At 64.8% G+C, this 54,189-nt stretch carries 66 protein-coding genes and 2 tRNA genes (2 of these 68 only partly in view); 45 read left to right on the top strand and 23 right to left on the bottom strand.

What is annotated here, in order from left to right; genetic code table 11:
* From KIT25_05965 to KIT25_05955, 3 genes are all read left to right on the top strand, one after another.
* Positions 1 to 153, top strand: the final stretch of a protein-coding gene (locus KIT25_05965; protein ID UYN96477.1) for a hypothetical protein. It extends 234 nt beyond the left edge of the window; the window shows 153 of its 387 coding nt (coding positions 235-387); its start codon lies off the left edge, out of view; the stop codon is at positions 151 to 153.
* 71 nt (positions 154 to 224) lie between these two features.
* Positions 225 to 1,004 carry a crotonase/enoyl-CoA hydratase family protein gene (locus tag KIT25_05960; GenBank protein ID UYN96476.1) on the top strand — a complete coding sequence of 260 codons (780 nt, stop codon included), beginning with the start codon at positions 225 to 227 and terminating at the stop codon, positions 1,002 to 1,004.
* Positions 1,005 to 1,006: 2 nt separating this feature from the next.
* Positions 1,007 to 2,026 (top strand): NADPH:quinone oxidoreductase family protein, encoded by a 1,020-nt coding sequence (locus KIT25_05955; protein UYN96475.1) that lies wholly within the window; start codon positions 1,007 to 1,009, stop codon positions 2,024 to 2,026.
* 348 nt (positions 2,027 to 2,374) lie between these two features.
* Here KIT25_05955 and KIT25_05950 read toward each other — a convergent pair whose 3' ends face one another.
* Together KIT25_05950 and KIT25_05945 are read right to left on the bottom strand one after the other, a co-directional pair.
* A complete protein-coding gene (locus tag KIT25_05950; protein ID UYN96474.1) occupies positions 2,375 to 2,737 on the bottom strand; it encodes a hypothetical protein in 363 nt (120 codons plus the stop codon).
* Between the two features lie 375 nt (positions 2,738 to 3,112).
* Positions 3,113 to 3,310: a hypothetical protein gene (locus tag KIT25_05945; protein UYN96473.1), complete on the bottom strand. Its 198-nt coding sequence runs from the start codon at positions 3,308 to 3,310 to the stop codon at positions 3,113 to 3,115.
* 317 nt (positions 3,311 to 3,627) lie between these two features.
* On the opposite strand from KIT25_05945, the gene dhaK reads away from it, so the two are divergent.
* Entirely contained in the window at positions 3,628 to 5,343 is a 1,716-nt protein-coding gene (dhaK, locus tag KIT25_05940) for a dihydroxyacetone kinase subunit DhaK (GenBank protein ID UYN96472.1), read from the top strand.
* Complete coding sequence (locus tag KIT25_05935; GenBank protein UYN96471.1) at positions 5,334 to 5,723, top strand: hypothetical protein; 390 nt, start codon at positions 5,334 to 5,336, stop codon at positions 5,721 to 5,723. Before dhaK ends, KIT25_05935 begins: the two co-directional genes overlap by 10 nt.
* Positions 5,724 to 5,925: 202 nt before the next feature.
* Here the strand turns inward: KIT25_05935 and KIT25_05930 are convergent, their stop codons facing one another.
* From KIT25_05930 to KIT25_05915, 4 genes are read right to left on the bottom strand one after another with little or no spacing between them, the layout of a single operon-like run.
* On the bottom strand, positions 5,926 to 6,753 hold the full coding sequence (locus KIT25_05930; GenBank protein ID UYN96470.1) for a phytanoyl-CoA dioxygenase family protein: 828 nt from the start codon (positions 6,751 to 6,753) through the stop codon (positions 5,926 to 5,928).
* A complete protein-coding gene (locus KIT25_05925) occupies positions 6,750 to 7,526 on the bottom strand; it encodes a crotonase/enoyl-CoA hydratase family protein (GenBank protein ID UYN96469.1) in 777 nt (258 codons plus the stop codon). Before KIT25_05925 ends, KIT25_05930 begins: the two co-directional genes overlap by 4 nt.
* Position 7,527: 1 nt before the next feature.
* Positions 7,528 to 7,998, bottom strand: a complete 471-nt coding sequence (locus KIT25_05920) for an acyl dehydratase (protein UYN96468.1) — start codon at positions 7,996 to 7,998, stop codon at positions 7,528 to 7,530.
* Positions 7,999 to 8,010: 12 nt separating this feature from the next.
* Entirely contained in the window at positions 8,011 to 8,226 is a 216-nt protein-coding gene (locus KIT25_05915) for a zinc-finger domain-containing protein (GenBank protein UYN96467.1), read from the bottom strand.
* Positions 8,227 to 8,248: 22 nt separating this feature from the next.
* Here KIT25_05915 and KIT25_05910 point away from each other — a divergent pair, with 22 nt between their 5' ends.
* Together KIT25_05910 and KIT25_05905 are read left to right on the top strand one after the other, a co-directional pair.
* The gene (locus KIT25_05910) at positions 8,249 to 9,217 is read left to right on the top strand and encodes a lysophospholipase (protein ID UYN96466.1); all 969 of its coding nucleotides are present in this window, start codon (positions 8,249 to 8,251) and stop codon (positions 9,215 to 9,217) included.
* 12 nt (positions 9,218 to 9,229) lie between these two features.
* Positions 9,230 to 9,499: a hypothetical protein gene (locus KIT25_05905; protein UYN96465.1), complete on the top strand. Its 270-nt coding sequence runs from the start codon at positions 9,230 to 9,232 to the stop codon at positions 9,497 to 9,499.
* 1 nt (position 9,500) lies between these two features.
* On the opposite strand, the gene KIT25_05900 is transcribed toward KIT25_05905, so the two are convergent.
* Genes KIT25_05900 through KIT25_05890 form a run of 3 tightly spaced genes read right to left on the bottom strand, consistent with a single transcriptional unit; the run spans position 9,501 to position 10,899 of the window.
* Positions 9,501 to 10,046, bottom strand: a complete 546-nt coding sequence (locus KIT25_05900; protein ID UYN96464.1) for a hypothetical protein — start codon at positions 10,044 to 10,046, stop codon at positions 9,501 to 9,503.
* A gap of 8 nt (positions 10,047 to 10,054) precedes the next feature.
* Positions 10,055 to 10,501 (bottom strand): hypothetical protein, encoded by a 447-nt coding sequence (locus KIT25_05895; protein UYN96463.1) that lies wholly within the window; start codon positions 10,499 to 10,501, stop codon positions 10,055 to 10,057.
* Complete coding sequence (locus KIT25_05890) at positions 10,498 to 10,899, bottom strand: hypothetical protein (GenBank protein ID UYN96462.1); 402 nt, start codon at positions 10,897 to 10,899, stop codon at positions 10,498 to 10,500. The genes KIT25_05895 and KIT25_05890 overlap by 4 nt, the downstream gene beginning before the upstream one ends.
* Before the next feature lie 115 nt (positions 10,900 to 11,014).
* Here KIT25_05890 and KIT25_05885 point away from each other — a divergent pair, with 115 nt between their 5' ends.
* The 4 genes from KIT25_05885 (at position 11,015) to KIT25_05870 (ending at position 12,548) form a co-directional block, all read left to right on the top strand.
* Positions 11,015 to 11,533, top strand: a complete 519-nt coding sequence (locus KIT25_05885; protein UYN96461.1) for an MgtC/SapB family protein — start codon at positions 11,015 to 11,017, stop codon at positions 11,531 to 11,533.
* A gap of 47 nt (positions 11,534 to 11,580) precedes the next feature.
* Positions 11,581 to 11,657: transfer RNA gene (locus KIT25_05880), tRNA-Arg, on the top strand.
* Positions 11,658 to 12,011: 354 nt separating this feature from the next.
* Positions 12,012 to 12,088 (top strand) — tRNA-Arg (locus tag KIT25_05875).
* A 277-nt stretch (positions 12,089 to 12,365) separates the two neighbouring features.
* Positions 12,366 to 12,548, top strand: a complete 183-nt coding sequence (locus KIT25_05870; GenBank protein ID UYN96460.1) for a hypothetical protein — start codon at positions 12,366 to 12,368, stop codon at positions 12,546 to 12,548.
* Positions 12,549 to 12,892: 344 nt separating this feature from the next.
* On the opposite strand, the gene KIT25_05865 is transcribed toward KIT25_05870, so the two are convergent.
* Complete coding sequence (locus tag KIT25_05865) at positions 12,893 to 13,756, bottom strand: LysR family transcriptional regulator (protein UYN97842.1); 864 nt, start codon at positions 13,754 to 13,756, stop codon at positions 12,893 to 12,895.
* 122 nt (positions 13,757 to 13,878) lie between these two features.
* On the opposite strand from KIT25_05865, the gene KIT25_05860 reads away from it, so the two are divergent.
* Together KIT25_05860 and KIT25_05855 are read left to right on the top strand one after the other, a co-directional pair.
* On the top strand, positions 13,879 to 15,363 hold the full coding sequence (locus KIT25_05860; GenBank protein ID UYN97841.1) for an NADP-dependent isocitrate dehydrogenase: 1,485 nt from the start codon (positions 13,879 to 13,881) through the stop codon (positions 15,361 to 15,363).
* A 136-nt stretch (positions 15,364 to 15,499) separates the two neighbouring features.
* Positions 15,500 to 16,741, top strand: coding sequence for a bifunctional folylpolyglutamate synthase/dihydrofolate synthase (locus KIT25_05855; GenBank protein ID UYN97840.1), 1,242 nt, complete (start codon positions 15,500 to 15,502; stop codon positions 16,739 to 16,741).
* A gap of 47 nt (positions 16,742 to 16,788) precedes the next feature.
* On the opposite strand, the gene KIT25_05850 is transcribed toward KIT25_05855, so the two are convergent.
* The 3 genes from KIT25_05850 to KIT25_05840 are packed head-to-tail and all read right to left on the bottom strand — an operon-like array spanning position 16,789 to position 18,546.
* Positions 16,789 to 17,100, bottom strand: a complete 312-nt coding sequence (locus KIT25_05850; protein UYN96459.1) for a hypothetical protein — start codon at positions 17,098 to 17,100, stop codon at positions 16,789 to 16,791.
* An 18-nt stretch (positions 17,101 to 17,118) separates the two neighbouring features.
* The gene (locus tag KIT25_05845) at positions 17,119 to 18,114 is read right to left on the bottom strand and encodes a sodium-dependent bicarbonate transport family permease (GenBank protein ID UYN96458.1); all 996 of its coding nucleotides are present in this window, start codon (positions 18,112 to 18,114) and stop codon (positions 17,119 to 17,121) included.
* Between the two features lie 45 nt (positions 18,115 to 18,159).
* A complete protein-coding gene (locus KIT25_05840; GenBank protein ID UYN96457.1) occupies positions 18,160 to 18,546 on the bottom strand; it encodes a hypothetical protein in 387 nt (128 codons plus the stop codon).
* Between the two features lie 376 nt (positions 18,547 to 18,922).
* Here KIT25_05840 and KIT25_05835 point away from each other — a divergent pair, with 376 nt between their 5' ends.
* Positions 18,923 to 19,267, top strand: a complete 345-nt coding sequence (locus tag KIT25_05835; protein UYN96456.1) for a winged helix-turn-helix domain-containing protein — start codon at positions 18,923 to 18,925, stop codon at positions 19,265 to 19,267.
* A 66-nt stretch (positions 19,268 to 19,333) separates the two neighbouring features.
* On the opposite strand, the gene nhaR is transcribed toward KIT25_05835, so the two are convergent.
* Positions 19,334 to 20,239, bottom strand: a complete 906-nt coding sequence (nhaR, locus tag KIT25_05830) for a transcriptional activator NhaR (GenBank protein ID UYN96455.1) — start codon at positions 20,237 to 20,239, stop codon at positions 19,334 to 19,336.
* A 113-nt stretch (positions 20,240 to 20,352) separates the two neighbouring features.
* Here nhaR and KIT25_05825 point away from each other — a divergent pair, with 113 nt between their 5' ends.
* From KIT25_05825 to KIT25_05715, 23 genes are all read left to right on the top strand, one after another.
* Complete coding sequence (locus tag KIT25_05825) at positions 20,353 to 20,682, top strand: HPF/RaiA family ribosome-associated protein (GenBank protein UYN96454.1); 330 nt, start codon at positions 20,353 to 20,355, stop codon at positions 20,680 to 20,682.
* Between the two features lie 7 nt (positions 20,683 to 20,689).
* Positions 20,690 to 21,280, top strand: coding sequence for a hypothetical protein (locus KIT25_05820; protein UYN96453.1), 591 nt, complete (start codon positions 20,690 to 20,692; stop codon positions 21,278 to 21,280).
* A gap of 64 nt (positions 21,281 to 21,344) precedes the next feature.
* Complete coding sequence (locus KIT25_05815) at positions 21,345 to 21,524, top strand: DUF465 domain-containing protein (protein ID UYN96452.1); 180 nt, start codon at positions 21,345 to 21,347, stop codon at positions 21,522 to 21,524.
* 30 nt (positions 21,525 to 21,554) lie between these two features.
* The gene (locus KIT25_05810; GenBank protein UYN97839.1) at positions 21,555 to 21,824 is read left to right on the top strand and encodes a zf-TFIIB domain-containing protein; all 270 of its coding nucleotides are present in this window, start codon (positions 21,555 to 21,557) and stop codon (positions 21,822 to 21,824) included.
* A gap of 166 nt (positions 21,825 to 21,990) precedes the next feature.
* Positions 21,991 to 22,881: a protease HtpX gene (gene htpX, locus KIT25_05805; GenBank protein ID UYN96451.1), complete on the top strand. Its 891-nt coding sequence runs from the start codon at positions 21,991 to 21,993 to the stop codon at positions 22,879 to 22,881.
* 76 nt (positions 22,882 to 22,957) lie between these two features.
* Positions 22,958 to 23,806 (top strand): universal stress protein, encoded by an 849-nt coding sequence (locus KIT25_05800; GenBank protein UYN96450.1) that lies wholly within the window; start codon positions 22,958 to 22,960, stop codon positions 23,804 to 23,806.
* A 775-nt stretch (positions 23,807 to 24,581) separates the two neighbouring features.
* Positions 24,582 to 24,797 carry a hypothetical protein gene (locus KIT25_05795; protein ID UYN96449.1) on the top strand — a complete coding sequence of 72 codons (216 nt, stop codon included), beginning with the start codon at positions 24,582 to 24,584 and terminating at the stop codon, positions 24,795 to 24,797.
* 69 nt (positions 24,798 to 24,866) lie between these two features.
* Positions 24,867 to 25,775, top strand: a complete 909-nt coding sequence (locus tag KIT25_05790) for a hypothetical protein (protein ID UYN96448.1) — start codon at positions 24,867 to 24,869, stop codon at positions 25,773 to 25,775.
* A gap of 123 nt (positions 25,776 to 25,898) precedes the next feature.
* Positions 25,899 to 26,183, top strand: coding sequence for a hypothetical protein (locus KIT25_05785; GenBank protein ID UYN96447.1), 285 nt, complete (start codon positions 25,899 to 25,901; stop codon positions 26,181 to 26,183).
* A 204-nt stretch (positions 26,184 to 26,387) separates the two neighbouring features.
* The gene (locus tag KIT25_05780) at positions 26,388 to 27,398 is read left to right on the top strand and encodes a GHKL domain-containing protein (GenBank protein ID UYN96446.1); all 1,011 of its coding nucleotides are present in this window, start codon (positions 26,388 to 26,390) and stop codon (positions 27,396 to 27,398) included.
* 8 nt (positions 27,399 to 27,406) lie between these two features.
* The gene (locus KIT25_05775) at positions 27,407 to 28,060 is read left to right on the top strand and encodes a response regulator transcription factor (protein UYN97838.1); all 654 of its coding nucleotides are present in this window, start codon (positions 27,407 to 27,409) and stop codon (positions 28,058 to 28,060) included.
* Positions 28,061 to 28,175: 115 nt separating this feature from the next.
* Positions 28,176 to 28,463 (top strand): PilZ domain-containing protein, encoded by a 288-nt coding sequence (locus KIT25_05770; GenBank protein UYN96445.1) that lies wholly within the window; start codon positions 28,176 to 28,178, stop codon positions 28,461 to 28,463.
* A 930-nt stretch (positions 28,464 to 29,393) separates the two neighbouring features.
* Entirely contained in the window at positions 29,394 to 30,242 is an 849-nt protein-coding gene (locus KIT25_05765) for a universal stress protein (GenBank protein UYN96444.1), read from the top strand.
* 198 nt (positions 30,243 to 30,440) lie between these two features.
* A complete protein-coding gene (locus KIT25_05760; protein UYN96443.1) occupies positions 30,441 to 31,463 on the top strand; it encodes a TerC family protein in 1,023 nt (340 codons plus the stop codon).
* Positions 31,463 to 31,807: a DUF1476 domain-containing protein gene (locus KIT25_05755; protein UYN96442.1), complete on the top strand. Its 345-nt coding sequence runs from the start codon at positions 31,463 to 31,465 to the stop codon at positions 31,805 to 31,807. Before KIT25_05760 ends, KIT25_05755 begins: the two co-directional genes overlap by 1 nt.
* Positions 31,808 to 31,992: 185 nt before the next feature.
* A complete protein-coding gene (locus tag KIT25_05750) occupies positions 31,993 to 32,751 on the top strand; it encodes a tellurite resistance TerB family protein (protein ID UYN96441.1) in 759 nt (252 codons plus the stop codon).
* A gap of 28 nt (positions 32,752 to 32,779) precedes the next feature.
* Entirely contained in the window at positions 32,780 to 34,354 is a 1,575-nt protein-coding gene (locus KIT25_05745; GenBank protein UYN96440.1) for a hypothetical protein, read from the top strand.
* 15 nt (positions 34,355 to 34,369) lie between these two features.
* Positions 34,370 to 35,401 (top strand): dihydroorotase, encoded by a 1,032-nt coding sequence (gene pyrC / locus KIT25_05740; GenBank protein ID UYN97837.1) that lies wholly within the window; start codon positions 34,370 to 34,372, stop codon positions 35,399 to 35,401.
* A gap of 37 nt (positions 35,402 to 35,438) precedes the next feature.
* Positions 35,439 to 37,160, top strand: coding sequence for a dihydroxy-acid dehydratase (ilvD, locus tag KIT25_05735; GenBank protein ID UYN96439.1), 1,722 nt, complete (start codon positions 35,439 to 35,441; stop codon positions 37,158 to 37,160).
* 153 nt (positions 37,161 to 37,313) lie between these two features.
* Positions 37,314 to 38,246 (top strand): sulfate adenylyltransferase subunit CysD, encoded by a 933-nt coding sequence (gene cysD, locus KIT25_05730; GenBank protein ID UYN96438.1) that lies wholly within the window; start codon positions 37,314 to 37,316, stop codon positions 38,244 to 38,246.
* A gap of 20 nt (positions 38,247 to 38,266) precedes the next feature.
* Positions 38,267 to 40,171: an adenylyl-sulfate kinase gene (gene cysC, locus KIT25_05725; protein ID UYN97836.1), complete on the top strand. Its 1,905-nt coding sequence runs from the start codon at positions 38,267 to 38,269 to the stop codon at positions 40,169 to 40,171.
* 67 nt (positions 40,172 to 40,238) lie between these two features.
* Positions 40,239 to 41,153: a hypothetical protein gene (locus KIT25_05720; GenBank protein UYN96437.1), complete on the top strand. Its 915-nt coding sequence runs from the start codon at positions 40,239 to 40,241 to the stop codon at positions 41,151 to 41,153.
* A gap of 396 nt (positions 41,154 to 41,549) precedes the next feature.
* Positions 41,550 to 42,503, top strand: coding sequence for a LysR family transcriptional regulator (locus KIT25_05715; protein ID UYN96436.1), 954 nt, complete (start codon positions 41,550 to 41,552; stop codon positions 42,501 to 42,503).
* On the opposite strand, the gene KIT25_05710 is transcribed toward KIT25_05715, so the two are convergent.
* A complete protein-coding gene (locus KIT25_05710) occupies positions 42,412 to 42,633 on the bottom strand; it encodes a DUF2274 domain-containing protein (protein ID UYN97835.1) in 222 nt (73 codons plus the stop codon). The genes KIT25_05715 and KIT25_05710 overlap by 92 nt on opposite strands.
* Positions 42,634 to 42,950: 317 nt before the next feature.
* Here KIT25_05710 and KIT25_05705 point away from each other — a divergent pair, with 317 nt between their 5' ends.
* The 8 genes from KIT25_05705 (at position 42,951) to KIT25_05670 (ending at position 49,010) form a co-directional block, all read left to right on the top strand.
* Positions 42,951 to 43,928: a chromate resistance protein gene (locus tag KIT25_05705; protein UYN96435.1), complete on the top strand. Its 978-nt coding sequence runs from the start codon at positions 42,951 to 42,953 to the stop codon at positions 43,926 to 43,928.
* Between the two features lie 17 nt (positions 43,929 to 43,945).
* Entirely contained in the window at positions 43,946 to 45,349 is a 1,404-nt protein-coding gene (chrA, locus tag KIT25_05700; GenBank protein ID UYN96434.1) for a chromate efflux transporter, read from the top strand.
* Positions 45,336 to 46,565 carry an MFS transporter gene (locus KIT25_05695; protein UYN96433.1) on the top strand — a complete coding sequence of 410 codons (1,230 nt, stop codon included), beginning with the start codon at positions 45,336 to 45,338 and terminating at the stop codon, positions 46,563 to 46,565. The genes chrA and KIT25_05695 overlap by 14 nt, the downstream gene beginning before the upstream one ends.
* Before the next feature lie 99 nt (positions 46,566 to 46,664).
* Positions 46,665 to 46,934, top strand: coding sequence for a metal-sensing transcriptional repressor (locus KIT25_05690; protein ID UYN96432.1), 270 nt, complete (start codon positions 46,665 to 46,667; stop codon positions 46,932 to 46,934).
* Between the two features lie 8 nt (positions 46,935 to 46,942).
* Positions 46,943 to 48,262, top strand: coding sequence for an MFS transporter (locus KIT25_05685; GenBank protein UYN96431.1), 1,320 nt, complete (start codon positions 46,943 to 46,945; stop codon positions 48,260 to 48,262).
* Positions 48,263 to 48,289: 27 nt separating this feature from the next.
* The gene (locus KIT25_05680; protein ID UYN96430.1) at positions 48,290 to 48,556 is read left to right on the top strand and encodes a hypothetical protein; all 267 of its coding nucleotides are present in this window, start codon (positions 48,290 to 48,292) and stop codon (positions 48,554 to 48,556) included.
* A gap of 59 nt (positions 48,557 to 48,615) precedes the next feature.
* The gene (locus tag KIT25_05675) at positions 48,616 to 48,831 is read left to right on the top strand and encodes a sulfite exporter TauE/SafE family protein (protein ID UYN96429.1); all 216 of its coding nucleotides are present in this window, start codon (positions 48,616 to 48,618) and stop codon (positions 48,829 to 48,831) included.
* Complete coding sequence (locus tag KIT25_05670; GenBank protein UYN96428.1) at positions 48,828 to 49,010, top strand: hypothetical protein; 183 nt, start codon at positions 48,828 to 48,830, stop codon at positions 49,008 to 49,010. The genes KIT25_05675 and KIT25_05670 overlap by 4 nt, the downstream gene beginning before the upstream one ends.
* A gap of 139 nt (positions 49,011 to 49,149) precedes the next feature.
* On the opposite strand, the gene KIT25_05665 is transcribed toward KIT25_05670, so the two are convergent.
* The 8 genes from KIT25_05665 to trbJ all read right to left on the bottom strand — a co-directional run.
* The gene (locus KIT25_05665) at positions 49,150 to 49,437 is read right to left on the bottom strand and encodes a DUF2274 domain-containing protein (GenBank protein ID UYN96427.1); all 288 of its coding nucleotides are present in this window, start codon (positions 49,435 to 49,437) and stop codon (positions 49,150 to 49,152) included.
* Complete coding sequence (locus KIT25_05660) at positions 49,425 to 49,580, bottom strand: DUF2274 domain-containing protein (protein UYN96426.1); 156 nt, start codon at positions 49,578 to 49,580, stop codon at positions 49,425 to 49,427. Before KIT25_05660 ends, KIT25_05665 begins: the two co-directional genes overlap by 13 nt.
* A 3-nt stretch (positions 49,581 to 49,583) precedes the next feature.
* Positions 49,584 to 50,708, bottom strand: coding sequence for a TrbI/VirB10 family protein (locus KIT25_05655; GenBank protein ID UYN97834.1), 1,125 nt, complete (start codon positions 50,706 to 50,708; stop codon positions 49,584 to 49,586).
* Positions 50,709 to 50,779: 71 nt separating this feature from the next.
* Positions 50,780 to 51,805, bottom strand: a complete 1,026-nt coding sequence (trbG, locus tag KIT25_05650; protein ID UYN96425.1) for a P-type conjugative transfer protein TrbG — start codon at positions 51,803 to 51,805, stop codon at positions 50,780 to 50,782.
* Complete coding sequence (locus tag KIT25_05645; GenBank protein ID UYN96424.1) at positions 51,802 to 52,485, bottom strand: conjugal transfer protein TrbF; 684 nt, start codon at positions 52,483 to 52,485, stop codon at positions 51,802 to 51,804. Before KIT25_05645 ends, trbG begins: the two co-directional genes overlap by 4 nt.
* Entirely contained in the window at positions 52,485 to 53,837 is a 1,353-nt protein-coding gene (gene trbL, locus KIT25_05640; protein UYN96423.1) for a P-type conjugative transfer protein TrbL, read from the bottom strand. The genes KIT25_05645 and trbL overlap by 1 nt, the downstream gene beginning before the upstream one ends.
* A 3-nt stretch (positions 53,838 to 53,840) precedes the next feature.
* Positions 53,841 to 54,137, bottom strand: a complete 297-nt coding sequence (trbK-alt, locus tag KIT25_05635; protein UYN96422.1) for a putative entry exclusion protein TrbK-alt — start codon at positions 54,135 to 54,137, stop codon at positions 53,841 to 53,843.
* Between the two features lie 22 nt (positions 54,138 to 54,159).
* On the bottom strand, positions 54,160 to 54,189 hold the final stretch of the coding sequence (gene trbJ / locus KIT25_05630) for a P-type conjugative transfer protein TrbJ (GenBank protein UYN96421.1). 732 nt of this gene lie beyond the right edge of the window; 30 of the gene's 762 nt are visible here — the last part of the coding sequence; its start codon lies beyond the right edge, outside the window — the gene reads right to left on this strand; it ends in the stop codon at positions 54,160 to 54,162.

The following is a 54,189-nucleotide window of genomic DNA, read 5'->3' as shown; positions in this document are numbered from 1 at the left end:
TTCCGGGCCGCGACCCGGCCCTTCAAGCGCTGCGTCTGGGGCGGCGGCACGGCGAAGAAGGAGAGATGGACGGCCGAGAAGAACTGGTGGTACTTCCGCACCCCGCTCCGCTCCAACGCGCAATTGGAGGATGAGCTTGCGACCGTGCGCTGAAAGGCCCCTCGCTTCGGGGTGACAGAGACGACTCTTGTCATCCCGAACGCAGCGAGGGACTTTGGCGTGACATGAGCACATCGAAGATCCTGGTCGAAAAGAACGAGCCGGTGACGACCATCGTCATCAATCGTCCCGAGGTGAAGAACGCCCTCGACAACGAGGCGGCGCGCGCGCTGGCCGATGCGCTGCGGGCGTTCGAGGCCGACGACGAGGCGCGGGTCGCGGTGCTGACCGGCCAGAAAACGGACAAGGGCGGCGCGTTCTGCGCCGGCGCCGATCTCAAGGAACTGGGCGGCGGCACCGACTATTTTCCGTGGGCCGGCAGCGACGACGGGCCGCTGCACAGCACCCTCGCCAAGCCGGTGATCGCCGCCATCGAGGGCCATGCCTGCGCCGGCGGGCTGGGCGTGGCGCTGTTCTGCGACATCCGCATCGTCGACGAGACCGCGACCTTCGGCGTGTTCTCGCGGCGCTGGGGCGTGCCGATGAGCGACGGAACGACGGTGCGGCTGCCGCGCATCGTCGGCCAGGGCCGCGCCCTGGACATGCTGCTGACCGGCCGCGCGGTCGGCGCCGACGAGGCGATCGCCATTGGCCTCGCCACGCGCAAGGTGGCGCGCGGCACGACGCGCGCCGAGGCCGAGGCGCTGGCGCGCCGCATCGCCGGCTTCCCGCCGATCGCCATGATGTCGGACCGCCGATCGGCCTACGAGAGCTTCGACCGCGACCAGGAAGCGGCGATCCGGCGCGAGCTGGAATTGTCGCTGGCGGCGCGCCGCCGGGAGTCGCAGAAAGGGGCGGCCCGTTTCGCCCAAGGCGCGGGACGCCACGGCAAATTCGAGGAGTGACGATGCGCGCGCTGGTCTGCCACGCCTACGGCCCGATCGAGGATCTGCGGATCGAGGACATCCCCGAGCCGACGCCGAAGGAGGGCGAGATCCTGCTGCGCGTCGGCGCGGCGGGCGTGAGTTTCGCCGCCCTGCTGGGCGTGCAGGGCAAGCACCAGAACAAGCCCAGCCTGCCCTACGTGCCGGGCAACGAGATCGCCGGCCACATCGTGGCACTCGGGCCGGGCGTCACCGAGCACAAGGTCGGCGAGCGCGTCGCCACCGCCGTGCCCCAGGGCGGCTTCGCCGAATATGCCGTGGCGAGCGCCGCCAACGCCGTGACCATGCCCGAGGTCATGCCCTACGCGCAGGGCACCAACTTCCCGACGCTCTATCCCACGGCCTACGGCGCGCTGAAGTGGAAGGCCAACCTGCAGCCGGGCGAGGTGCTGCTGGTGCATGGCGCGGGCGGCGGCTCGGGCCTCACCGCGGTCGAGGTCGGCAAGGCGATGGGCGCGACGGTGATCGCCGCGGCCGGCGGCGCGGACAAGCTCGCGGCGGCGCTCGAGGCGGGCGCCGACCATCCGATCGACAGTCGCCGCGAGGATCTGCGCGCCAGGGTGCTGGAGTTGACCGACGGGCGCGGCGCCGACGTGGTCTACGATCCGGTGGGCGGCGCGGCCTTCGACGCCTCGCTGCGCTGCATCGCGCCGGAGGGCCGCCTCATCCCGATGGGCTTCGCTTCCGGCACCGTCCCGCAGATTCCGGCCAACATCCTTCTGGTGAAGAACGTTACCGTGATCGGCTTCTACTACGGCTACTACAACGGCTGGAGCAACAAGGCGCCGACGCCGCGGGAGGCGGCCGGCATCGCGCGCCGCCGCGCCCTGGTGGCCGACGCGCAGAAGGAACTGATGCGCTGGTTCGTCGAGGGCAAGCTCAACGCCACGATCGGCGGCACCTTCGACCTCGCCGACTGGGTCGAGGCCTTCAAGCTGATCCAGGACCGCACCATCGTCGGCAAGGCCGTGCTGGTGCCTTGACCCCCTTCCGGCGCTTCGCGCCACCTTCCTCCGTCTGCAGGGGAAGTGTGGCGGTGATCCACGGTCCGCTTGCAGTAGTCCACGTGCCACGAGCACTCCTGCTTGCAGGTATTGCTCATGGGATTGTTCTTGTCGCACCAGTCCGTGCAGCTCTAGATCCCGCGCCTTCGCGCTGAGGCAGCGACCGGCATCACCGCCGCAGGCACGCGGGCCATGAGGGCCCGGTCGTGTGTGGTCATCGCCCGAGCTCATACAACCACGGCCCCGGTCACCGCCCAACAGAATGGGGAGGCCGCGCGAACGGCCTCCCCACCCTTCGGTCGACGCCGCGTGCGGCGGGACGTCCTTCTATCTCGTGGTGAGCTTCATCAGCTCGTCGGCGCACGCGTTGGCGACTTCGTTCCGTGCCTCGTCGCTGCCGGGCATGGTGGCCCAACCCTGCCTCTCGACGAAGCCGCCCCGTTGCCAGGAATTCTCCCGCTCCAGCGCCGCGAGCTGCGTCGATCGCTCGTCCATCGCCTGGCCCTTGAACTGGGCGACGCAGATCGGGGTGAGAGCGGCGATGACGGCCTTCTCGCCCTTCACCTCGGCCATGGTGCGAGCGGATCCGCTGGTGACCACCCACCCCGCGCTGAAGCTGAAGATCGCGATGGCGGCGGCGCCGACGAGGGCACCCGACACACCGGGCTTCAGCCATTCGGGAACGTTCATGATCGCCTCCTGCTGTTTTCAGTGTTTGCACGACCGCGGTTCTTCGCCGACCGCTCGACCAAAAGGACCGGCTTGCCTTCCGGCAAAGCCGAGCCTGACGCGGTGACGCTACCGTCGACAGATGGCGCCATCGCTCCATTTCGGACGTAAGTTCACACGCACTGCAATACAAGACCGCGAGCGGTCGATACCGGAGCGACAGGAATTCGCGCGCGTCGTGATTCTTTGGATGAATCAGAAGGGTCGGATTCGGCCGACAGCGCCGGAATCGGGGGATCGAACGGCCCTCCGATGCAGGCGCCATCGGCATCGGACGGAATCCATCGACCCGATTAGGGGCTCGCCGGCGAGTCGACGTAGAATGCGAGCATGGCGTCATGTCCGGTCGCGGTCGAAAAGGCGGCCGGGGAGGTTCTGCAATTCCTGCATTTCCCGAATCGGGGTTTCCGTTTCGCGACCCCCTGCCCGGCCGTCTTCCAACGGGCTGCCGCGACTTCCCGGCATTTCCGGCATTTCCGGCACGGAAAGACGTTCGCGTACGTTCAATCTCGTCCCGTCGGCCAGCCACGACATCCGGGCCGGGGTCGCGCTGTCCGGGACGTGCCCCGGAAGGCGTCCACGTCGGTGTCCCACGACGTGTCTCACCTCGTGTCCCACGAAGTGTCCAGGGGACGGGGGTGGCGCACCGTGGGACATTCGGGCCTCGAAGCCTTGCGCCATCGGCATCGGAGGTGTCCCACCATGTTGGAACGATGGGACACTTCGGGACATGCGGAGGACACCCGGGCGCAGGCCGGACCGCCCCCACATCTGGTTGAGGGATGAATTGATCGCCGTTTTTTAATTCTCGCGGCTCAATGTCTGGACGCGAGACCGGGAGGACGTCAGGCGTGAAGAAACTGATCAACGAGCCGCGCGCCGTGGTGCGCGAGATGCTCGAGGGATTGTGCGATCTCCATCCGGGCCTGGCCTTGCTCGAAGCGGAGAATGTCGTGCTGCGCGCCGACCTGCCGGCGCCGGCCAACCGCCGGGTCGCGATCCTGTCGGGCGGCGGCTCGGGCCACGAGCCGGCCCATGGCGGCTATGTCGGCCGCGGCATGCTGGGTGCGGCGATCGCGGGCGAGGTCTTCACCTCGCCGGGCGTCGATGCCGTGCTGGCCGCGATCCGCGCCGCGGCGGGGCCGGCGGGCGCGCTGCTGATCGTCAAGAACTACACCGGCGACCGATTGAATTTCGGCCTCGCCGCCGAGCTGGCGCGCGGCGCGGGCATTGCCGTCGAGGAGGCGATCGTGGCCGACGACGTCGCCCTCGCCGGCATCGTGCCCAGGTCGCGCCGGCGCGGCATCGCCGGCACCGTGCTGGTGCACAAGATCGCCGGCGCGGCGGCGGAGAGCGGCCGACCGCTCGCCGAGGTCGCCGCGCTCGCGCGCGCCGCGGCCGCCGACCTCGGCAGCATGGGCGTGGCGCTCGGCCCCTGCACCGTGCCGGCCGCCGGCCAGCCGGGCTTCGCGCTCGCCGCCGACGAGATCGAGCTCGGGCTCGGCATCCACGGCGAAGCCGGCGTCGAGCGCACGACGATGCGGTCGGTCGATGCGCTGGTCGCGCGCCTGCTCGACTCCATCATCGCCGATCTGAAGCTGTCGGCCGGCGAGCGCGTCGCCCTGCTGGTCAACGGGCTGGGCGGCACGCCGCCGATCGAGCTCGCCATCGTCGCGCGCGCGGCGCTGGCGCGGGCGCGCGGCGCGGGTCTCATCGTCGAGCGCGCCTGGTCGGGCACCCTGCTCTCGGCGCTCGAGATGCCGGGCGTGTCGCTGTCGCTGATGAGACTCGACGACGAGCGGCTCGCCCTGCTCGATGCGCCGACCGCGGCGCCGGCCTGGCCGGGGGGCGGCCGCATCGAGGCCGGGCGACGGATCGTGGCGGCGCCGGCGCCCTCGCCGGCCGGCGCCTCCGTCGCGCGCGGCGACAATCCGGCCTTCACCGCGCCGCTGCTGGCGATCGCGCAGGCGCTCGAGGATGCGGAGGCCGAGCTCACCCGCCTCGACAACGCCGTCGGCGACGGCGATCTCGGCATCAGCATGCGCCGCGCCGCCGCGGCGATGCGCGACATCGCGCGGTCTCCCGGCAACGACGCGGCCGCGCTGCTGTCTCTCCTCGCCGGCGAGCTGCGGCGCGCCGTCGGCGGCAGCTCCGGACCGTTCTACGCCACCGCCCTGCTGCGCGCCGCGCGCGAGCTTCCCGCGTCGCCCGCGCCGGCCGACTGGGCGCGCGCCTTCCGCGGCGCCGTCGCGGCGGTGCGCGATCTCGGCGGCGCGGCGCCGGGCGACTGCACCATGGTCGATGCGCTGGTGCCGGCGTCGGAGGCGCTCGACCGGCTCGGCGCGCGCGATGCGGTCACGGCCGAAATCGTGCACGCCGCCGCCGCGGCCGCGCAAACCGGCGCCGATGCGACGGCCGACCTGCTGCCGAAGCTCGGCCGCGCCAGCTACATGGGCGCCCGCGCGCGCGGCGTGCCCGATCCGGGCGCGGTCGCGGTCGCGGTCTGGCTGCGCGGCCTGGCGGGCCACCTCAACGGTCTCGGAACCGGGCACACCCCATGCCCATAGAACTTTCGATCTCGCACGCCGACCGAATGGTCGTCGCCGTCGTCAAGGACCGTCTGACCTTCGAGGACGCCGTGCGCTACCATGAGGAGTTGCTCGCCGACGGCGCGCTCGGCTACCGCAAGATCTTCGACCTCGGCGAGGGCCGGATCGATCTCGACAACGACGACCTGATGATGCTCGGGGCGCGCTTCAAGGCCTACGCCGAAACTGTCGCGCTGGGGGCGATCGCGCTGGTCGCACCGGATGCCTCTTCCTACGAACGGGCCCGCCTCTACAAGGTGCTGGCGTCCGGGACCCGGCCGCTCGAGATCCACCGCAGTCACGACGCCGCGCGACGGTGGCTCGACTCCCTGGCGGTCGGGGGGGAAGGCGCGACGTGATGATCAGACAATTGGTCCGGGAAGGAATCCGGCTGTCCTACGACGAGGCCGGAATCGGTCCGCCCATCCTCCTGCTTCACGGCGGAGCAGTTTGCCAAAGTCGCCGTGCCGACGCTCGTCCTCGACGTGCAGGTGATTCCGGGGGCCGATCACAACATGATCGCCGCCCATGCCGAAGACGTGGCGCAATGCATCCTGAAGTTCACCGGGCGGATCTGAGCCCGAGCACCTTGGGGAACATCGCGCAGTCGAGCCGGTCGCCGGGCTTCAGGCCGTGACCCTCGAGCGGCGGCGAGATCTGGCCGACCCGCGCGGCGTAGCGCGCGTCGTCGCCGCACCAGCGCGTCGCCCAGGCGCGACGGCGACGGCTCGTCGAGCGGTTGCCCGGGGCGCCGTGCAGGGTCAGCGCGTGGAAGGCGACGACGTCGCCCGGCTCCATGTCCCAGGCGAGGAACTCGTGCCGGTCGCGCTCGGCGTCGAGGTCGGGCAGCGGCTCGAAGCGCGGGTCGCTGACCTGCAGGTCGACGCCGCCCTGGCGGAAGAACTTGGGCTGGAACCAGCGGCCCCAGCGATGCGAGCCCCGGACGTACTCGACGCAGGTCGCGCGATCGACCGGATCGAGCGGCAGCCACAGCGAGACGATCTGCTCGCCATCGATCGGATAGTAGGGCTGGTCGTGGTGCCACGGCGTGCGCTCCTCGGTGCCCGGCTCCTTCACCAGCAGATGGTCGTGGTAGTAGACGACCTCGCGGCTGCCCATCAGGCGCTGCGCGATGTGCTTGGCGGGCGAGTCGTGCACGAAGGCGCGCGCCGCGTCGTGGCGCTGCCAGAGCTGGAAGTCGACGAAGAACAGTCCGGGCGCGCCCTTGGGCGTGTTGATGCGGACCATCGGCCCGGGCGCGGCCATGTCGGCGTCGACCGCCGCGCGCAGCCGCTCGATCCAGTCCATCGGAAAGGCGCCGCGCAGGCAGATCGCGCCGTCGGCGCGATAGCGCGCCACTTCCTGGTCGCTCGGCAGCCGCATCGTCATAGGTCGCCGAAATCGCCGCCGCGGCCCTTGCCGGAGGCGAAGCGCGCGGCGCCCGCCTGCGCCTCTTCCTGCAGCGCCGGCAGGCCGCGGCTCGCCTCGTTGGCCAGCGCCTCGCCGAGCGGCATCGACCATTGCTCGTACGACGAGCGGCGGTCGGAGCGCAGGCAGGCCTGCGGGAACTTCGCGAGCTGTTCGGCCAGGGCCTTCGCCTCGGCGAGCGCCCGGCCGGCCGGCACGACCCGGTTGGCGAGGCCCCAGTCCCATGCCTCGCGCGCGCCAACCTCGCGGCCGGTCAGGATCATGTCGAGCGCGCGGCTGTGGCCGATCAGGCGCGGCAGGCGCACCGTGCCGCCGTCGATCAGCGGCACGCCCCAGCGCCGGCAGAACACGCCGAACTTCGCCGTCTCCGACGCCACCCGCAGGTCGCACCACAGCGCCAGCTCGAGTCCGCCCGCGACGGCATATCCCTCGATCGCGGCGATCACCGGCTTGGAGAGCAGGTGGCGGGTCGGCCCCATCGGCCCCGGCGAGTCGGGCGTGCGGATCGGCGCCGTCGTGCGGATCGCCACCGACTTGAGATCGTATCCGGCGCAGAACGTGCCGCCGCGCCCGGTCAGGATGGCGACCGACTGGTTCGCGTCGCGGTCGAAGGCGAGGAAGGCGTCGCGCAGCAGCTCGGCCGTCTCGGGATCGACGGCATTGCGCGCCTCGGCGAAGCGGTCGATCGAGACGATGGTGGTGGCGCCTTCCGTCTCGACCGCGACCTTCGGCATGTCAGCGGCCCTGCATCATGCGCAGCGGCGTGTAGACGATCGCCGTCTCGCCCTTCTGGTTCTTCACCAGGTTGGTGGTGCGGACGAGCGCGCGCGCGGGATCCTTCGAGGTCGGCCTGATCTCGGTCACCTCGATCTCGACATGGATGGTGTCGCCGACATAGGTCGGGCCCTTGATGTCGAAGCCCATCGACAGGAAGGCGAGCCCGCTGCCCTGCAGCGTGGTCGGGATCACCAGCCCCTCGGCCATCGAATAGACCAGCGCGCCCGGCACCGGATGGCCGCCGCGCATCGGCGCGTGACTCTTTATGTATTCCGTGTTGGTGAACAGTTCCTCGGAGAAGCCGCACAGCGTCACGAAGGCGAGCAGGTCGGCCTCGAACAGGGTGCGGCCGAACGTCCTGAAGCGGTCGCCGACCTTCAGATCGCGCCAGTTCCAGCCCTCGCCCAGCTGCTTCATGGTCTGTGTCATCGCCCGAACGCCTCAGTGGGCGTGGGCGTGACGAGCCGCGCCCTCGCGCAGCACGTAGAGCCGGCTGCAATAGGGACACTCGATCCGCCCTTCCCTGCCCAGACTGAGGTAGACTTTGGGGTGTCCCAGGGGGCCGCCGCCGCCGTCGCAGGCGACCCGGTCCGTGTCGACGGTGATGGTCTCGAAAGGCTCGGTCACGATCTCGCTCCTCGTTCGCCGTTCGATCATAGCGGCGGTCTTCCTCCCGGTCATGCTCGCAGCCTGCGCGCCGACGGTCGTTCCGGCGGGCGAGACCGTGCGCCGGCCGGCGCTGGAGGGCGACCGCTACATCGCGGCTGACGGCACCGCGCTGCCGCTCGCCGTCTGGCCGGCCGCCGGCGGCGCGCCGAAGGCGATCGTCCTCGGCCTGCACGGCTTCGGCGACTATCGCGAGGCGTGGGCCGAGCCCGGCCCGATCTGGGCCGAAGACGGCATCACGACCTATGCCTTCGACATGCGCGGCTTCGGCGCCAGCCCCTCGCGCGGCCGCTGGCCCGGCACCGACACCTTGGTCGAGGACGCGCGCACCGTCGCCACCTTGATCCGCGCCCGCCATCCCGGCGTGCCCATCTACCTCGCCGGCGAAAGCATGGGCGCGGCGCTGGCGCTGGTCGCCGCCGACCGCGGGCTCGCGTGCGACGGGCTGATCCTGCTGGCGCCGGCGCTGCGTTCGCGCGACACGTTCGGGCCGCTGTTCAGCACCGGGCTGTGGTTCTTCGCCCACACCATGCCCTGGCTGCCGTCGGGGCCGACCTCGATCGACTACCGGCCGACCGACAATCCCGAGCAGCTCGAGAAGCTGCGCAGGGATCCCCTGATCCTGCGCCAGCCGCGCCTCGACATGGGCTACGGGCTGGTCGACCTGATGGACGCGGCGCGCCGGTCGGCGGAGCGCATCGCGCGGCCCTACCTGCTGCTGCACGGCTTCGGCGACCGCATCGTGCCCCGGGGCGCCGTGCGCGCCGCCATCGCGGTGATGCCGCGGCGCGACGATTCGCGGCTCGCCTTCTACCGCAACGGCTATCATCTGCTGCTGCGCGACAAGGAGGGGCCGGTCGTGGCGCGCGACATCGTCGCCTGGATCGGGGATCATGACGCCGCGCTGCCGTCGGGCGCCGACGCCGAGCTCTCGCAGCCGGAGCTGCTGGCCGAGTGGGGCTCGCGCCGGGCCCAGCCTTGAGGGAGGCAGATCGTGAAACGACTGGGTTGCGTGATGTTGTTGGCGTTGCTGGGCGGCGAGGCCGCGGCCCAGGTCGACGAAGCCAGGAAGGCGCGCTGCTACCAGCTCGCCGAACACGCGGAGTACTACCTCACCCGCTTCAAGGAGGGATCGGGCGGGCCGAACATGACCGTGCTGGGCGCGCGCATCGATTGCGACAAGGGACGCTACGACCAGGGCATCCGGGCCCTCGAGAAGGAGTTGCGCGACCAGCGCATCTCCATCCCGCCGCCGCCCGGCTGAGCTACTTCTTCCTCGACACCTCGAAGTCGCGCCACAGCAGCAGGCCGGCGGCGCCGTCGATGGTCGAGTCCTCCATCCGTGCCCTCATCTCCTGCGCGTTCGGCCGCCACACGAAGGTGCTCTGGCCGACCGCGCCGTCGAAGCGGCCGGTGCCGCCGGCCAGCCGGAAGACGCCGCGGCATCCCACCAACTGGTAGCCCTCGCATCGCCAGTCGCCGAAGGCGGTGGCGCCGTCGTGGGCGGTGAAGGTGCAGGCGCCCTGCCCGTCGGTGCGCGCCGTCGCCATGTCGAGCCGCGCCGACGCCGCGCAGGTCACGAACCCGCCGTCGACGGGGCCCTCGGCGGTCTCGACGTAGAAGCGGCCGGTCAGCGTGCCGGTGACGAAGTACTGCTTGTCGGCGGCACGCACGATCGTGCCCTCGGCCTCGACGGTGGCGAAGGCGTTGAAGACCTGCGGTTCGTCCTGCGCGATCGACGATGCGACCGTCGACAGGAACAGGGGCGCCGCCAGGGCCGAGGCCCGCAGCGCGCGTCTGGAAGGATGCATCGCCCGCCTCACCTGAAATCGATGACGACGCCGTCGCCGCCCAGCGACAGGGCGAGCCCGACCCGCCTGGTGCGCAAGGTCATCTGCACGCCGTTGGCGTTCTCCAGCCACATCTCGCCGCTTCCCTTGTCGCCCAGCGCCATGCCCTTGCGCGCCTGGACGTAGACGCCGGGGAACTGGCGCAGCTCCTTGAGATCGTAGATCTCGCCCGTCGCCTCCATCCGGGAGATGCCGAAGCCGCCGACGCCCAGGCCGCCCACGGTGAAGCGATGGGTCTTGCCCTGGAAATGCAGCGTGCCGCTGCCGACATTGCCGCTGCCGATGAAGGCGACCTGGACCTGCTCGATGTGGACGGTGCCCGACTTCTCGCGCGCTTCGGCCGGAAGCGGCGGCACGGCCATCGCGATTCCCGCGACCCCACCCGCCACGACGGCGCGGCGGCCGAGCGCACTCATCGTCCGCGCCCCTTGCCCGATTCGGGCAGGAAGGCCGTCGATTCGATCTCGACCAGCAGGCCGGGCACGGCGAGCGCGCTCACCGCCACCAGGGTCGAGCTCGCCACCGCGCCCTTGAGGGCGCGCGCCAGCGCCTTGGAGACGGCGCCCATGTCGCGGATGTCGGTGACGAAGATGGTGAGCCGCGTCAGGTCCCTGAGCCGCGCGCCGGCCGACTTCAGGCCGCCTTCGATCTTGCGCATGGTGATCAGCGTCTGCTCGAAGGCATCCTTGCCCTGCACGCGTCCCTTGGCATCGAGCGACGTCGTTCCCGACACGAAGACCAGGGGCCCCGTCCTGATGGTGCGGGCATAGAAGCCCGCGACCTCCGTGCCGTCGCGAAACACCTGCTTGGCCATGAAATCTCCCTCTCGACCGAACCGCCGCGATCCTAGCGGAGGCGGACGCGCCTGTCGTGTTGGCCCTGGAGCGGCGGCCGGAACGCAGGGCCCTGCCCCGCGTTCTCAGGGCCGCATGACGGATGTCCTCGACGAGATCGGCCGGCCGACCTGGCTGCCCTTTTCCGTGATCGCGGCGCGCCTGCTGCTGGCGGCGCTGCTCGGCGCGGTCATCGGCTTCGAACGCGAATGGCGCCACCGCCCCGCGGGACTGCGCACCCATATCCTGGTCTGCCTCGCCGCCGCGACCTTCGCCGTGCTGACGGTCGAGATCGTGCATGCGCCGGTCTTCGCCGGCGAGGCGCTGCGCGTCGATCCGATCCGCGTCGTCGAGGCGGTGACGGCGGGCGTCGCCTTCCTGGCGGCCGGCACGATCATCCTGGCGCGCGGCGAGGTGCAGGGCCTGACGACCGGCGCCGGCATGTGGCTCGCCGGCGCGATCGGACTGGCCGCCGGGCTCGGCCTCTGGCAGATCGCCGTCCTCGGCACCGCGCTCGTCGTGATCGTCGCCGGCCTGATCTATTCGGTTGAGGCCAAACTCAAGCCGCCCGCCTCCGGCGCCGAGCCGGGCTCCCGGCCGCCGACCGAGGATTGAGCGCGTTTGCGACGAAACGGCGCCTCCGCTATGGTCCGCCCCGTCGCGGACCCGTAGCTCAGCTGGATAGAGCGCTGCCCTCCGAAGGCAGAGGTCGTGAGTTCGAATCTCGCCGGGTGCGCCATTTTCTCTCATATTTCCGGGCACTTAGCAAGATCGTTTTTTGTTCTCGCCGCGCCCGAATCCGTCGCGGAAGCACCACGGAAGCAGCGTGAGACGTAGTCTGGCGTGCTGCGGCGTAGCGCGCGTGAGACGTGCGAGCGAAACGCGCAAGCTCAGACATTCGCTTCTGTGCGATGCTTGTCTGCTGCCGGCATTCCTTCGCGCGATGGCATACCGTTCGAGCAAGAGTTACGCGCGTGATGGTTTTTGCGGTGAGAATGGGGATCTCGGTTGCGCGTGATCGATCGAACTGGGATAATGTCTGGTCTACGTCGATTGACCGACGCGAGGTCGCCGCGTTAGTAGCGCACTTGATGCACCCGTAGCTCAGCTGGATAGAGCGCCACCCTCCGAAGGTGGAGGCCGCACGTTCGAATCGTGCCGGGTGCGCCACCTACGCTAGGCTGCGACCGCTAACCCTACGATGCGATGCCATACGCATGTGCATCCGATCGTCCTCCCACGAGGTGCCGCCCCAGCGTTGATGAAATTGATAACTACATTTCCGCTGGGGCGCTATGATATTCGAGCCGCGCACTCGCGGCAGCGTCCGCCGGCATCCGAAACTCCGCAAAGCCACTACGACCGATCGCAGATGGTGGGCTGAGAACGACGAAACCGAGATCTACAAGCGCGAGGAGGACGGTGTCGTCCTCATAGACCAGCATAAGTGCCGCGGCTGACGCATGTGCGTGTCCGCCTGCCCCTACAAGAGGATCTACTTCAACTGGTCTTCCGGAAAATACGAGAGGTGCACGCGCTGCATCCGCACGTTGAGGCGGGTATCGGTCGCGACGAACTACTGGACGCTCAGGCCGCACTTAATGGCAAAGAGAAACTTCTCGATCAATGACGACGGCCGTTGCCAAACGGCATCTGCCAAGGTTCGAAGCGGGTTCTTATTGCGGCGGCGCGGGTTGCGGTGAGCCACCGAAGCCGAACCAGCCAGTGGCATAGCCGATCACGATCAACACCACGGCTAAGGCGATCAAACCTAACCAGAGGTTCCTGCCCGAGAAATTCATCGTTGGCTCCTCCCCCGCCTGTCGCGAGATTAGGGGTAGGTACTGATCTACGCTTCAGCGCAGTGCACCACCCCAAATGTACAGTAGCCCAAGTGCGGACTCTTGAGAAGACGATCAACGAATCCATGACATCGCGTTACGGGTGCGACTGGCCATCAAAGTGAAGCACGCCTCAATGTTCAAGCTCTCGAACGATCGTGTCTCGCAGCCGGGCAGCAGCGGGGTTCAGGTCAGGTGCCTCGATCAGCGCCATCTCCGTGTCCTTCAGGTCGGGAAGTCCAAGAGCTTCATCGTTGAGAATGGCGAGATCCGTTGGCACCATCTCCTTTGGCAACACGGTGATGCCGAGGCCCGCACGAACGGCTGCGTGCGTGCCGGCCAAGGAGCCGCACGTATAGGCGACACGCCAAAGGCGCCCCATCGTGTCGAGCGTATCGGTTGCCCGCTTGCGGTAGACGCACGGCCGCGGCGAGACGATGAGCGGAAGCGGGCCCTCTGTCTCTGCGATCTGCCGGTCGGCGGCGACCCAGACCAGCGGTTCCCGCCACACGCGGATGCCGCCCATCGCGCCTGAGGGCTCCCGTTTGACCAGCGCGATCTCGAGACCGCCAGCCCGGAAGCGCTCGAATACCTCGAGCGTCAACTCGCAGGTCACTTCCAGGGCAACCCGGGGATGGGCGCGCGCGAACTTGGCCAGCACGCTCGGCAGGTGGCTGGTCGCGAAGTCCTCTGGCGCTCCGAGGCGAACGACGCCGGAAAGTTCGCGCTCGGTAAAGCGCCCGACCAACTCGTCGTTGAGGCGCAACAGGCGCCGGGCGTGGTCCAGCAGCAACTCTCCCTCGCTTGTCAGCGACAGGTGTCGGGGAGTCCGTTCGAGCAGCTTCGCCCCGAGGCTGTCCTCCAAACGCTTCATTTGCAGCGAGATGGCCGACTGGCCGCGCCGCAGCCGCTCGGCGGCCCGCGAGAACCCTCCGCATTCCACAACGGTCACGAAAGCGCGCAAGAGGTCGGGATGGATATTCATGCACGCATCCATGATGTCATTGACGATCGCAATCTTAGCGTCGAGAACAATCAATTTCAACAATTCATCCTTGGTCTCTATCCTGCCTTCGTTCAGAGACGCACTAGGAGGGATCGATGATGAGCACTCGGCTCATGTTGGAAGGCCTTACCGACTTGGAGAACCCGTCCGGGAGGCATGGCGCCGTTCCGGTCACAGTCGCCTTCGGTGACGGCATCGGGCCGGAGATCATGAAAGCCAGCCTCAAGGTCCTGATTCGGGCCGGCGCGAACATCGCCATCGAACCGATCGATATCGGAGAGCGCCTCTATCTTTCAGGCAACACCTCCGGGATCGGACCGGAAGCCTGGGATAGCCTGCGGCGCACCAGGGTCTTCTACAAGGCGCCGATCACGACGCCGCAGGGCGGCGGCTACAAGAGCCTCAACGTGACGGTGCGCAAGACCCTCGGCCTGTTCGCCAACGTCCGGCCCTGCGTCGCCTATCAACCCTTTATCGCGACGAAGCATCCCGGCATGGATGTGGTCATCATTCGCGAGAATGAGGAGGATCTATATGCGGGCATCGAGCATCGGCAGACCGACGAGGTCTACCAGTGCCTGAAGCTGATCTCGCGGCCGGGTTGCGAGAAGATCGTCCGGTACGCTTTCGAGTACGCGCGCGCGCACGGCCGCCGGAAGGTCACCTGCTTCACGAAAGACAACATCATGAAGATGACCGACGGCCTGTTCCACACGGTCTTCGACGAAATCGCCGCTGACTATCCCGGTATCGAGAACGAGCACTGGATCGTCGACATCGGCGCAGCGAAACTGGCGGATACGCCGCAGGCCTTCGACGTGATCGTTATGCCCAATCTCTATGGCGATGTTCTGAGCGATGTAGCCGCCCAGATCGCAGGCTCCGTCGGCCTCGCGCCGTCGGCCAACATCGGCGAGCAATGCGCCATGTTTGAAGCGATCCACGGCAGCGCACCGCGGCGAGCCGGCCAGGATGTGGCCAACCCCTCCGGCCTTCTCTTAGCCGGTGTCATGATGCTGGCGCATATCGGCCAAACCGAGGTGGCCAGACGCGTGCACAATGCCTGGCTCAAGACGATCGAAGACGGCATTCATACCTATGATGTTTTCAAGGAAGGCGTATCCAAGCAGAAGGTCGGCACAGCAGCCTTTGCCGAGGCCGTGATCGAGCGGCTTGACCATACGCCGAAGACGTTGCGCAGTGTCGCGCCTGGCGCTGCGTCAAAGCCTTTCGCCGTGCCGCAGGCCCGGCCAAAGAAGCCGGCTAAGAAGGAATTGGTCGGGATAGACGTCTTCGTCCATGCAACCAAGCCCGTGGACGAACTCGCCCGCGATATGCAGGCGGCGACCAACGAATTGTTCGCGCTCACCATGATTACCAATCGGGGCGTCAAGGTCTGGCCGGATGGTCTGCCCGAGACCTTCTGCACCGACCACTGGCGCTGTCGCTATCTCGCGCGGCCGAGCAAGCAATTCAACAAAGCGATGATCGTGGAACTGCTCAAGAATCTCACCTATACGGGTGTCGACTTCATCAAGACTGAGCATCTTTACAATTTTGATGGGGAGCCAGGTTTCTCACTTGGTCAAGGTCAATGAAGAATTCGCGCTAGGCTCAGGACCTGTTAATTCGTTAATTGGCGGGCGAGTGTGATTCAGAGTGGTTGCAGTTGATGTCGTCCTTGCGCGCTTGCTCGCGCTCCATCCCAAGCGGATCGATCTCTCGCTCGACCGCATGTGGTGCCTTCTTGGCCGGCTTGGCCATCCTGAGCGCCGCCTGCCGCCGGTGATTCATGTTGCCGGCACCAACGGCAAGGGTTCGACCGTTGCATTTCTGCGTGCGATCTTGGAAGCGGCTGGGTTCGGCGTACATGTTTACACCTCGCCGCATCTGGTTCGCTTCAACGAGCGCGTCCGTCTTGCACGGCTGGGTGGCAGCGTGCTGGTTGAGGATGACGAACTGGCGGATGCCCTTGCGACCTGCGAACGCTTGAATGCCGGCGATCCGATCACCTTCTTTGAGATCACCACGGCGGCGGCTTTTCTGCTCTTTGCACGCAATCCCGCCGATGTGCTTCTGCTTGAAGTAGGCCTGGGTGGACGGCTCGACGCGACGAACGTGGTCGACTGCGCGCTCGCGACCGTAATCACTTCTGTCTCGCATGACCATCACGAATTTCTGGGCGATACGATCGAGCTGATCGCGGCGGAGAAATCGGGCATTCTCAAACGCGGTGTGCCGGCGATAATCGCACCGCAGTCGCAGCAGGCGCTCACGGTGATCGAACGACACGCCGAGCGTCTCCGCACGCCGCTGCGGATTGGTGGCAAGCACTGGAGAGCGACGCCTGATCGCGACCGCATGGTCTTTCGGGACGGCAACGGAATCATGGAGCTGCCTGCGCCGCGTCTGGTTGGCCGTCATCAGCTCGATAACGCAGGCACGGCGATAGCAACGCTACGCTGCATTCATGCGCTCAGGATTCCGGACACAGCCATTGAGCAGGGGCTCACCAGCGTCGAATGGCCAGCTCGCATGCAGCGCCTCGCCCGTGGCCGGCTCGTAGAACTCGCGCCGGAAGGCGCTGAACTATGGCTGGATGGCGGCCACAACCCTGACGGCGGCCTTGCGGTGGCGAACGCTCTGGCCGATCTTGATAGGCGCGTCTCGCGGCCGCTCATACTCGTCGTCGGCATGCTCGCGAACAAGGACTGCCAAGGCTTTCTCATGAACTTCGCCGGCCTTACCCGTACCGTCATCGCAGTGACAGTCCGGCAGGACACGGCTTTGCCAAGCGAGGAGATCGCGCATATAGCTCGCGGCATCGGCATTTCGGCGGAGACCCGCGACAGCATCGCGGAAGCGATTGCCGCCATCACCGCGCTTGGCCTCGATCCGGCACCGCGAATCCTCATCACCGGTTCGCTCTATCTTGCCGGAGAGGTGCTTGCCGCGAACGGCCTACCATCCACTTGAGTGGTCAGACGTGGCGCATTTGGAAGGGATGCCCTGCCACTGCTTGCTTAGAAATGCTCGTCGCGAATAACCTCGACGTCGGAAACCACCACGATCCCGGCGTAGTTTTCGAGGAGCGGCTGCGATTGTTCGACGATCAGGTTCGCGATCTCTTCGGCAACGATGACGATGATGAGCATGTTGCGGAACACGTCCGAGAGATGTCCTTCATCTCGGACGCCGCGGTTGCCGCGGCCGGAGACGTCGGGCACGATGGTGTAGCCCTTGGCGCCGACCGCCTCGATCATCTCGATGATCGCGCGGGCGCGCGCGGCCTCCACGACAATATCGATCCTCTTCTTCCGGTAGAGCTGCACCATAGGGATGTTCCTCTTGCTTCACATGCCTGCAATCCATTGTGCGGCCGCGTGGTAGAGTGGGATTCCGACGATCAGGTTGAACGGGAACGTTACGGCCAAGGACAGGGGGACATAGATCGCCGGATTGGCCTGCGGCAATGAGAGGCGCATCGCCGCGGGAACCACGATATAGGAAGCGCTGGCCGCGAGCACGGCGACAAGCGTCATGCCGCCGAGAGAGAGGCCGATGGCATGGGATGCGAACAGCCCGATTAAGGCTCCGATGAGAGGCATATAAAGGCCGAACGCCACCACCGGCCAGCCCACCGCTCTGAAGTCGTGCAGTCGGCGTCCGACAAGCAAGCCCATGTCGAGAAGGAAGACGGCAAGCACGGCCTTGAACGGATCGACGATGGCCGGCGCCATAACGGTCATGCCATTGTCACCAGTGATCCAGCCGATCGCCAGACTGCCGCCGAGCAACACGACGCCGCCGCTCAGGAACACCTCGCGGGCGACTTCTCTCGAAAAGAAAGGCGCGCTCGACGTGGTCGGCGCGGCGGCGCTAGAGCGACGAGCAAGTAGAAGGCCGGTCACGATGGCCGGCGTCTCCATGAGGGCGAGCATTGCCACCACGTAGCCCTCGTAAGGTATGGCACGGTATCCCAGAAAGCCGGTCGCCGCGACGAAGGTCACAATGCTGACGGAACCGTAGTGCGCCGCGACGGCGGCCGCGTTCGGAATATCGAGCCGTGTAGCGGTGCGGAGCAAGGCATAAGCAAGAACAGGCAGGCTGAAACTGAGCACGAGCGCCAGGGCCATCGCGACCGCGACTGTGCCGGCCACGCCGTTGGTAGCGAGCTCAACGCCGCCCTTGAAGCCGATCGCCAGCATCAGGTAGAGCGACAGGCCCTTGCTGATTGGCTCGGGGATGGCGAGATCGGATTTGAGCCAGCCGGCGGCGACACCTAAGGCGAAGAACAGCACCATCGGTGACAGGAGGTTGCCGATGGCAAGCTGGAGCAACGTATCCACAAGGACGCTTCCTATTGTATGCTGGTCAAGATGTGAGAAAGGAATTCAAAGTGCTCGGTCGCGTTCGGCAGGTCCAGTGAGCGCCTCCCACGCTCCAGTCGCTGTGTTCCACGTCAAGGGTTGACCGATCAGGCCCGGGAACAACTCTCGCAGCCGCTCGGTATGAAGCAAAGCAGAACGGCAGTTGTCGTCCGCATCGAAGACAGGAATAAACTGCAGAGTCCTGGGCTGTTGGTGTGGCGCCTGCTCCTCGATCAGGGCTGACACCAGTGTTTTGCGTGTCGTAACGAGGTCGGATGATTTCCTTGCATGATCAGCATCAACCCAGCACAGGCACCATATTCCACTCACGCCGACGCTTTCGCGAATCTGGAATTGGCACGCGCGAGAAGCCAAGCCCACGCCGCATATTTCAGGCAGCGCGTCCACCATCACGGGGTCTATCCATACTCCGACCAACCGCCGGTCCTGTTGCGCATGCACTGTCGGGAGCCGCGCGCGCTGAAATGCCAGAAACTCTCCCGCCTCCCGGCAAGCGCGGGGAACGTCATCACTGGACCGGACCAGGAGCAAGAAGCAGTTGGCGAAGTCTGACACCGGCAGCACTCCTTGATTGCCCCTCTGGCGTCGGGCGGTTCGTATGCGTCTGGCGGTATGACCCGGTCAGGTCGCGCCATCGCCTTCCGGACACGGGTGACCAGGACATGATTAACCGTTATTGCCCCTACATACGAACTTCATAACACGATATAAAAGACACGAAATCAGTTTCGCACTTTCCTTATAGGGGCTCTCGCGGATGCAGGCAATGGCAAACTCCAAATCTGATACCTCCTCTGCCAGCTGGACCTTTCTGACCAACCACGCCCATGTGCTGCTCTGCCTGGTCGAGAAGCCGGCAGCGAGAATGCGCGAGGTTGCAGTCCGGGTCGGCATCACGGAGCGCGCCGTGCAGCGCATCGTCGCCGAATTGGAGGAGGCAGGGTATCTCAGCCGCATGCGTGAAGGTCGCGCCAATCGCTACCTCGTCCATGACAACTTGTTCCTCCGGCATCCGGTCGAAAGCCATTGCACCATCGCCGGACTGATCGGGATGGTGACCGGAAGACGAGCGCACGCCCAACCCTCTCGCAAAGGCGCTCGCCGGGCTTGACCGCATCTATCTTTGTCTTCGTCGTGGGCGATTGCGGCGAGCGATCCGCTTGAGACGAGACAGGGGCTAGCGCTTGTCGTCGACGAACAGTTCCGTCTTCGCTGCTTCGCTGATCGCCACGACGGCCGGATGGGTCAGTTTGCGTTCGATGGAGATGGCGTAATATTTTGCTGCGACGCTGTCGGCGCGGCCGATGATTTCAGCTTCATATTGGCTGCGAATCTCGTCGGCCAGTACTGTCGGTGCAGGGAAAATACCAGCACCCGCCTTGCCGAAGGCCTTCATCAGCGCGGTGTCGTCGAACTCGCCGACAATGCGCGGTTCGATCTGATGTTCACTGAACCACCGCGTAAGCGCCCCCCGCATGGTTGCGCCATCGCTCGGGATGAGCATGGGGGCGCCGTGGAGGGATCGTGGAAAATCCTTCCGATAGCGTGCGACTAGTGGGCGCACGGCATAGAAGGCGATCGGTGTGCGCCCGAGAGCGTGGCTGTAGCCTTTCACCCCCAGTTCGGAGGGCAGCGGCCGGTCGGCGATCACGAGATCCATCTTGTGGATGGCGAGTTCCGCGAACAGCCGATCCAGCTTGTCTTCCCGGCAGATCAACCGCACACGCCCGGCACTAGTCAGTGCCGGAGCGAGCAGGTGATAGGCCATCGACTTCGGCACGACGTCCGCCACCCCTACCCGTAAGAGCATGTCGCTGCGGCCGGGGCGGTTGCGCACCGTCTCCTCCAGCTCTCTTCCGATCTGGAAGATCTCGTCGGCGTAGGAAAGGGTCAACTGCCCCGCCGCAGTCAATTCCAACCGCCGCCCGGCGCGGCGGAACAGCTCGGTTCCGAGCGCTTCCTCCAGCGTGCCGATCTGGGCGCTGATGGTCTGCGGCGCCAGACGCAGCTGCTCGGCGGCGCGCGCAATGCTGCCGGCCTTCGCGACCTTCCAGAAATAGTGCAGCTGCTTGTAATTCAACACGGCCGGCCAATCCAATCAGCAGTTTTTTTCGACTGAAACACACCGGATTATCTGCTTTTTTTGATGATCGATCAAGCCTAGATACTGCGCGAACTCGGCTGGTGGATGGAGGAATGATGAGAATCGCGATTCAAGTGCGTAACGCGGACCTCACAGAGGAGCTGCGTGAGCATGTGGAATATCGGCTGGCATTCGCACTGTCGCAATTTCCAGAGCACATTCGCGGCGTTGCCGTAGTCTTGTCCGATATCAACGGACCGAAGGGCGGCATAGACAAGCGCTGCAGTCTGCGCGTTCGGCTGAACGGGCGGTCAGATATCGTCATCGAGGAGACAGAGGCGGACTTTCATGTCGCGGTGAATCGCGCCGCGGATCGGGCCAAGCGGACTCTGGGGCGCCGCCTGCGGCGCGTGCGCGACACCTTCAGTGAACGGGCTTCGTGAGGCGGTGATGCGCAGCCCCCTCCATAAGCATCGGTTTTCGGCGCTGGCCGTCTCGGCTTTGAGCAAGGTGCGGGCGCGCACCTGGCTGATCCTGGTTGCCGCCGTTGTCGGGATCCTCGGTCTGGTGACCTGGGCCGGGATCGCGTTGCTGTCCTGGTTGTGGGGGCAGTTTCCGACGGCAACCGAGGCAGGCAGGCGCCTTGCCAACGATGCGGCGACGCAGATCGAACAGGTGGTGCCAGGCCTGAAAGAACAGATCGGACAGTGGGTGCCGGATCTCGCGGAAAACCCGCCGGCGAGCGACGTCAGCGGCACCGATGCGGGGCCCGTGCCGCGCTTTCCCGGCCTGGTGCGCAGCTATTTCGCGCGCGGGGAGAAGACGGTCGAGGTCCGCTATGCCGGGCGCGCCGCTTTTGAGGCCGTGCGAGCGCACTACGTTCAAGGCTTCGCGGCCGCAGGATACGCCCATGAGGTGGTGAATGGATCGCCCGAGGCCGAACATCACCGCTTCAAGCGCGACCAAGAGTCAATCGATCTCTTGCTGTTCCGCCAGGTGGAGGAGCGTGTGGAGATTCGTTTGACGGTTCCGGCTCAGTAGGAATTTGGCGAGGAGTACCGCGAGGACCACATCTCAAACAACCAACCGGAGAAAGGCTATGAGTATGAGTGCTTTGATATACAAGCTGACGGTCGTCCACGGCCAGCTCGACGATGCGATTCGACACGAGCACAAGCGGCGTTTTCCCGACGGCATCAGACTGCTGCGGCTGAAAAAGCTCAGGCTCGCGGTGAAGGATCGCCTGCAGTTGCTCGTCCGCTTCGGTCGGCAGGAGAGGGTTTGAACCATGCGAACCGAGGAAACTGTGGCGGCGATGCCCTGTCCGACCTGCAAGACCGGGTTGGTGCTGTCCGACCGACAAGGCGTCGAGATCGACTATTGCCCGACCTGCCGCGGAGTGTGGCTTGACCGGGGCGAGCTCGACAAGATCATCGCTCGCAGCACCGAAGATGCGTCGCCTGCAGCCCGCACGACCGGGTCGCGCGAAATCCGTGAGCAACGCCACTACGACGATGACGATGATCATCGCAGCTACGGCCACAAGAAGCGCAAGAGATCCTTCTTGTCAGACTTTTTCGACTGAGGGGAAGCGCCGTGCGCGCCACGCGGATGGCCGGACGACGACGGCAGACGTGGAGCATCAGCGCTTCAGGCGCAGCGGCAAGAGGTCAATCGCTTCGCCGCTACGCCGAGTTGGGCGCGTGGGACTATGAAGATTCTGGTCGCAGACATTTCGTGAGGAGCGCCGGGTGAAACGCATTGCGCTTTTTCTGGCAACCAATTTGGCCGTGGTGCTGGTGCTGTCGATCACCCTGCGCTTGCTGGGGGTCGAACCCTACCTCAACGAACAGGGCCTCAATCTCAACGCTTTGCTCATCTTCGCGGCCGTCTTCGGCTTCGGCGGCGCCTTCATTTCCCTTGCCCTCTCGAAATGGACGGCCAAGCGTGCGGTCGGCGCCCAGGTCATCTCCCAACCGAAGACGCCGATGGAACAGTGGCTGGTGCAAACCGTCGCCCGCCAGGCCCAGGTCGCCGGCATCAAGATGCCCGAGGTTGCGGTCTACGACTCGCCGGAGGTGAACGCCTTTGCCACCGGCATGAGCAAGAATGCCTCCCTCATCGCCGTGTCGACTGGCCTCTTGCAGCAGATGAGCCGGGAAGAGGCCGAGGCGGTGCTCGGGCACGAGGTGTCGCACGCCGCCAATGGCGACATGGTGACGATGGCGCTCATCCAGGGCGTGGTCAACACCTTCGTCATGTTCCTGTCGCGGGTGATCGGCCATGTGGTTGACCGGGTGGTGTTCAGGACCGAGAGCGGTCACGGTCCTGCTTTCTTCGTCACGATGATTGTCGCCGAATTACTGCTTGGCGTCCTCGCATCGATCATCGTCTTGTGGTTCTCCCGCCAGCGGGAATTCCGCGCCGACCGGGGTGGCGCCGAGCTCGCCGGCCGGCGGCACATGATCGCCGCCCTGCGCCGTTTGGCGGCGCTGCAGCCGGCGTCTCTGCCGGACAAGATGGCCGCATTCGGCATTTCGGGGACGGCACGGGGCGGACTGATGCGCCTGTTCAGAACGCATCCGGCTTTGGAAGAGCGGATCGCAGCGTTGGAAAACGCGGATAAGGAATTTGCAAGGTGAAGATGAAAGCGGACGCAAGGTGAGCCGTGTGATGCGGTCAATGTGAAGCAGCAGATCAATTGAGGAGATAAAAAGAATGGCTTTCAAGGACGCCTTGCTCCAGTTGAGCAGCTATCCGGAGCCGACGTCGGCCGCGGCAATCGAGCAAGCTGTCGTCTTCGCCGGGGCGCTGGACGCGCGCATCTCAGCGCTCACTTTCAAAATAGAGATTCCGACCGCCGGTAACGTGCTTGCGAATACGCTGCTCGACATCCCGGGAATGGTTGCGGCCGAGCGGCAGAAAAGCGCGGCCAATGCCCAGAGTCTGATCAGCACGTTCAAAAGCATGGCGACGAAGCGCGGCGTTCCACACGAGCAGATCGTCGAGTCGTGCACGACCTCGCAGCTGGCGGCCATCGTGACCGAACATGCCAGGATGCACGATATCACGATGATCCCGATCGGCGAGCAGGCGACGCTTCAGCAATATGTCGCCGAGAGCGTGATATTCGGCTCTGGACGCCCCACGATTATCCTCCCCGAAGTACCAGAACGCAGTGGTTCCTTGTCTTTCGACGTCGTCGGAGTGGCTTGGGATTTCAGCCGGGCGGCGGCACGGGCGGTGGCCGATGCCCTCCCGATCCTGGAGCGCGCCAAGACGGTGCGGGTGGTGACGATCACACAGGAAAAGACGATTGATACGAACCACTCAAGTGCGGACCTGGCGAAGCATCTCGCCTTTCATGGCATCGAGGTTGTCCTAGAGGAGGAAGAGGCCGCCGGGCGGACGATCGGGCAAGCTCTCAAAGAGTATACGACCGCGCATGCAATCGACCTGCTCGTGATGGGGGCCTACGGGCACTCCCGCCTGCGCCAATTCATCCTGGGCGGCGCGACGAAGACCATCATCGCCTACCCATCGTTGCCGGTGCTCCTGTCGCATTGAGGTGCCGCGTCGACTGCTGCGCGACGGCGGAGAGCCAGGACGACAACGCCAATGATCATCAACGGCTATAGGAAGTACTGGATCGGCAGCTTGCGCCCCGGCCGCATTCACACTGGCACGTCAATCCTGCTACGGGTCGCATTGAATGTCGCTGGTGCGTCGAGGACGACTTGCCGCGCGACACGGGTTGGCAGCAACTCGGCCTGATACACGCAGTTTACCAGATGAACCGCGCGGGAATTCTGAGAGCAACGGCCGAAACAACTCCTATGATATACGAAAGTATATCGACGCGATACCTTCGGCTGGCGTGGCTTTCCTCACGCGCCCTGGCATTGCCGACGTTGGCAGTTTACACAGCCGCCACACCGTCCAGCGCGCTGAGGCGCGCTTGGGCAAGTCTGGGACCAAACTGATGCCTAGCGACAGTAGTCGACAGCACACGCCGCTGAGGCCGTCCGGCCGAGCCTAGACGCATGGCTCGCTCGTGACAGCCAAGGCGGCTGACACGAGGTGAGTCATGAGCACTTATTGCGCGCGCTACCCCAACATATGCCGCGTCAGCGATGAAGCATCAGGCGTCGCCCTGACGCTCCGGGGGTTTCAATCGTCATCGAGGCCGCCCGTTGCACATGTTTTTCCGGGGAGCTTCAGACGCAACGCTCCCGGATCGTCGGGCGCCCTCTCCCGAATATTGATCGCCAACTGAGCCGACACGACGGAGGGCGCACGGCCCTGCGGAGTTTGCTCACGCCAAAACATATAGAGGATTGTCATGCTGATTACGAAGATGGATCGTATCACTAAGAATGGTGGAAATAACAGGATTGCTCCGACGCTGGAGCGTGAGGTTATTATTTCGACCGTCGCGCTTTATCTGCTGATTTGTGGGGCGCTGCTCGCTGTCCATCATTTTCAGCCGGCGGGCCAGGAAACGACAACATCGTCGTCGTCACCGTCGCATCAGCATTTCTCGACAACCGGAAAATAGTTGAAGGAGCGCGAACAGAGCACCGCAAGATAATGAGAGAAGGTCTAAGTTATGGTCACGATGGAACAAGTGGAAACCACCGTCGCGGAAAAGGTTTGGGTTCGCCTGTCGGCTGACGACAAAGATGCGGTCGCTGCCGCGCGTCGACATTGGAAGGCCAATTTCCCTGCTGCGACGGAAGAGCTGTCCGAAGACGATCTGTACTACTACCTGCCCGTCACTCTGACCCTGCGGCTTGGCGACGAGTTCCACGCTGAGACGGTGATCTTCGCGCTTGGCGACGGTCCCCTCATTACGCTTGAACCGGCCCGAAAACTTGCGCCGCTGGATCGCTTTGCGCAGCGGCTTGCGAGCAGTCCTGACATCGCCAAGAGCGGAAAGGACGCGATGCGCGCGATCCTCCGCGCCATGAATCTGGCATCGGATCAGGTCGTCGAGGCGGTCAGTATTTCATTGGAGTCGATGAATGACGACATCCTGCGCCTGACCGGCGGACGGGATGAAAAGGGACGCGAGATCGGCGTCAGCGATGTCTACGAGACGATGCAGCGGCTGAATGAGGTCGAGGAATTGATCGCGCGTGTTCAGGAGTCCCAACTGGACTTGGCCCGGTGCGCTCGCTACCTCAAAACCGAGGTTGGCACTCGGGACACCGAGTCACGCGCCGAGATCGAAAATCTGCAGGCCGACATCCAGGGCGTGAAGGAACACGCGACGTTTGAACACGAGAAGGCGCGTTATCTCCAACAGTCGGTCATGACATCGCTGGGTGTCAAGCAAAACCAGATCGTCAAGGTGTTCACGATCATCACTGCCGTATTCCTACCGCCAACTCTCGTTGCGACCTTCTACGGCATGAATTTCGCGGTCATGCCGGAACTCTCGTGGCGGTGGGGCTTCACCGTGACCATTGCCATGACGCTGGCGGCCGCGCTTCTGCCGCTCATCTACATCCGACGGAAGGGCTGGCTGAGATGACGGTGACGTCATAAGCGCAGCAGCGCGACCTTTCCGACGGGGCCGACGCTTCTTTCGGCGCAGAGCGGCAGAAGCTCGGCCGCCGTCGGCGTCCTGCGCGGCGCAGGCTTCTATCCCCAGGCAATGATCGCGACCGTTTTCGTTATCGGCGTGAATCTCGTCTTGCGTCCGCTGGTCACTATGATCGGGCGGCGTCCCATTTCCATGAGTGATGCGGATGCAGCCTATGAAATCTCGATCATCTGTCACGGTGAAGCCGAGGCCCACGTCCGCGCTCTTCTCCTGCGAGACCTCGGCTCGACGCTCTATATTCGCGACCTCGAAAGCAGCAACATCGAGGACAGTAGTCGCGTCGAGGTGACGGCCTCGGTGCGAGCGGACAGCCGCCAGGATCGCATGCTCGAGTAGATCGTCGGCCGCCTCAGCCTTGAACCGTTGGTCACGGCGGCCCGCTGGCGTCTCTCCGCCGTCGAGTGATCGGGAGAAAGCATGTATAAAGCCGAAGCTCAGAAGTAGTTTCGGCGGGGGCCTTACGCATATGGAAGGAACGAGCCCTTGATGGGAAGACACCAGCGCCTGGCGGGGACAGGCACCGCTCTGCGGTGGGTGCTGATGCTCGGCCTGATGGTGGTCGTCTTCATCGCGGACACGATCACCGATCTGGAGATCGCCGTCGCGGTGTTCTATGTCGCGGTCGTTCTCATTGCGGCCGGTTTCCTGCGAGCGCGCAGCGTCCTTGTCGTTGCTGCGAGTTGCGTTGTCCTGACGCTGGCGAGCTTCATGTTCACCCGATCCGGGGCCTATGAAGCGGGCGTGATAAACTGCGCGCTGAGCATCGGCGCCATCGTCGGCACCACATATCTAGCTTTGACGAAATCGTCGGCGATCCTTGCCGAGCATGAAGCTCGTGCGCAACTCGTTCGGCTTGCTCGCGTCAACTCTCTTGGTGAGCTGACCGCGTCCATCGCGCACGAGATCAATCAACCCCTGACAGGCGTCATAAATAGCGGGAACGCAGGCTTGCGTTGGCTGGCGGCGGAGCCGCCCAATCTCAGCAAGGCGCGGCAGGCGCTTGAACGGATAATTGGCGATGCGAATCGTGCTAGCAGCGTAGTCGAACGTGTACGCAGCCTCGCGAAGCGCGTCGAACCGAAGGCCGAGTGGCTAAACGCCGCTGCGATCGTTAACGAGACCATCGCGCTCAGCCGAGGCGAGTTGGACCAGAATCACATCGTCATCCGCACCCATGTTGCGAAGGATTTGCCCCTGGTCTTTGCGGACGGCATTCAAATTCAGCAGGTGTTGCTCAACATCATCCTGAACGCGATGGAGGCTATGGCGAAGACGCCGCCAGAGCGGCGCGAAATTACAATAGAGCTGTCTTCCAATGATGGCCGGTTCGTCGAGTTCTCGATCGCGGACAACGGTTGCGGCATAGCGCTCGACGAGGCCGAGGGGGTATTTGACGCATTCCACAGCACGAAATCGGATGGGATGGGAATCGGACTTGCGGTCAGCCGTTCGATCGTCGAAGCGCATGGTGGACGGATTTGGGCCGGCCCAAGGTCGGGCGGTGGGGCAGAATTTCATTTCACCCTGCGGGGACATAAGCTTGGTGTATGACACTGTCGATGACAACAGATAGCGAGAAAGACCGGCCGATTGTCTACGTCATCGACGATGACAAATCCGTCCGTGACTCCCTTGAAGACCTGCTGGCTTCGGTCGGTTTGCGCTCAATGCTGTTCGCATCGACTCAGGATTTCGTGCGCAGCGAGCGACCTGATGCCCCTGCCTGCATCGTGCTTGACGTGCGCATGCCGGGACTGAGTGGGCTGGATTTCCAGGAAGAGATGGGGTCGCTTTGCATTCATATCCCTGTCGTTTTCATTACAGCGCACGGCGACATCCCGATGTCCGTGAGGGCCATGAAGGCAGGGGCGGTCGAGTTCTTGACCAAACCCTTTCGGGAGCAAGACCTGCTCGATGCAATCCAGCAGAGTATTACTCGCGATCGGGCCCGACGGCAGGAGAGTGGCGTCAAGGAGGAACTGCGCCGGCGCTATGCCAGCCTCTCGGATGGCGAGCGCGAAGTCATGGACCTCGTCGTTAAAGGTCTATTGAACAAGCAAATCGCTGGAAAGCTTGAGGTCAGCGAGATCACGGTCAAGGTGCGGCGGGGTCAGGTGATGCGGAAAATGGGCGCGGATTCGCTTGCCGACCTCGTGCGTTTCGCCGAGCGCATCCACGGAACTGAGAGTGAGGCGTTGGACCTCAAACTCTAGAGTATACTTTGGTATATTCCTGCGATGCGAATGCACACGGCATGCGGGCGTGGTTCTTAAGAAGCGATAGGTCGCAGCAACTGTAAGATTCTCCCAGCGTTGTTTGAGGCTGGCGATGAATCGGTCGAACGAAAATTTAGATGCAGCCGCCACTCCTGCCGAGGAGCGTCGAGATGCGCCCCGCCGCCGAACGCTGTTCTCCGGCAAGATCATCTTCAATCAGCAATCTTCGGTCTTTAACTGCATTGTTCGGAACATCTCCGACGCTGGCGCATGCCTCGAAATCGACTCGCCTGTTGGGATTCCTGACCAGTTCGAGTTGCTGGTCGAAGATGCCGGCATAAAGGCCGACTATCGAGTTATTTGGCGCCGCGGGAAGCGAATTGGTGTCACTCGGGTGTAAGCCGGGACGCTTGGAAAGGATGTTGATCGGTGAAGGGCGATCTCACGATCGGAAAATCGCGGCCTGATAAGGTCAATATGGCATCACCCTTTTCCGGTGAAGCCACTAGCTCAGTTCCTTTTCCCGGCGTTGGATTCGTGCCACTGCACGATGAACCGATGAACCGATGAACCGAAACCAGTTCCGTTCAGCGCGGTATGGTCGCCGCATAACACCAGCCAGCCGCTCCGCGGTCTGCTTGAGATTGCGCAGCTAGCGTAAGGCTTTTCGGCCCTTGAGCGTTCAGAAGGATGCCGTGAGAGCACTTGCGTCGGACACAGTCAATTGTCCCGCCGCGGGACAGCTCCAGTCGGCACGCGCCCCGCGCGGCGGAATGGCGCTGTTCCGAAGGCTTCCTTGAGTGTTCCGTTCTGATGGTCTGCGGGCGAGACGCAGCTGCTCGGCAGCGCGCTCGATGCTGGTTCGTGACCGTCCAGCGTAGTGTGGCTGCTTGTACTCCGATCCGCAGTTTTTCTCGATCAAAGCACTATTATTAATCTGCTTTTTTTGACGATCAATCAAGCCCACATTCCGCACATGCTCAAGAATCTGGGTGGATGGAGGATTGATGATCGTTGTTCAGACGCCTGACAGGGGCCGACCGATGGTGCTTGCACGCCGACTGGATCACGGCGATCGGCAATACGATCGTCGTGAAACCGGCGGATCGGCTTCCCGACCGCGGCATCGTTGGCCAGACCGCGTCGGAGCCTTCAGCCATTGAAATCGAGCAGCGGCTTCGTTCCCCGACGTCACCAAGCAGCTCTGCGCTCGGCAAAGGTACAGGCAAACGGACGGGGAGGAACAGGCGCCGTGCGGACTGACGAACAACGACGGCACAAGAGGGCGATGCCGTCCCGAACCATCCGGACCAAGCTGGGATTGGAGAGAATGGCTTTCAACGACGCCCTGCTTCACGTGAGCAGCTATCCCGATCCGACCCCGGTTGCGGCCGTCGAGCAAGCGGTCGACTTCTCCGCGGCGTTAGGCGCGCGCATCTCGGCGCTGACTTTCAAGGTCGAGATCCCGCTAGCCAGCAACATAGTTGCGGACATGTTGCTCGACATCTCGGGCATGATTGCGGCGGCGCGGCGGAGGAGCGTGGCGCATGCCCAGAATCTGATCGGTGCGTTCGAAAGCATGGCGACGAAGCGTGGCCTCACACACCAGCAGATCATCGTGTCATGCACCACGGTGCAGCTCCCGGACATCGTGACTGCACGCGCCAGGATGCACGATGTCACGATGGTCCCGATCGGCAAGCACGCGGACCTACAGCAGCAAGTCGCCAAGTGCGTGATACTCGGCTCTGGGCGACCGACGATTGTCTTCCCGGAAACGCCCAAAAAGCAGCAGTTCTTTTCCCTCGATGTCGTTGGAGTGGCTTGGGACTTCAGCCGGCCCGCGGCACGAGCCGTGGCGGATGCCCTCCCGCTCCTTCAGCGCGCCAAGACCGTGCGGGTGGTGACGATCACACAGAAGAAGGTGCCCGATACGACAAGCTCGGGAGGGGAACTCGCGGAGCATCTCGCCTGTCATGGGATCGAGGCTGTCTTGGAGGAGGAAGACGCCGCCGGCCGGACAATCGGCCAGGCTCTCGAAGAGTATGCAACCGCGCACGACCTCGACCTGCTCGTAATGGGTGCCTACGGGCACTCCCGCCTGCGCGACTTCATCCTGGGTGGCGCGACGAAGACCATCGTCGCGAACCCACCGCTGCCAGTGTTCCTCTCACATTGAGATGGAGCACATACGGCAGTGCATCGGCGAGCGACAACCCGAACAAGAGCCATCGGCGCTATCGCAATTGGCCCGCTCGCTAACGTCTAAAACGCTCCCGAAGGCCCCGGGTCCCGCTGGCGTTCGAGCATGGCGCAATAGGGAGCCCGTAACGCATTCAACGGGTGCTCTCAAACACCCGAATAGTAAGGATTACGCATGGAACTGCTCGCCGATTTCCTGACCAGCGATTTCCTCGGCAAGTCTGTCTGGCTATGGCTCGCCTTCCTCTTCGTGGTCGGCGCGCTGCTCGCCTTCGACCTCGGCATTCTTCACAAGAAGGATAAAGAGCTCGGTGTCGCGGAAAGCCTGAAGCTATCGGTGTTCTACATCGCTGTCGCGCTCGTGTTCGGTGCTTGGCTGTGGTGGTCCATGGGCCCGACCTCGGGCATGGAGTACTTCACGGGCTACGCTCTGGAGAAGGCGCTTTCGATCGACAACGTCTTCGTCATCTCGCTGATTTTCAGTTATTTCGCCATTCCCGCCAAGTATCAGTACCGGGCTCTGCTGTGGGGGATCATCGCGGTGCTGGTCTTGCGCGGCATCATGATCGGGCTCGGTGCAGCCCTCGTGCAGCAGTACGAGTGGGTGCTCTATATCTTCGCTGTCTTTCTGATCGCCACGGGGATCAAGATCCTCGTCGTCGGCGAGGGCGAAAAAGACGTGTCGAAGAACCCGATCGTGCGCTTTCTGTCCAAGCGTATGCGGGTGTCGGCAGAGTTGCACGGTTCGCATTTCTTCGTCCGCAAACCAGACCCGAAGACAGGCAAGCTCGCGCGCTTTGCGACGCCCCTGTTTCTGGCGCTGGTCATGATCAACATCGCCGATCTGGTATTCGCGGTCGACTCGGTGCCGGCGATCTTCGCCATTACGACGGACACCTACATCGTGTACACGGCCAATATCATGGCGATCCTCGGGCTGCGCGCCCTCTATTTCGCCCTGGCCGCCATGGTGCACCGCTTCGAGTATCTGAAATACGCGCTCGCCATCGTGCTCGTCTTCATCGGCGTCAAGATTTTCTGGAACCAGATCGTCGGTAAGCTCGACCCCGCGATCTCGCTTGGCGTGACCCTGTCCCTTATCGCGGGCGGCGTCTTGTTCTCGCTCTGGAAGACCCGCGCGGCCGACACTGACGAAACCGGAAGGCATTCCCACGCTCGCCCTGCCGGAGATGATTGATGAACTTCGATGCCCCTATTGCTGCCATGACACACGGCACCGCATCCTCCACCGGGACCGACTCGTGCATAGACACCGACACACGTGACAACGTCCTTGCCCGCCGCAACGTGCTCGCGGGTTTGTGGGCCGGTCGACTGATGCAGCTCCGGGACGATGGAGTTCAAGGCTACGCGGCAGCGGTTCACCACGCCGACTTTTGCGAGCCTGGGGACGAAGATGTCGTCGACAAGCTCTTTGGCGACCTTACCCGTTGCGGAGTTGCCATCACGCGCGAGGAAGTACGCCGCAAGCTCTGTGAGTTCCATCGTCAGGCGATCGTGCAAACCCGCGAGACCGACTGAATGACCCGGAAGAGACGACTGGCGAAGGCAAATCGCTCGGCACGTATAGATGACGCGCCATCGCGTGCGAACTGCACGTGCCGTAGCACTGAATCGCCGCTGCGCTGCTGCCGCGGCGCAGCGCAGCGCTGTGAATGCATGTCTGCAAAAGGCACGAGCCGACCGGTCCATCACAGGAGAACAGAATGATCGACGTGAACAAGCTGCTGAACACCGTGCTGGCGGGCGACACGGCATCACGGCAAAGTGGCACAGAAGTCGGACACCCGGTCGACCGCAGTAGACGCGCGGGCCTCGGCGATTACCTCTCCAGCAATGTGGGCGCACTCGGAACCGGCGCGCTCGCGGGTGGTTTGGCGGGCACGCTCCTGACCTCCAAGCACGCGCGGAAGCTCGGCGGCAGCGTTTTGCAGATCGGGGCTGTCGCCCTGCTCGGAGGGCTCGCCTATAAGGCCTACAGCAACTATCGCGACGGCAAGCCGCTCGTTCCGCAAACCATCCGCGATGCGCTTGGCGGCCTCTCGCCGCAGCAGGCCGGTGCGGCACAACCGGCTTCGGGCGGTCTGTTGTCGCCACCAAGTGCTCTGCCGGCAGACAGCAGCGCCACCCTCCTGTTGCGTGCGATGATCGCGTCGGCCATGGCCGATGGTCGCCTTGACGAGACCGAGCGTTCCCGTTTGATCGAGCGCGTCGAAGCGAGCGCTCTCCCGGGCGAGGAGCGGCATTTTCTCGAGTCTCTGATCGCCCATCCGGATACGCCGGAGCAACTCGCCGCCGCTGCGAATTCTCCTGAGGAGGCCGCGCAGGTGTACCTGGCAGCCTTCATCGCAATTGATGCCGATACTCCCGCCGAAGCGGCTTGGCTCGACGATTTGGCCAACAAGCTCGGCCTCGATCCGCTTTTGCGCAGGAACATCGAGGCCGCCGGCCGCGGTACCGCGTGATCTTGTAGGACGCGCGATCGGAGAGCCAATGACGCTGAATGCGATCCAACGTTCGAGCTTGAAACGTCCTGCTGCGGGCCGCACCCGCGAGGCAGACCGAAAGGTGTCTGCGAAGCGCCTCCTGTCCAGGATCGTTCGCATCCGAGCTGCCGTCATTCGGGAGAGCCAAGCCATTGTGGAGGACTGGACCCCCAACGTGGCTCGGCCGAGTTTTCTGCCTGGAGCCATCAATCTCGCGCAGTATCTAGCGTTTCGTCGCCATGATTTAAGCGGTCTACAACATCAGCTCTCGGCGCTTGGACTGACCTCGCTCGGGCGGAGTGAGGGCCGCGTTATGGCGACCCTTGACGCCGTCTGCGCGAGGCTGACCGAAATCGCCGGCGAGCCCGCCGTGTCCCATCCCGTCCCCTTAGCCTTCCGGAACGGAAAGCGGATTTTGAGGCGAGAGCAGGCCAGGATTTTCGGGAGCGATCCGCACGGGCCCGGCACGCGGATCATGGTCACGTTGCCGACCAGAGCCAGTGAAGATCGCGCCCTGGTGGCTGACATCATTCGGGCCGGCGCCGATTGCCTGCGCATCAACTGCGCGCATGGGGGACCGGAGACCTGGGCGACCATGATCGGGAACAGCCGCGCCGCGGCGGCTGAGCAAGGCAGGACCTGTCCAATCCTCATGGATATCGCCGGCCCGAAATGCCGGATCGCCGAAGTCTGCGCGCCGAAGAAGACGCGGCTCCACCGCGGCGACCTTCTCATGTTGGCTGGTCGAATGCCCGCTCAGCTAAAGGCTGGCGATATCGTCATCCGTGTGACGTTCCCTGCCGTACTTGATCAGCTTGAAGTCGGAGCACGGGTCTTCATCGACGATGGCCGCATTGGAGCGCGCGTCGAAAGGATTGAGCCTGACGGCGCGATGCTTCGCGTGGAGCAGGCGCGCAGCAAAGGGGAGAAGCTCAGACGCAAAAAGGGACTGAACTTCCCGGATACGGCGCTCGATCTTCCGCCTCTGACCGAGAAGGATATCCACGATCTCGATTTCGTTGCGGAGAATGCCGACCTCGTCGGGTTCTCGTTCGTTCAGCGTCCGTCGGACATCACGCTTATTCAGAGGGAATTGGCAGCACGACGCGGTGGACGTCCCGTGCAGCCTCTCGTGATCAAGATCGAAACCGCGCTCGCCGTCAGGAACCTTCCCGAGCTGATCGTGCATGGCGCCGGGCAACAGCCACTGGCGGTCATGATCGCGCGAGGCGATCTCGCGGTCGAAAGTGGCTTCGAGAACATCGGCGAAGTCCAAGAGCATATTCTCTGGCTTTGCGAGGCGGCCCATGTGCCGGTCATCTGGGCGACCCAGGTGTTGGCCGGGATGGTCGAACAAGGAGCGCCCAGCCGAGCGGAGATAACCGACGCGGCCATGGGGCAGCGTGCCGAATGCGTGATGCTCAACAAAGGACCATTCATTGTCGAGGCAGTGCGGCTCCTCGACGACGTGCTCCGCCGCATGGATCGCCACCAGCTGAAGAAATCGGCCCGCCTCATGCCGCTGGAGCTCTGGATAGAACCGCAAGATGCGCGCCAGGCGCGCGAAGCGGAGCGAAGGTGACCCCCGGTGAACGAGATGACCCTCCTTCGGCCTGACGACTGGCACGTGCACCTTCGGGATGGGGCCATGCTGCAGATGGCGCTGCCATGGACGGCGAGCACCTTCGGCCGCGCCATTATCATGCCCAATCTCGATCCGCCGATCACGACGGCTGCCCAAGCGGCAGCGTATCGCGATCGGATCCGGGGCGCGATCCCTCGCGGCTGGATCTTCGAGCCGCTGATGACCTGCTTCCTCACCGATGAGACCGATCCAGTGGAGGTAGCTCGAGGCTTCGCCGAGGGAGTTATCACCGCGGTCAAGATGTATCCGGCGCGCAGCACGACCAATTCCGACGCCGGTGTCACGAATGTCCGCCGGGTCTATCCGGTGTTGGAGCGGATGCAGGCCATCGGCATGCCGCTTCTGGTCCATGGCGAGGTGGCCGACGGCGAGGTCGACGTCTTCGACAGGGAGAAGGCGTTCATAGACCAGGTGCTTGTCCGGCTGCGAGCCGATTTCCCGGCGCTGCGGATCGTCCTGGAGCACATCACGACCGCCGAAGCCGTGGACTATGTGCAGGACGCCGAGGGGCCCATCGGAGCCACCATTACTGTTCATCATTTGATGATCAATCGCAACGCGATGTTCGCGGGCGGTATCCGGCCGCATATGTACTGTTTGCCCGTGGCCAAGCGGGAGGGCCATCGCCTCGCATTAAGGAACGCCGCGACCTCCGGCAACCCCCGCTTCTTCCTCGGCACGGATTCGGCGCCGCACCTGGTCCGGGACAAGGAATCGGCCTGCGGCTGCGCCGGCATCTTTACGGCGCCGGTTGCGCTCGAATTGTACGCCCAGGTCTTTGAGGAGGAAGGGGCGCTCGATCGGCTCGAAGCCTTCGCGTCCCTCAACGGCGCACGTTTTTACGGCCTGCCGCCCAATACCGAGACCGTCACGCTCGTGCAGTCACCTTGGAAGCCACCCGAAACCCAGCCGGTTGGAAGGGAGCAGGTGCGGGTGTTCTGCCCGGAAGGCGTGGTCCGTTGGCGCATTGCGCCGACGGATTGAAAGCAACGGATCCCTATTCACAAACCGAGGCCGACCCATGACACATCGCTTCGACAAATCCAGGCTGCCGAGCCGCCACACGACCGTTGGTCCCGAGCGCGCGCCGCATCGTTCGTTCCTCTACGCCATGGGGCTGACCGAAAAGGAGATTGCCCAGCCCTTTGTCGGCGTCGCCACCTGCTGGAACGAGGCGGCGCCGTGCAACATCGCGCTCAGCCGCCAGGCGCAGGCGGCCAAGCTGGGCGTCAAGGCGGCCGGCGGCACGCCGCGCGAGTTCACCACCATCACCGTGACCGACGGCATCGCCATGGGTCACCAGGGCATGAAGTCATCGCTGGCGAGTCGCGAGGTGATCGCCGACTCGGTCGAGCTCACCATGCGCGGCCATTGTTACGATGCCCTGGTCGGTCTAGCCGGATGCGACAAGTCGCTGCCCGGCATGATGATGGCGATGGTCCGCCTCAATGTGCCGAGCGTGTTCCTGTACGGCGGAACGATCCTGCCGGGACGCTTCCGCGGCAAGGACGTCACCGTGCAGGACGTCTACGAGGCGGTGGGCGGCTATCAGGCTGGCCAAATCTCCGCCGACGAGCTGCACGCGCTCGAATGTGTCGCTTGCCCTTCCGCAGGCTCCTGCGGCGGCCAGTTCACCGCCAATACCATGGCCTGCGTCTCCGAGGCGCTTGGGCTCGCACTGCCCGGTTCGGCCGGGGCGCCCGCGCCCTACGAGATCCGCGACGCCTTCGCGGAAGCATCCGGCAAGGCCGTGATGAACCTGCTGGCGCGCGATCTCAGGCCGCGCGACATCGTCACCCGCAAGGCACTGGAGAACGCCGCTACCGTGGTGGCGGCTTCTGGCGGCTCGACCAACGCGGCGCTGCACTTGCCGGCGATCGCGCACGAGGCGGGCATCGACTTCGACCTGCATGCCGTCGCCGAGATCTTCAAGCGCACGCCCTACATCGCCGATCTCAAACCCGGTGGGCGCTACCTTGCCAAGGATCTGTTCGAGATCGGCGGTGTGTCGGTGCTGCTGAAGGCGCTGCTCGACGGCGGCTATCTGCACGGCGACTGCATCACGGTGACAGGCAAGATGATCGCCGAAAACCTGGCCGATGTAGTCTTCCCGACCGACCAGGACATCGTTCGCCCGATCTCCGATCCGATCACCACCACCGGCGGCGTGGCCGGTCTGCGCGGCACGCTCGCCCCCGAGGGCGCGATCGTCAAGGTGGCTGGTATGACGAACCTCCAATTCCGCGGGCCGGCCCGGTGCTTCGACTCCGAGGAAGCGGCCTTCGACGCCGTCCAGAAGCGTAAATACCAGTCAGGGGAGGTCATCGTCATTCGCTATGAAGGGCCAAAAGGCGGGCCCGGCATGCGCGAGATGCTGGCGACCACGGCAGCCGTTTACGGCCAGGGCATGGGCGACAAGGTGGCGCTTGTCACCGACGGGCGCTTCTCCGGCGCCACGCGCGGCTTCTGCATTGGGCATGTCGATCCGGAAGCGGCCGTTGGCGGCCCGATCGCATTGCTGAAGGACGGTGACATCATCGCCATCGATGCCGAGGCGGGTACGCTTGACGTGGAGCTCTCGGCCGAAGAGCTGGAGGTTCGGCGCAAGGCGTGGCGACCGCATCGTCACGACTTCCAGTCAGGCGCGCTTTGGAAATTTGCGCAGACCGTGGGGCCCGCCTCGAAAGGCGCGGTCACCCACCCTGGGTCCGCCGCGGAGACGCACTGCTATGCCGACATTTGAAAGCCGGGCGAAGCTGAATGCCCCACGGCCATTCGCGGCTGCACGCACCGTGTCGTGGCGACCTGGCCGCGCGCCGCCTCTGCAAGTGACACTTGGAAGCTCAAGAAGCCGCCATCTTCTCGGCGGCCGCACAAGTCGAGAGACCATGCTGATATGACAGTCATCGAAGCTCCCAGCCGAGTTGATGAACGATTCTCGCACATACGCCGGCTCGAGGCCGAGTCGATCGCCATTATCCGAGAGGTTGCCGCCTGTTTTCAGCGGCCCGTGCTGCTCTACTCGATCGGCAAGGACAGCTCGGTCCTGCTGCATCTGGCGCAAAAGGCATTCGCACCGGCGCCGCTGCCGTTCCCGGTGCTGCATGTCGATACCGGATGGAAGTTCCGGGAAATGATCGCCCACCGCGACAGCATCGCCGCGCGCCTTGGGTTCGAACTCCTCGTTCACACGAACGAGGAAGCCGCGCGCGCTGGCATCACGCCGTTCACCGCATCTTCGGCGGTCTACAACCATGCGATGAAGACCGAGGGACTGAAGCAAGCAATGGCGCGCTGGGGTTTCGATGCTGCGATCGGCGGCGCACGCCGCGACGAGGAGAAGTCGCGCGCCAAGGAGCGCATCTTCTCACACCGCAACCCAGCGCAGCGCTGGGAGCCAAAGACGCAGCGGCCGGAGTTCTGGCATGCTTGGAACACGCGCCTCGCCCCCGGCGAGTCGATGCGTGTATTTCCGCTGTCAAATTGGACCGAGCGCGACGTCTGGGACTACATCTGGATCGAAGGCATCTCCCTCGTTCCTCTTTACTTCGCGAAACCTCGGCCCGTCGTCCGGCGCCAAGACACCTGGATCATGGTGGACGACGACCGCATGCCGCTCGAGGCGGGAGAGTCCCCCGAAAAGAGGTCGGTCCGGTTCCGCTCCATCGGCTGCTATCCCTATACCGGGGCGATCGATAGCACCGCCGCCACGCTTGCCGACATCCTGCTCGAGATGCGGTCGACGCGCATGAGCGAGCGCCAGGGACGCTTGATCGACCACGATCAGCCCGGATCGATGGAGCGCAAGAAACAGGAAGGATATTTCTGATGCGCGACACGCCCCATCAGATGCCGGAAGAGGAAAGCCCGGACGCCATAATCGCCCGCGTCATCGCCGCCGAGCAAGCCAAGTCGCAGCTTCGCCTGTTGACGTGCGGCAGCGTCGATGACGGCAAATCCACGCTGCTCGGGCGAATCCTCTACGACGCCGACTGCGTCTACGAGGATCAGCTTGCGCGCCTGTTCAATGACAGCAAAGGCCGTGTGCCGGAGGGCGATCTCGACTTCGCGCTGCTGCTCGACGGGCTCATGTCCGAGCGCGAGCAGGGCATCACGATCGACGTCGCCTGGCGTTTCTTTGAGACCGACAAGCGCAAGTTTGTCGTCGCCGACTGTCCGGGCCACGAGCAATACACGCGCAACATGGCCACCGGCGCATCGCAGGCGGATGCCGCCCTGCTGCTGGTGGACGCGCGCAAGGGCGTCCTCACCCAGACGCGACGTCATGCTCATATCCTCGCCTTGATGGGCATCCGCCACGTCGCCGTGGCGGTGAACAAGATGGACCTGGTTGGCTTCGACCGCACTGCGTTCGAGCGTCATGCGGCCGAGATTGCCGACCTTGCCGAAGCGCTCGGCTTCACCGACGCGGTTGCCGTCCCGGTCTCGGCGCTCAAGGGCGACAATGTGTTGGGCCGCTCGGCCGCGATGCCCTGGTTCGAGGGCCCTACGATCATCGGATGGCTCGAGTCGGTCGACGTCGACGATGCGCTGGAGATCGGACCATTTCGCATGCCGGTGCAGTGGGTCAGTCGCGCCGGCCAGGATTTTCGCGGCTACTGCGGACGGATCGTGGGCGGCCGGGTGCGACCGGGAGACGAGTTGACGGTGGCACGCTCCGGCGCGCCTACCGTGGTCACGCGCATCATCCCGGAATGTGATCTCGGTCAGGCCGTCGCGGGGCAGTCGGTCACGCTGGTGCTCGACCGCAACGTGGACGTAAGCCGCGGCGACGTGCTGGCCGCCGCCGATAGCCCGCCCGCTATCGCGGATCAGTTTCAGGCGCATCTGCTGTGGTTGGGCGAGGCGCCCATGATCCCCGGCCGCCAATACCTGATGCGGCTCGGCACCGACGAAGTGCCGGTGAGCATCACAGCACTGAAGCATCGGATCGACATCGACACGCGTGCGCATCTGGCTGCCCGTCAGCTCGCAATGAACGAACTCGCGGTCGTGAACCTCGCTGCCGATCGCCCAGTGGCCTTCGACCCTTATGCCGAGAACCGCGACATGGGCGGCTTCGTGCTGGTCGATCGCATCACCCATGCCACGGTGGGCGCCGGGATGATCGACTTCGCGCTGCGGCGCGCCGGCAATATCCCCTGGCAAGCCTTCGATACCGCTCCCGATGCGCGCGCCGCGGCGCAGGGGCAGCGCCCGGCGATCCTGTGGTTCACCGGACTGTCGGGGGCTGGCAAGTCGACGATTGCGAACATCGTCGACCGCAAGCTGATGGCCGCCGGCTTCCATCCATTTGTGCTGGACGGCGACAATGTCCGCCACGGGCTCAATCGCGATCTCGGCTTCACCGAGGCGGATCGGGTCGAGAACATCCGCCGCATGGCCGAGGTCGCAAAACTGATGGCCGATGCCGGGCTTGTCGTGCTGGTCTGCGTGATTTCACCCTATGCGCGCGACCGGGCGCTCGCGCGTGAGATCGCCGGCAGTCATCCATTCTATGAGATCTTTGTCGATGCGCCGCTGACGGTGGCGGAAGCGCGCGATCCCAAGGGGCTTTATGCGAAGGCCCGGGCTGGAAGAATCACGCATGTCCCCGGCATCGACGCGCCTTACGAGACGCCTGAGGCGCCGGAACTGCGCCTCGCTTCTCACGACGGGCCGGCCGAGGCGCTGGCGGATCGGGTTCTCCATCTTCTCAAGCTCGACCGTACTCTCAAGGTGACCGATGACTAGGGAGCTTTCGCCAAAATGTACAGCACAGCGGATAGCCATTTCCGAATCGACGCGGGGTCGCGCCTCCATGCCGATCTCTGATTCCCGCGACACCCCCGCCCACGCGCTTCCCGATCAGGTCGGCGGCGACCAATTCCATCTGGCCGGCGCACGGACGGTGATCGCCACGATGCACGGCAAGGAACGCGTGATCGCCCCTTTGCTTGCGGAGGCGCTCGGCCTCGATTGCGTTGTGCCACGGGCCTTCGATACCGACCGCTTCGGGACCTTCAGCCGCGAGATCGAGCGAACCGGTTCGCAACTCGACGCCGCCCGCGCCAAGATCGCCGCGGCGTTCGAACACGTACCGCATGCACGTGTGGCAGTCGCCAGCGAAGGCAGCTTCGGGCCACATCCCCAAATTCCCTTCGTCCCGATCGGCCGCGAGATTGTCGTAATGAAGGACCGCGTCAGCGGTCTTGAATTGATCGGTCATTATGCGGGTCTGTCGACGAATTTTGGCCATGCGGTCGTTACGGACCTGACCGGCGCCAGTGCGTTCGCCGAACGCGCGCGATTTCCCGGACATGGGGTGATCGTCATGGGCTGCGTCGATCAGCAGCCGGCGCCCAGGTGCGCGCTGATCAAGGGCATTGACGCTTGGGCCGAACTGCAAAGGGCGATTGAGGAGGTGATCACGATCTGCGGCGCCGCCTTCGTTGAGACCGATATGCGCGCCCATCGCAACCCCACCCGAATGCGCGCCATTAAACGCGCGACGCTGGACCTTGTCCGCCGGTTTCGGAGCCTGTGCCCGATCTGCGCTCGACCCGGATTTGCCATCACCAAGCGGCTATCCGGCCTGCCATGCTCATGGTGCGGAGGCCCAACGCTCGCGCTGAAAGCTGATGTCTATAGCTGTGAGGGGTGCGGTTACCGGGAAGAGCGCGCGGTGAAGGCGGCGACAGCGGACCCGGGGCAATGCGGGGAGTGCAACCCGTGACCAAGGGAACGAAGGGAGAGCAGAATGGCCGCTTCCCAATCGCCCGTTGAGCCTCTCCTAGAGGCCGAAAAGCAGATTGCGTGGGTGCTCGCCCATCCTGGCATGAGCGACTGGCTGAAGGACGCTCTTAGGACCGCAGTCGACCGCGATCCCGAGCACCTTCTGAATGACTTGGAGATACTATGTTTGCTTTTGAGAGCGAAGTCCCAAGCCGCCATAGATGAGCGGCTACGTTAGTCTCCAGGTCCGGTAGGTATCGGGGCGAATATTGAACAGCGTGAGGAGCGTCACAGATGATGAAATGCGCAGACGACGTCTACCGAGCGCTTCCGATGTATGCGGAACGCGGTGCGTTCTTCGACAGCGCTGTTTCCGCGCGGCGAAACGAGCGCTCTCGTGTCGATCGAGCTTAAACATCTGCGATACGCTGAGGCGGCGGAACGCTGTGGCAGTTTTCGCAAGGCGGCAGATCTGCTCGCCCTCAAGCAGTCTAATCTCAGCCGACGAATCCGACATCTGGAGGAGCAACTCGGCGTAGCGTTGTTCGAACGAACGAATGGCGGCGTCAGGCCGACGGCGGCAGGCCGGGACTTTGTGAGCGGCGTTCGCCGGGTTCTCAATGATTTGCAGATTGTCGTCGACGGAGCCAAGGCCGTCGGACGCGGCGAGGCCGGGTACTTGACGATCGGCTTCTACACGTCCCTCTCAGCCGGCAATCTCAGGGCAAGTCTTGTCGAGTACGGCCGTCGCTTTCCCCAGGTTGAGATCAAAACTATCGAAGGATCGCGAACGCGATTGTTCGACGGAATACAGAATAGCATGATCGACATCGCCATCGTCACCGGGGAGCCGGCTTCAGATTGCAATCGCTCGATGGTGCTCTGGAGCGAGCGCATCATCGTCGCTCTGCCCGAGGATCATCCGCTCGCAGCGAACGAAGTCATCTATTGGACAGACTTAAAACATGAGCGCTTCTTGCTGAGCGAGCGCGATCCGGGACCGGAGATCCAAGACATCCTCGTTGCCAAGCTCAGTTCCCCTGGCGATCTGCCCGACGTCGTCCGGCACGATGTGAGCCCGGAAAACATCAAGAGCCTGGTTGGGGCCAACCGAGGCGTCAGCCTTATGTGTGAGGCCTGCATGGGAGCCAGCTATACCGGCGTCGTCTACCGCGAGGCGCGCGACGGCAACGGCTCGACCCGGATCGGGTATCGCGCCTATTGGCGAGACGGCAACGAGAACCCAGCGCTCCGGAACTTCATTCGCCTCTTGGAGGAGCGCTACCCGCCGGTTGCGAACGGGAACGGGCCGCGTGGCGCATCTTCGCGAATCCCCGATCCGTCGCCATAAAACGCTCAATCATTGGTGCGATCAGCTTAGCGGGGTCGAGAGCTTGGCCGCTTTCGCGGCCAAGGATCTCGGCATTATCCGGACTCTCCAAGCGTGTCTCACGTCCGCGACGCTTGGACGGTAAGCGCAGCGATCATCGTCGCATTCAGTTCATGGTGCCAGAAGGTTGTCGTACGCCGCAGCGGGAGCCCGTCGCGGCTTGCGAACAACGACCGAGAAGGTTTCGATCCCGCAACTGTACCTCACGGACCTGTCCGCCCTTCATTCCTCCGGCGGGGCCGGCGGGATGACGCCGCATCTGTGCGTTGCTGCGGCCGCGGCGGCGCACAGATGCGGGCTCAGTGACGGCCGCTTGGTACCGCCGGAGGCAGCGGCCAACCCATCTGGATGTCCGAGAGATTGTGATACATCTGTTCCTTTTCATTACCTCAATGATACGGTCTTTTCATGGACGATGACCGATCACCAAACCAACCCTGGCTCCTTCTGATCCACCAGCTTCCCAGCAAGCCGGCCTATTTGCGCGTCAAGGTCTGGCGCCGGCTGCAGGCCATCGGCGCCGTCGCGGTGAAGAGCACCGTCTACGCACTTCCGGCAACTGCCGAGACGCGGGAGGATTTCGCGTGGCTCCTGAAGGAGATCGTCGAGGGCGGCGGCGAGGCGCTGGTCTGCGAGGCGCGCCTGATCGACGGTCTCTCGGACGACCAGGCGCGGGCGCTTTTCGACACGGCGCGTGATGCCGACTACGAGGCGATTGCGACCGAGGTCCGGGCGCTCGCGGAGACGTTCGATGCGGCGGCGGGCGGTGAGGAGAAGACGGACGCGCGCGCCCATGCCCGGCGCCTGCGCAAGCGGCTCGCCGATGTCATTGTGATTGACTTCTTCGGCGCCACCGGGCGGCTCGGTGCGGAAGGTGCCATTGCTGAACTCGAGAGCCGGCTCGTAGCGGACAACGACATGGACGCCGCAGAGCCCGAGGCTGCGCGGACAGACGACCTCAAAGGTCGTATCTGGGTCACGCGCAAAGGCGTCCACATCGACCGCATCGCCTGCAGCTGGCTGATCCGCCGCTTCATCGACCCCGATGCCGTCATCCGCTTCGTGCCGGGCAAGGGCTATGTCCCCAAGCCGGGCGAGCTGCGCTTCGACATGTTCGAGGGCGAGTTCACTCATGAGGGCGACCGCTGCAGCTTCGAGGTGCTGCTCGCCCGCACCGGTCTCGACGACCCGGCCCTTCGGGCGATCGCCGAGATTGTCCACGACATCGACCTCAAGGACGGCAAGTTCGCACGCGAGGAAGCGACCGGCATCGCCCATCTCATCGCCGGCATCGCGATCGCTCATGCGGACGACGAGGAGCGCATCGCTCAGGGAGCACCCGTCTTCGATAACCTTTACCAGTATTTCCGCAAGAAGCGCCGCTGACGCGCAGGGATGGATCGATGAACAAGATCGCAAGCAACGACACACAATCCATCGAGCGCAACACTGCGCCCGACCACGGCATCCCGTTCGGAGAGGCCGTGCGCGTCTGGGCGCGGGTGGCGGCGCTCTCCTTCGGCGGCCCGGCCGGGCAGATCGCGGTGATGCACCGGATCATCGTCGAGGAGAAGCGCTGGATCGGCGAGAACCGCTTCCTGCACGCGCTCAACTACTGCATGCTCCTGCCGGGACCGGAGGCGCAGCAGCTCGCCGTCTATATCGGCTGGCTCCTCCACAAGACCAAGGGCGGGCTCGTCGCCGGCACGCTGTTCGTGTTGCCGGGCGTCGTCGCCATCATGGGCCTGAGCTGGATCTACGCGCTCTTCGGCAATGTCGGCGCCGTCGAGGCGCTGTTCTTCGGGCTTAAGGCGGCGGTGCTCGCCATCGTGCTCGAGGCCGTCGTGCGCGTCGGCAAGCGCGCCCTCAAGAACAACGTCATGATGGCACTCGCCGCGGCTGCCTTCATAGCCATCTTCTTCTTCCACGTTCCGTTCCCGCTCATCATTCTGACAGCAGCCCTTATCGGCTTTGCTGGCGGGCGCGCTGGCCTTGCGCCCTTCCTCGCCGCCAACGGGCACGGCAAGGTGGGCGACAGGCAGGTCGCCGACGCGGAGAGCGTCCTCGGCGAGACGATCCCGGCCCACGCGCGGCCTTCGGTTGGCTGGGCGTTGAAGATCGCCGGCGTCTTCCTCGTCCTGTGGCTTACGCCGGTGGTTGCCCTTGTCGCCGCCTTTGGCACCGGCAATGTCTTTGCCGATATCGCTGTCTTCTTCTCCAAGATGGCGGTGGTGACCTTCGGCGGGGCCTATGCCGTTCTCGCCTATGTGGCGCAGCAGGCCGTGGAGACCTATCACTGGCTCCAACCCGGAGAGATGCTGGACGGGCTTGCCATGGCCGAGACCACGCCCGGGCCGCTGATCATGGTCACGCAATTCGTCGGCTTCATGGGAGCCTTCCGCGCGCCCGGGTCGCTCGATCCGTTGCTGGCGGCCACGCTCGGTGGCCTGCTCACCACTTGGGTGACCTTCACGCCCTGCTTCCTGTGGATCTTCCTCGGCGCGCCCTATGTCGAGGCGCTACGCAGCAACCGGGCGCTGTCGGCCGCGCTGGCGACGATCACCGCGGCCGTCGTCGGCGTCATCCTCAATCTCGCGGTGTGGTTCGGGCTGCACGTGCTCTTCGGCGAGCTGATCGAGGTGAGCAGCTTCGGCATGAGCGTCGATGTGCCGATCTTGAGCTCGGTCAACGTGGCCTCGCTCGTGCTCACCATGGGCGCGCTGATCGCCGTGTTCCGCTTCAAGGTCGGTATGCTGAAGGTGCTCGCCGCCTGTTCCCTGGCGGGGCTCGCCTATGGGCTCCTCTGACGCTCAAACGGACGTCCAGCCGCGCAAGTGGCTCCACCCGACGACCTGCCTCTTTGCAGCGCGGGCGCTGCGCGATTTCGGCGACGGCTTCGTGGCCGTCCTCCTGCCGGTCTATCTGCTTGCGCTCGGCTTCAGCCCGCTCGAGGTCGGCATCATCGCCACCGCATCGCTCCTCGGCTCGGCGCTGCTCACTATTGCAGCCGGCTTCCTTGGCCCGCGCTTCGATCATCGTCAGCTTCTACTGGCCGCTGCGAGCCTGATGATCGCTACCGGCGTCGCCTTCGCCGTGGTTCACGATTACGCGCTCCTTCTGATCGTCGCCTTCGCAGGCACGATCAACCCGTCGGCCGGCAGTGTGAGCGTGTTCGTGCCGATCGAGCACGCGGCGCTGACACGGGAAGTGAGTGACGCCAACCGGACGAGGATGTTCGCGCGCTACAGCCTTGTAGGAGCGCTCGCAAGCGCCGTTGGCGCGCTCGCTGCGGCCGCCCCCGATGTGATGACCACGGTCGGGCTCGGCCAACTCACGGCGATCAAGCTGATGTTCGTCCTCTATGCGGTTGTCGGGCTCCTGGGTGGCCTGTTCTATGCACGCATCCCCAAGCGCCCGCCCGCAAGCGAGCCGGCCGCCGCGCTTGGCCCCTCCCGCGCCATCGTCTTCAGGCTCGCGGCACTCTTCAGCCTCGACGCCTTCGCCGGCGGGTTCGTCGTGCAGTCGCTGCTGGCGCTGTGGCTGTTCGAGCGGTTTGATCTCTCCCTGTCAGCCGCGGGCGTGTTTTTCTTCTGGTCGAGCATACTGTCGGCTTTCTCATTTCCCGTCGCCGCCTGGCTGTCGCGGCACATCGGGCTCGTCAACACGATGGTGTTCACCCACATTCCCTCCAGCATCGCCCTGATGCTGGCGGCGCTCGCCCCCAACCTGGGCATTGCCCTTGCCCTGCTGCTGATCCGGGCAGCGCTTTCCCAGATGGACGTGCCGACGCGCTCGTCATACGTCATGGCCCTGGTAACGGAGGCCGAGCGCGCCGCCGCCGCGAGCTTCACCTCCGTTCCGCGCAGCCTCGCCGCATCCGCCAGCCCCGCACTGGCCGGCGCCTTGTTTGCCGCATCCTACAAGGCCTGGCCGCTCCTGATCTGCGGCGCGCTCAAGATCACCTACGACCTGCTGCTGCTTGCGCAGTTCCGCCACATCAAGCCGCCGGAAGAGCGTAAGTAGGTTGGCCGTTGAGCACTTCCGCGGCAATCGAAGTCTGCGGCGGAGTTCACGTCCCCAGCGACCTTGACTCTATCCTCCCCAGGAGGATAGGCCGGAGGCATGTCCACCCATTCCTCGCACCCCGCCATCGTCAAGCGCCTGAAGCGCGCCGAAGGCCATCTGCGCAGCGTCGTCGCGATGATCGAAGCCGGCCGGCCCTGCCTTGAACTCGCGCAGCAGCTGCAAGCGGTCGAGAAGGCCATAGGCCAGGCCAAGAAGACGCTCATCCGCGACCATCTCGATCACTGCCTCGGCGACGCCGCACAGGCCTTGCCCGCCGGCCAGCAGCGCTCGATCGAGGAGTTCAAGGAGATCACCAAGTACCTTTAGGACAGCCAGTGCTCGGCATTCTCGCAAACCGCACCTACCGTCATCTCTTCGCCGCGCAGGTGATCGCGCTGATCGGCACCGGGCTGGCCACGGTCGCGCTCGGGCTTCTGGCGTTCGAGCTGGCCGGCGGCGAGGCCGGCGCGGTGCTGGGAACGGCGCTGGCGATCAAGATGATCGCCTATGTCGGCGTCGCACCCGTGGCGGCCGCCTTTGCCGAACGGCTGCCCCGGCGCGCGATCCTGGTCAGTCTCGACCTCGTGCGCGCGGCGGTGGCGGTGGCTCTCCCCTTCGTCACCGAGGTCTGGCAGGTCTATGTGCTGATCTTTCTGCTGCAGTCGGCATCGGCGGGCTTCACACCGACATTTCAGGCGACCATACCCGACGTCCTGCCGGACGAGAAGGACTACACGCGGGCGCTCTCCCTGTCGCGATTGGCCTATGATCTCGAAAGCCTTCTCAGCCCGATGCTCGCTGCGGCCCTTCTCACGGTGATGAGCTTCTATGCGCTCTTCGCCGGCACCGTGATCGGCTTCCTGGCCTCGGCCGCTCTGGTCGTCTCGGTTCTGCTCCCCAGCCCCAGGCCTTCCACGCCGCGCCCCATTTACGAGCGAACCACGCGTGGCTCCCGCATTTACCTCGCCACCCCGAGGCTGCGTGGGCTGCTGGCGGTCAACATGGCGGTCTCCGCCGCCGGTGCGATGGCGATCGTCAATACTGTGGTCATCGTGCAGGGAGAGTTCGGTTTGTCGCAGCGCGCGACCGCGCTGGCGCTGGCGGCGTTCGGCGGCGGGTCGATGGTCGCCGCACTCGCCCTGCCAAGGCTGCTCGAAGCCATATCCGACCGCGCGGCGATGCTGGCAGGCGTGATCCTTATGATCCTTGGTCTCGTGGCTGGGGCCACTGTCTCGGGCTACCAGCTCCTTCTGCTGCTCTGGTTCGTTCTCGGCCTCGGCTATTCGGCGGCCCAGACGCCCTCGGGCCGGCTGCTGCGGCGTTCCTCGCAACCCGAGGACCGGCCCGCCTTGTTCGCGGCGCAGTTTGCGTTGTCGCATGCCTGCTGGCTTGTAACCTATCCGCTGGCCGGATGGCTCGGCGCCTCCGTCGGGCCCAACGCGACATTCCTGATCCTGGCCGTGATTGCGGCCGCCGCTCTCGTGGCAGCGGCCCTTCTGTGGCCGGCTTCCGACCCGGAAGTCGTTGAGCACCGGCATCCCGGCCTTTCCGACGACGATCCGCATTGGGCGGAGGGAGCGCGGCACGGTGAGGGCCGCCATGCTCACGCCTTCGTCGTCGACAACCTGCATCCGCAATGGCCGCGCGAGCCGTGAGCGGCAAGGAGTGACGATTGGGTCTGTATGCTGCAATGGGTTATTGAGGTCCAACGCGAGATCTATCTGACGTTCGCCGACCGCATTGGCGCGTTTGCCGGCGGCGGCAGCTGGACCGCGCTCGCCGCCTTCCTGCCGATGGGCATCGTATTCGGCGCCGTCCACGCCATGACGCCGGGACACAGCAAGTCGGTGCTTGCCACCTATCTGGCGGGATCGTCCGTGGGAATGGCGCGCAGCCTGATGGCTTCGCTCGCGCTGTCTTTCACGCATGTGAGCATGGCCGTCTCCTGATCGCGCTGCTGTCACTTCCCCTGGTCTCAATCGCCTTCGGCGGCGTCGGCCGGGCACCATTGCTCGAGGATTTGAGCCGCGGCCTGCTCGGCGTTATCGGCTTGTGGATGCTGTGGCGGGCGTCGAGGCGTGCGAACCATGCCCATGGCGTTGGGGAAGGTGCCGCCGTCGGCTTCATGGCGGGACTGATCCCCTGTCCGCTGACGCTGTTCGTCATGACCTTCGCGATCACGCGGGGCGTGCCCGAGGCCGGCATCGCCTTGCCGTTGCCATGATGGCGGGCGTGGCGGCGACGCTATCCCTTGTCGCGGTGACCGCCGTGTTTTTCCGTCAACAGGTGACACGCCTGCCGGAGACGCGGCCAAGGCAGATTGCCGCATTCACGCGGACGATCGAGGCGGTTGCAGGTATCGTTCTCGTTGCGGTTGCCCTGCGTGAGATCCTGATGCGGTGACGGAGTTAGGTGCCCTAAACGAACGCCCGCTAGCGGTCATGGACGTGAGTTCGTGCGGCGGCGACCGAAATTCCGCCAGAGGGTCGGAACCAATATTCCGCTTAGGGTGCCAACCGTTAGGTTCGGCAAAAGGACAGCTTCAGGCGGAGCCATCGCCTTCGGCACCGCTTAATGCCTTTTTGCTGGCTGGAGGCACCCCTGGCTGACGCGCACGGCCTCCCTTCGCCTTACGGCTGCGCCAACCGCGATCCGAACGGAGGAAGGCTTCTAGCATGTGCGGGACCAGCGCTGCGGTGTCCACGGGTTCGTACAGCCGGCTGTGTTCGGCTGCATACTGGTCGAGTTCCTCCTTAAGTGGCTCCGGCAAGATGATGGTCATGCGGACGACGCCAACCTTCGGCAACCGACCGAGCCTCAAATCCGGCATGGTTCACCTCCTACTGGTGAGACATGTTGACTGTTCAGATAATCAGCATAGGCGATGAGATCGCGGTAAAGTGCAGCGGGCAACTCCATTGAGATCTTCGCCGGCTTGTCGTCTTCGAGCGGCCCCAGCTTGAGCTTGGCCATCAGCTAATCTCCGTAGGGTTCGAGCACCAAATCCCGCGTAACGATGACGCGAACGGGAAAGCCCGGCCGGATCGTCAGTGTCGGGGCGACGTTGAGCTGGCGGCGCACGATCTGCTGGCCGGCATCGTTGATGGTGTCCTGCCCACCGTTGCGGATGGCCTGGACCAGGCGGTCGTCGTCATTAGTGGCGAGCTCGGCTCCGACGCTCAGCAACGTGGAGAGCCCCGCAGCTTTCGCCAGCTCCCACCAATGATAATCGACGCCATCCTGAAGGCCGGCGTAACCCTCCGCATCGGCGCCGGGCTGGCGCTCGAGAACGATCGAGCGCCCGTTTGGGAAGATCAGCCGGTTCCAGACCAGGAGCACGCGGCTCTGACCGAACTGAACGCTGTTATTGTACTGGCCGATCACGCGCGTGCCTTGCGGCACCAGGAGGATACGTCCCGTTGGGCTGTCATAGATGTTCTCCGTCACCTGCGCGGTGATCTGGCCGGGTAGGTCGGAGCGGATGCCGGTGATGAGCGCCGCCGCGATCACGGCGCCTGCCTGAAGGATGTAAGGCGACGCCGGTGCGGCGACGCGATCGGGTGCGACGGTGCGCCGATCGGCCGCCGCATTGAGAAATGCGAGCTGTCGATCCTGGGCCGATGGGGTGGCGGGTGGCGGCGCGAGGCCGAGGCCGGTGAGGTCCGGAGTGGGCGGCGGCGCGATCGTCGCGGCGCCGGGGCCCGTCGAGGCCATGGACCTGTTCTCGGCGCCGCTGAACAGCCTACTGACGCGGGCGGTCTCTATTTCCTGCAGCCGGCGTTGCTCCTCCGCGCTGAGGCCGGCCTGGTTTGGCAATGGCTGGCCACGATTTTGCGCGCCCAGAATGGGTCGCCCGAGGTCGCCCGGAAGCGGCGGACCCAATTGGGGAACACCGCTGTAATCGCGCGGCAATCCGGCCAGGCCATCGGCGGTCGACCGATTATCGGTCGAGTAAAGTTCGTCCGCCGGCCTCCCCGCGTCGCCGGTCTGGAGCGCATAGATCAACGCGGCGCCGATTCCGACGCTCGCCACGAGTCCGAGGCCGGCGAGCACCTTGCGCGAGAGCCGCGTAACGCGCGGCGCATCCGCGCGCAGCCGCATCGGGGCGGCCGCGTCGTCCGCCGACCCGGTCAGCGGCGCCTCGTCTTCTTCTTTCCGGGGTTCTGGCTCGCTCACGACGCCGGCCTCCCATCGGTGCGGACGATCCGGACGCGCTTCTGGCGGTCGCCAGCGCCGAAACGCAGCTCCGCGGCCGCGAACAGCCGGTCGACGATCATGTAGTTGGCACGGACGCGGTAGTTCACGAGCTCGGAGGTGTTGCCCTCCGGACCGACCACAAACAGCGGCGGCATCTCGCCCTGACCGATGCCACGCGGAAACTCGATGAAGACCTGGCGTCCATCATCGTAGGCGCGCAGTGGCCGCCACGGCGCACGATCGCCTTCGATGGCATAGCGGAAATTGATGTTGGCGAGGTCGACGCCGGTGGCGACGGGACTGCTGGCCTCGGCCTGCGCGTTCTGGCGGCGCAGCGCGATGAGCTGATCCTGCGGATACTGCCAGGACACCGAAGCCATATAGGTGCGCTCGGTCGAGCGCAGCTCCATGTGGTAGGTGCGCAGATTGGTGTTGATGATGAGATTCGTCATCAAGTCGGCGCGGGTCGGCTTCACCAGGATATGAACTTGCTGGGTCGCGCCCGAGCCGCTCACCGTGTCGCCGATGATCCAGCGAACCGTGTCGCCGGCGGCGACCGGGCCGGAGCCGACCAGTTGCTCGCCCGGCTGAAGAGCGATGTCGGTGATCTGGCCGACGGCGGTGTAGACCTGATAGAGCGCGCCGCCGGTATAGGGATAGACCTGCATGGCGTTGATGAAGCCATCGCGGACCGGCTGCACACGCGCGGCGGCGTTGGCCTGATTAACGCGGGCTGTCGGATCGGTAGGCTCAGGCGTGCCGCGGGACGGCTCGACGGGCTTCATCTGACCGGGGAGTGGCAGAGGTCGCGGCAGCTCGACCACGCGCACGGGAACCGGAGGATTGGCGCTCAGCGCCGCTGGCACGGCGTCATCATAGGAGATCTCTGGCGGCCTGTTCGCCGTGGCGCAGCCGGCGAGCGCCGACGTGCACAGCAGGAGAACCGCAAATGTGGACGTGCGAGAAGCCGGATTTCCGGCTTTACGGAAAGACGGCTTCATTGCCCAAGCTCCCGTGACCAGTTGATGGCGTTGACGTAGATGCCGAGCGGGTTGGCGCGCAGCCGATCGGCGTTGCGTGGAACCTGCACGACGATGGTGAGGATGGCGGTCCAGCGGGTCGTCTCGGCGAGCTGGCCGTTCTCGTACCGGCGCTCGACCCAGGCGACGCGGAAACTGTCCGGCGAGGCCCGGATGACGCTGGAGACGTCGACGGCGATCTGTTGTCGGCCGACCTTGGTAAAAGGGTCGTTGGATCGCGCGTAGTCGTTCAGCGCCATCGCGCCGCGGTCGGTCGTGAAGTCGTAGGCGCGCAGCCAGTTCTGCCGAACGATGATGGCGTCGGACGGAATCGAGCGGACCTGCTCGATGAAGCGCGCGAGATGAAAAGCGATCTGCGGATCGGTGGGACGATAGTCGGCGACCGCTGGCGCCACCGCCTGCGCTTGGCCGAGCCGGTCGACCTGCACAACCCATGGCACGATCGTGCCGCGGGCCGATTGCCAGACAAGCGCCGCCGCGAAACCAGCGGACAGGATCAGCGAGCCGAACGCCATGAGCCGCCAATTCTTCGCCTGGACGCGCGCGGCGCCGATGCGCTCGTCCCAGACCTGCGCGGCGCGCTGGTAAGGCGTCTCAGGTTCTGGTGGTTTGCCGTAGTGAGTAGAAGGTCGTTTGAACATCAGCGATCGCCTTGAGAGAGGTTGATAGAGGAGCCGCCGCCATGGCTGTCACCGCTGCGAACGGCGTGGGCGGCCGCCGTCACACCGTGGCTCAAGGCCTGAGAGCGCTTCATGCGCTGGGCCCAGGCCGGCGGCCCGTCAGCCGCAGCGGCCGGCGCAGCATCGGCCGCGAGCCCGCCGATCGTGCCCATGGTCGATGTGCCACCCGTCGCGGCGAACGCGGACTTGGCGCCATCGGAGAAGCTCGACTTCATGCCGTCTGCTGCCCGGGAGGCCGCGCGACGCAGCGGTGAGCTGGCGGCCGCGCCAGCGGCGCGAGCAACGCCACCGAGTCCAGATCCGACGGCGGACACGCCCGACTGGCCGGCAGCGCCGAGGCTGTAGGCCGTCGAGGCGCCACCGGCCAGGGCCGCTCCCCCTCGAGCGGCAGCGGCAGTTCCGGAAAGAGCAGCGGCGCCGCCGCGAAGGGCCATTCCGCCAGCCGCGCCGGCCGCGACCAGAGCGCCGCCCGCCGCGAGCCCAGTTCCGACGGCCGCGCCGGCGCCGAGCTGCGGACCGCCAGAGACGAGGCCGTTGGCGATGCCAGGGCCGAAGATTCCGAGGCCCAGCAGCGAGAGCGCGGCAAGCACGATCGCCATCGCCTGGTCGATCGTCGGTGTCTGGTTCGCGAAGCCGGCGGTGAACTGGGAGAACAACGTCGAGCCGATGCCGATGATGACGGCGAGCACCAGAACCTTGATGCCGCTCGATATGACGTTGCCGAGGACGCGTTCGGCCATGAACGCGGATTTGCCGAACAGGCCGAACGGGATCAGCACGAAGCCCGCAAGCGTCGTCAGCTTGAATTCGATCAGGGTGACGAAGAGCTGGACGGCGAGAATGAAGAAGGCGAGCAGCACCAGCGCCCAGGCGAACAACAGGCAGGCGATCTGGATGAAGTTCTCGAAGAAGGCGATCCAGCCCATCAGGTTGGAGATGGAATCGAGCAGCGGGCGGCCGGCGTCGAGGCCGGTCTGCGCAACGCGGCCGGGGCGCATGAGATCTTCGACGGTAAATCCAGTGCCCGACGCCTTCAGGCCGAGCCCCGCGAAGCTCTCGAACACGATGCGCGCGAGGCTATTCCAATTGCCGATGATGTAGGCGAAGACGCCGACGAACAGCGTCTTCTTGACCAGGCGCGCCATGATGTCGTCGTCGGCGCCCCAGCTCCAGAACAGCGCGGCCAATGTCACGTCGATGACGATCAGCGTCGTGGCTATGAACGCTACCTCGCCGCCGAGCAGGCCAAATCCGCTATCGATATAGCGGGTGAAGACCTCCAGGAATTGGTCGATGACGCCGGTGCCGCCCATGGATCACCGCCCGTCGTCATGCTGCGGCGACGTCGGCGCTGGCGCCGGCGCAACGCCGAGGAAGCGGTCGCGGGTTGCGGCCCAGGTGCGCAGGCATTCGGCATCGCGCGCGGCGGCCTCGCCGAGCAGTTGGCACCGCCGCTGCGCCTGGCGCAGCGGATCGGCCGGCGTGACTTCAACTGGCCGCAACGCTTGGCCGGCCGGCTCTTCCTCTTTCCGGGACATCTCGATCGCCGTCGCCGTGATGGCGACGGCGACGAAGACGACGGCGCCAAGGCGCGCCAAGAGCTTGCCGTCCATGACACGATCCTCTTGCGGGGCCTTAGTTGCCATTCGGGAACATGCGGGCGTT

Source organism: Enhydrobacter sp. (genome assembly GCA_025808875.1).
Classification (GTDB): Bacteria; Pseudomonadota; Alphaproteobacteria; order Reyranellales; family Reyranellaceae; genus Reyranella.
Note: the sequence above shows the minus strand (reverse complement) of the source record. Positions and strands in the feature narration are given on the sequence as shown.

Coding starts and splice junctions, on each gene's coding strand:
- KIT25_05810 (UYN97839.1), top strand. CDS start 21,555: ATGCCCTGTCCGACCTGCAAGACCGGGTTGGTGCTGTCCGACCGACAA.
- KIT25_05820 (UYN96453.1), top strand. CDS start 20,690: ATGCGCAGCCCCCTCCATAAGCATCGGTTTTCGGCGCTGGCCGTCTCG.
- KIT25_05705 (UYN96435.1), top strand. CDS start 42,951: ATGGACGATGACCGATCACCAAACCAACCCTGGCTCCTTCTGATCCAC.
- KIT25_05755 (UYN96442.1), top strand. CDS start 31,463: ATGAACTTCGATGCCCCTATTGCTGCCATGACACACGGCACCGCATCC.
- ilvD (UYN96439.1), top strand. CDS start 35,439: ATGACACATCGCTTCGACAAATCCAGGCTGCCGAGCCGCCACACGACC.
- KIT25_05645 (UYN96424.1), bottom strand. CDS start 52,485: ATGTTCAAACGACCTTCTACTCACTACGGCAAACCACCAGAACCTGAG.
- KIT25_05850 (UYN96459.1), bottom strand. CDS start 17,100: ATGGTGCAGCTCTACCGGAAGAAGAGGATCGATATTGTCGTGGAGGCC.
- KIT25_05960 (UYN96476.1), top strand. CDS start 225: ATGAGCACATCGAAGATCCTGGTCGAAAAGAACGAGCCGGTGACGACC.
- KIT25_05945 (UYN96473.1), bottom strand. CDS start 3,310: ATGTCGTGGCTGGCCGACGGGACGAGATTGAACGTACGCGAACGTCTT.
- KIT25_05785 (UYN96447.1), top strand. CDS start 25,899: ATGATCGCGACCGTTTTCGTTATCGGCGTGAATCTCGTCTTGCGTCCG.
- KIT25_05920 (UYN96468.1), bottom strand. CDS start 7,998: ATGACACAGACCATGAAGCAGCTGGGCGAGGGCTGGAACTGGCGCGAT.
- KIT25_05955 (UYN96475.1), top strand. CDS start 1,007: ATGCGCGCGCTGGTCTGCCACGCCTACGGCCCGATCGAGGATCTGCGG.
- KIT25_05680 (UYN96430.1), top strand. CDS start 48,290: ATGCTGCAATGGGTTATTGAGGTCCAACGCGAGATCTATCTGACGTTC.
- KIT25_05760 (UYN96443.1), top strand. CDS start 30,441: ATGGAACTGCTCGCCGATTTCCTGACCAGCGATTTCCTCGGCAAGTCT.
- KIT25_05885 (UYN96461.1), top strand. CDS start 11,015: ATGACGGATGTCCTCGACGAGATCGGCCGGCCGACCTGGCTGCCCTTT.
- KIT25_05665 (UYN96427.1), bottom strand. CDS start 49,437: ATGCCGGATTTGAGGCTCGGTCGGTTGCCGAAGGTTGGCGTCGTCCGC.
- KIT25_05825 (UYN96454.1), top strand. CDS start 20,353: ATGATGAGAATCGCGATTCAAGTGCGTAACGCGGACCTCACAGAGGAG.
- KIT25_05795 (UYN96449.1), top strand. CDS start 24,582: ATGCTGATTACGAAGATGGATCGTATCACTAAGAATGGTGGAAATAAC.
- KIT25_05910 (UYN96466.1), top strand. CDS start 8,249: ATGCTCGCAGCCTGCGCGCCGACGGTCGTTCCGGCGGGCGAGACCGTG.
- KIT25_05660 (UYN96426.1), bottom strand. CDS start 49,580: ATGGCCAAGCTCAAGCTGGGGCCGCTCGAAGACGACAAGCCGGCGAAG.
- trbL (UYN96423.1), bottom strand. CDS start 53,837: ATGGGCGGCACCGGCGTCATCGACCAATTCCTGGAGGTCTTCACCCGC.
- trbK-alt (UYN96422.1), bottom strand. CDS start 54,137: ATGGACGGCAAGCTCTTGGCGCGCCTTGGCGCCGTCGTCTTCGTCGCC.
- KIT25_05815 (UYN96452.1), top strand. CDS start 21,345: ATGAGTGCTTTGATATACAAGCTGACGGTCGTCCACGGCCAGCTCGAC.
- chrA (UYN96434.1), top strand. CDS start 43,946: ATGAACAAGATCGCAAGCAACGACACACAATCCATCGAGCGCAACACT.
- KIT25_05750 (UYN96441.1), top strand. CDS start 31,993: ATGATCGACGTGAACAAGCTGCTGAACACCGTGCTGGCGGGCGACACG.
- KIT25_05865 (UYN97842.1), bottom strand. CDS start 13,756: ATGGATGCGTGCATGAATATCCATCCCGACCTCTTGCGCGCTTTCGTG.
- KIT25_05840 (UYN96457.1), bottom strand. CDS start 18,546: ATGGTGGACGCGCTGCCTGAAATATGCGGCGTGGGCTTGGCTTCTCGC.
- KIT25_05860 (UYN97841.1), top strand. CDS start 13,879: ATGTTGGAAGGCCTTACCGACTTGGAGAACCCGTCCGGGAGGCATGGC.
- KIT25_05690 (UYN96432.1), top strand. CDS start 46,665: ATGTCCACCCATTCCTCGCACCCCGCCATCGTCAAGCGCCTGAAGCGC.
- KIT25_05770 (UYN96445.1), top strand. CDS start 28,176: ATGAATCGGTCGAACGAAAATTTAGATGCAGCCGCCACTCCTGCCGAG.
- cysC (UYN97836.1), top strand. CDS start 38,267: ATGCCGGAAGAGGAAAGCCCGGACGCCATAATCGCCCGCGTCATCGCC.
- KIT25_05890 (UYN96462.1), bottom strand. CDS start 10,899: ATGGCCAAGCAGGTGTTTCGCGACGGCACGGAGGTCGCGGGCTTCTAT.
- KIT25_05800 (UYN96450.1), top strand. CDS start 22,958: ATGGCTTTCAAGGACGCCTTGCTCCAGTTGAGCAGCTATCCGGAGCCG.
- trbG (UYN96425.1), bottom strand. CDS start 51,805: ATGAAGCCGTCTTTCCGTAAAGCCGGAAATCCGGCTTCTCGCACGTCC.
- KIT25_05745 (UYN96440.1), top strand. CDS start 32,780: ATGACGCTGAATGCGATCCAACGTTCGAGCTTGAAACGTCCTGCTGCG.
- KIT25_05935 (UYN96471.1), top strand. CDS start 5,334: ATGCCCATAGAACTTTCGATCTCGCACGCCGACCGAATGGTCGTCGCC.
- cysD (UYN96438.1), top strand. CDS start 37,314: ATGACAGTCATCGAAGCTCCCAGCCGAGTTGATGAACGATTCTCGCAC.
- KIT25_05925 (UYN96469.1), bottom strand. CDS start 7,526: ATGCCGAAGGTCGCGGTCGAGACGGAAGGCGCCACCACCATCGTCTCG.
- KIT25_05670 (UYN96428.1), top strand. CDS start 48,828: ATGATGGCGGGCGTGGCGGCGACGCTATCCCTTGTCGCGGTGACCGCC.
- pyrC (UYN97837.1), top strand. CDS start 34,370: ATGACCCTCCTTCGGCCTGACGACTGGCACGTGCACCTTCGGGATGGG.
- KIT25_05950 (UYN96474.1), bottom strand. CDS start 2,737: ATGAACGTTCCCGAATGGCTGAAGCCCGGTGTGTCGGGTGCCCTCGTC.
- KIT25_05775 (UYN97838.1), top strand. CDS start 27,407: ATGACAACAGATAGCGAGAAAGACCGGCCGATTGTCTACGTCATCGAC.
- KIT25_05900 (UYN96464.1), bottom strand. CDS start 10,046: ATGCATCCTTCCAGACGCGCGCTGCGGGCCTCGGCCCTGGCGGCGCCC.
- KIT25_05765 (UYN96444.1), top strand. CDS start 29,394: ATGGCTTTCAACGACGCCCTGCTTCACGTGAGCAGCTATCCCGATCCG.
- KIT25_05895 (UYN96463.1), bottom strand. CDS start 10,501: ATGAGTGCGCTCGGCCGCCGCGCCGTCGTGGCGGGTGGGGTCGCGGGA.
- KIT25_05655 (UYN97834.1), bottom strand. CDS start 50,708: ATGCGGCTGCGCGCGGATGCGCCGCGCGTTACGCGGCTCTCGCGCAAG.
- KIT25_05780 (UYN96446.1), top strand. CDS start 26,388: ATGCTCGGCCTGATGGTGGTCGTCTTCATCGCGGACACGATCACCGAT.
- KIT25_05720 (UYN96437.1), top strand. CDS start 40,239: ATGCCGATCTCTGATTCCCGCGACACCCCCGCCCACGCGCTTCCCGAT.
- KIT25_05915 (UYN96467.1), bottom strand. CDS start 8,226: ATGATCGAACGGCGAACGAGGAGCGAGATCGTGACCGAGCCTTTCGAG.
- KIT25_05695 (UYN96433.1), top strand. CDS start 45,336: ATGGGCTCCTCTGACGCTCAAACGGACGTCCAGCCGCGCAAGTGGCTC.
- KIT25_05855 (UYN97840.1), top strand. CDS start 15,500: ATGTGGTGCCTTCTTGGCCGGCTTGGCCATCCTGAGCGCCGCCTGCCG.
- KIT25_05835 (UYN96456.1), top strand. CDS start 18,923: ATGGCAAACTCCAAATCTGATACCTCCTCTGCCAGCTGGACCTTTCTG.
- KIT25_05930 (UYN96470.1), bottom strand. CDS start 6,753: ATGACGATGCGGCTGCCGAGCGACCAGGAAGTGGCGCGCTATCGCGCC.